The organism is Streptomyces sp. NPDC048196, from assembly GCF_040652715.1.
Classification (GTDB): domain Bacteria; phylum Actinomycetota; class Actinomycetes; order Streptomycetales; family Streptomycetaceae; genus Streptomyces; species Streptomyces siderophoricus.
The window spans coordinates 1-57,671 of sequence record NZ_JBEZMM010000032.1 but is presented as its reverse complement, the minus strand read 5'-3'; the positions used below and the strand labels follow the sequence as shown (position 1 = coordinate 57,671).

Here is a 57,671-nt window from a genome sequence, read left to right as displayed (position 1 = left end):
GTGTGGCTCCCATGGTCAGCGCGCGAAGGCCGAAGCAGACGCCGAAGCCGGAGTCGGTGCCTGAGCTGGAGCCTGAGCGCGAGCGGACGCAGACGTTGAAGCGACGCGGCAGCCGAAGCCGAAGCCAAAGCCGGAGCCGAAGCCGAAGCCGGAGCCGGAGCCGGAACCTGAGCGGGAACGGGCGCAGACGTTGAAGCGACGCGGCAGCCGAAGCCGAAGCCGAAGCAGAAGCAGAAGCAGAAGCAGAAGCCGAAACCGGAGCCGGAGCTTGAGCGGGAGCGGACGCAGACGCTGAAGCTCCGCGGCGGCCGAAGCCGAAGCCGGAGTCTGAGCGAGAACGGGCGCAGACGCCGAAGCCGAATCCCGAGCGGACGCGCGAGTCGCAGGCTAAGTCGGAGCCGAAGCAGACGCGGCACCCGAAGCGTGAGCAGATCCGGACGTCGCCGCAGACGTCACCGCAGACGCCGCCGCAAACGTCGCTACAGAGGACGCTGCAGACGTCGCCATAGACGCCTGCGCAGGCACGGAAGCCGGTCCCGACAGCGCTCGTACGAGGCTGGCCAGCGTACGGTGCCCCTGCTGCTCGGCGCGGGCGATCCGTTCCTCCGGAAGCGCGCGCTGCCACCACTCGCCGGACGCCACCTCCACCGCCTCACGGAGTTCGACCAGCCCCCCGGCCAGCCGGCCACGCGCCCGGCCGAGCTTCCGTACGTCGTCCCCCTCTGCCGGCCGTGACGACGGCTCGGCCGTGCGGGCGAGCAGCTCCCGCGCGGCACCCTCCGCCGCCACCACCCTCTCCAGCGCGCATTCGATCCGGTCCGCGGCCCGCCGATTGGGGACCAGCATGCAGCAGGCCACCCCCACGGCCGCGCCCACCACCGTGTCGATCCAGCGGTCCGCGATCAGCGTGTGCGCCGGCAGCGGATTGCCGAATTCGGTCAGCAGCAGCGCCATCGGCGTCACGCAGACCGACCCCAGCCAGTAGTTGCGGGTGATGCACGCCTCTGCCCCGAGCTGGAAGGCCAGCGCCAGCCCGATCATCGCGAGCTGGCCCGTGTGGATCAGCGGCAGCAGCACCGTGAACAGCAGCAGCCCGAGCAGATTGCCGAGCGTGCGTTGCAGGGCGCGCTGCCAGGAGAGTGTGGTGTTCGCCTGGTAGATGGAGGCGGCCGTGACCACGGCCCAATACGGATGCCCGACACCGACACCCATGGACGCCCAGCCCGCCAGTACACACCCGACGGCGACCCGCGCACCTATGGGGAGCAAGGGCGACCCCGGGGCGAGCTGCGCCAACACCGCACGTACGGCACCCACGCCCCGCGAAGGCCCCTGCGCGGGCAGCCGCAGCCCGACTGCCCCCTCGTCACCAACAATGGCCGTGCCCTCCGCGGCAACCCCCGCCCATTCCTCGGCCTCCGCCGCCGAGAGCGTGACCTGCGGCATCGACCGCCCACTCCGCAACGCACGAGCCCACCCACCGAGCCGCTGGCCCTCGGCCACCCGCCCCAGCCATTCCGCCGCCGTCACCCTGCCCCGTGCCGTCACCCCTGCCGGCGTCGCAGTGCCTCCCCCTACCGTCGTCCCTGCCGAGGCCCCTCCGTGCGCCGTCGTCCCTCCCCCTACCGTCGTCCCACCCAGCGCCGACTCCCCACCCAGGGCTGACTCCCCACCCAGGGCCGACTCCCCACCCAGGGCTGACTCCCCACCCAGGGCCGACCCTTCACCCAGGGCCGACTCCGCCCGCACCAGCAGTCGTTCAAGTGCGGCACGGCTCGCGGCCTTCTCCGGGGTACGAGCCGGCACCAGGAACAACGTGTGCCAGGCCGCATTGACCGCAGCCGCGGCCCCATGCCGAGCCTGCGCCACACCCGCGTGCGCCACTGACGCCTCTCCCGCTCCCGCGTGCTGCACCACTCCCGCTCCCGCGCGCGCCACTCCCTCGTGCCCCACGCCCGCCTGCGCCGGCTCAGCGCGTACCGGTGCAGCGCGCATCGGTGCAGCGTGTACCGCTCCCGCGTCTACCGCCCCCGCGAACACCGGCGACTCCTCCCCGTCCGCATGGCCAGCGCCCCCGCTGAGACCTTCCGCCGCGCCCCTCTCCCCCTCCACCCCACCCCTTCCGCCCCTTCTGCCCCTTCCGCTCCTTCCGCTCATTCCATCCACGACGTTCATCTCTTCCGCGCGCAGCAGTGCCGCCGCGGCCTCCAGCGCTCGGGCGACGGCGATCCGCTCCGGACCGTGCGGCCGTACGAGCGCGGGCGCCATACACACCAGCCACGCCAGTACGCCGGTCCCGAGCGCCAGCGCGAGATGGAGCGGCACCTGCGCGAGGCGCTGCGGCACGAAGAAGGCCGACGCCGCGATGAACGTGAGGATGATGTTCCCCGGCGGCCCGATGCGCGTGGCGTCGCAGAACACCTTGTGCACGGCCGCGACCAACGAGGCGAGGAGCACCAGCACAGCGGTCGAGGTGACGAGCGAAGCCGTGACCAGGGCGACGCCCAGGCTCGCGATCATGCCGAGCACGACCCACGGCAGCGTGCGGGCGCGAGCGGCGTAGGGCAGCCCATGCGCGTACAGGGCGCACATCGCCCCGGCCGAGGTGTAGAGGACCAGATCCAGCCGGCCCAGCGCGAACAGCGCGAGGTCGGGGATCCCGAGAGCCACGACCGCGCTCAGCGCCGGCTTGTGCCAGATGTCGACGGGACGGCGTAGTCGCACGGTGCTCTTGATCGGCAACGGCCGGACGCGCACCACGACGCTCCCCGGCCCGAGGTTCCGGCGCCCTCTCGTCCACATCCCGGCAGGCCTGGCGTGCTTTCCCATACCGTCAGGCTAGCAGGAAATTCCCAAGTGTTTTACTTGTGAAATATAGGTCTGGTATGCCTCCGGCTCTGGCCCAGTTGCAACGGGAGCGACAATGGCCGGGTGCCAGCCGCCAAGAAGAAGACCATGACCGCCCCGGCGTCACCGGAGCGCCGCCGCGAACTGCTCAACACCGCGGCCGAGGTGTTCGCCGCCCAGGGGTACAACGCCACCACCGTCCGCCGCATCGCGGACGAGGCCGGAATGCTCGCGGGCAGCCTCTACTACCACTTCGACTCCAAGGAATCGATGCTGGACGAGATCCTGTCCACGTTCCTGACCGAGCTCTGGGACGGCTACGACGCCGTACTCGCCGCCGGACTCGGCCCCCGGGAAACCATCGAGGCCCTGGTCACCGAGTCCTTCCGGGAGATCGACCGGCACCGCGCCGCCGTCGCCATCTATCAGAAGGAGGCCCGGCACCTCGCCGACCAGCCTCGCTTCGGCTATCTCGCCGACTCCCAGCAGAAGTTCGAAAAGGCGTGGCTGGGAACCCTGGAACGAGGCGTGGCCGACGGCGTCTTCCGCGCGGACCTCGACGTCCGGCTCACGTACCGCTTCGTGCGCGACACCGTCTGGGTCGCCGCGAGCTGGTACCGCCCGGGTGGCCTCCACAGCCCCGAGGAGATCGCCCGCCAGTACCTCTCCATGGTCCTTGACGGCATCGCCGAACGCGGCTGACCACCATCCCGTAAGCAGCTCACCGCAATCAAGCAAGCCCGACACGCAAGCCCTACGTAATGGGCTCACCGGGCTCAACGCATTCAAACGGGCTCAACGCGGCAACGAACGAAGGGCCGCCGATTCCCCGACGGCCCACCCCTCACACCTCAATGCCCACAGCTCACTACTCGCTGCTCATTGCTCACTGCTCAAACTGAATGCCCACCCCTCACGACTCACAGCCTCAGCAGGAAACGTTCTTCACATACAGCGCGCGCGGAATCCCCGTCGTCCCGTACCGAACGTCCTTCGTCGCCCCCTTGGGAAGGCGACCGCTCGGGTCCTTGTGGTGAGGAATGACGATCTTGTAGCACGACACGCGCTGGGTGCACAGATTCGACAGGCGGACGTATCGCTGCTGCCCCTTGTTGAAGTACTTCCGTACCTTGACGCACTGCGGTGAGTGGTCGGCGGCCGCCGCCGGCGACGAGGTGGCCAGTGTGAGCGAGGCGCTGCACGCCACCGCGGCCAGGGCTATAGACATGATCTTCCGCACGTGATCTCCCCCGGTGGAAACTCAGATTCAATCCCCCGCGAAGCACGACCCGCTTCGCACGTTCATTCCCCATTGTCCACACGAGCCCCAGGAAAACCCCCTCGGGGGGTCTCACAGGGACAGAAGCGCGACACAAGAGCGACCTTTCCGGAACCAGCCCCCGCCCAGCCCACCCCTGCCGCCGGCCCTCCCACCACACCAGCTCGTGCCGAACACGCCACGCCAGCTCAGGCCGAACACGCGACGCCAGCTCGGGCCGAAGGCACCACGCCTGCTCGGGCCGAAGGCTCCGCGCCTGCTCGGGCCGAAGGCTCCGCGCCTGCTCGGGCCGAAGGCGCAGGTCAGGCGGAGGTGCCGCGGCAGCTCGGGCCGGAGGCACAGGCCAGGCGGAGGCACCACGGCAGCTCGGGCCGAAGGTACACGTCAGACGGAGGCGTTACGCCAGCTCGGGTCCAAGGCGCAGGTCAGGCGGAGGCACCACGGCAGCTCGGGCCGAAGGCGCAGGTCAAGCGGAGGCGTTACGCCAGCTCGGGTCGAAGGCTCAGGTCAGGTGGAGGTGCCAGGGCAGCTCGGGCCGAAGGTACACGTCAGACGGAGGCGTTACGCCAGCTCGGGTCCAAGGCGCAGGTCAGGCGGAGGCACCACGCCAGCTCGGGTCGAAGGCTCAGGTCAGGTGGAGGTGCCAGGGCAGCCCGGGTCGAAGGTGCCACGCCACCTCAGACAGAAGGTGCCACGTCGGCCAGGTTCCGGCCCCGGTGACGCCCGGCAGCCACTCCCGTTCCTGACCGTCGGCCGGCCACAGTTGGTCACCCGCCGACACAGACACTCCAGGCACGCTGCGACCGCTCGCCGCGCTGAGGCGGCTCGGTCACGTCACCTGCTCGTCCTGCCACGATCAGTACTCCACCGCACCGTCCGAGCTCTCCGCGCACCTGCCCCGCCCTCAGCCCGCAGCCTGGGTCCCACCGCATTCGCCGCGCATACCTGGCTTACCCCTGTGGGCCGCTCTCCCCGGGGCCCCGGCCCCCCGCCCCCCGCCCCACCCCAGCCCTCCCGCGTCCCAGCCTCGCCCCACCCCCACCCCTCCCGCGCCTCAGGGCCTCGCCCACCCCGCAATCGCCAATTACCCGCTACCACTCAAGGGCGGTAAATCACCCCGCGAGCGAGAGGCGCCCACCTGGCCGCCCAGTCACCCGAGGACCTGCCACCCGACGACCCACCACCCGACGACCCACCACTCGACCACTCACCCGGGCCGCCCCCAACCAACAAGAGCCAGCCACCCCCCTCACCCCCCCGTCACCCACCCCGTCACCCTGCTCACCCCGCTCGCGTTGCTGACTCGCTGACTCCCTCACTCGCTGACTCGCTCACTCGCGGGTGGGCGTGCCGTCACCACCCGCAGTCCTCGGTCTGCGAACTCCCGGCGGGTAGCCTCCTTGGCGCTCGCGTCGGTGATGAAGGTGTCAAAGACGTCCGTGTCACCGACCCGGGCGAAGCACCGTTCGCCGATCTTCGACGAGTCCGCGACGACCACCGCACGCCGCGCGCGCTCCGCCATGAGGCGGTTGACCCGGGCCTCGGCCTCGTCGTGAACCGTGGCCCCCATCACCGGATCCATGCCGTTCGCGCCGATGAACGCGATATCGATCGAGATCTGCTGGAGCACCAACTCGCTGAAGGGACCGACCAGTTCGAACGACCGCGAGTGCGCCACCCCACCCGTGAGCACAATCTTGATCTGCGGCCGCACGGCCAGCTCATTGGCGATGTTCAGCGAATTGGTGACGATCGTCAGATGCGGCTGCGGGCCTGCCTCCGCGAAGTCCGGACGTGTGGCGAGCGCCCGAGCGATCGCCGTGGTCGTGGTGCCACCGCTCAGCCCTACGACGTCACCACGATCGACCAGCTTCGCCGCGGCCTGGGCCACCGCCTCCTTCTCCGCTGACCGGTGCGCATGCTTGTAACGGATCGGCAGGTCGTACGCCACCGAGCTGAGCACCGCCCCGCCCCGGGTGCGGGTAAGCAACTGCTGCTCGGCGAGAGCATCCATGTCGCGCCGCATCGTGGCGGCCGAGACCTCCAGTGCGGTCGCTGCCTCCTCGACATCCACCCGACCCCGCTCCCCGAGCAGCTCGAGCAGTGCGTTCATCCGTTCATGGCGCTTCATAGCGCGAGCCTAATTCGTCTCAATCGACCGCGATGACGCCCGGTCGGCACCCCTCGTTCATCACCTCTCTTGCCTCCTCCTCCTCCTTCTGCTCTGTCTCTTCCCTGTCTGGCCCCGCCTCCTTGTATGTCTGGCCCGCACTCAGCCATGCGTCCGTGCTCAGCCATGCGTCCGTGCTCAGCCCTGGGCCTGAGCTCAGCCATAGGCCCTTCCCCGGCCCTGAGCCCGTGCTCAGCCATAGGCCCGTGCTCGGCCCCGGGGCTCGGGCTCAGCTATGAGCCTGTGCTCAGTCGTGATCCCCAGGTCAGCCATGGAAGCGGGTACTCAGCCGCGCGCCGGTGCCTGGGCCGCGTACTGCTCCGGGACCGTCGCCGGAGTGGCCAGCACGCCCAGCAGTCGGGCGGCCTCTTCGGCCACGGCCTCCCGGGCCGGCTTGACGTACTTCCGGGAGTCGACCAACGACGGGTTCGCATCCAGCGTCCCGCGTATCGACTGGGTGAAGACGGAGACCAGATGAGTGGAGATGTTGATCTTCGTCATTCCGGCTGCGATGGCGCGGCGCAACTCGTCGTCCGGCACGCCGGAGGACCCGTGCAGGACCAGCGGCACCGGCAGCGCGGCACGGAGCGCCGCGATGAGCTCCTTGTCCAGGACGGCCGTGCGCTCGTGCATCGCATGGGACGAGCCCACGGCCACGGCGAGGGCGTCCACGCCTGTCGCGCTGACGAATGCCAAGGCCTCGTCAGGGTCCGTTCGCACGCCCGGTGCGTGTACGCCGTCCTTGCCGCCCACCTCGCCGAGCTCCGCCTCGACATAGGCACCACGGTCGTGGCACCAGGAGGTGAGTTCGGCGGTGGTGGCGACGTGCTCCTCGTAGGGGAGTGCGGAAGCGTCCACCATGACCGAACCGACCCCTGCGGTGATGCCCTCGCGGACCAGGTCGGCATCGGTGATGTGGTCGAGATGGACCGCGATCCGGGCGTTGGAGCCTTCGGCAAGGGCCAGCGTGGCGCGGGTGATGGGGAGCAGGCTGCCGTGGTAGCGGATGCAGTTCTCGCTGATCTGCAGGATCAGCGGAATGCCGGTGCGTTCGGCCGCGGTGACGAGTGCCTCGGCGGTTTCCAGGTGGATGACGTTGAAAGCCGCTGCGCCGACGTGCGCCTCACGTGCGGCGTCGATGAGGGATGAGGTGGGGACCAGGGGCATGGGATGTGAACTCCCTTGCAGAGCAGGCGTGATGGAGAGGGAGGGCGGGCGGGGCGGAGGAGCGGCGGGCTATGAGGCAGCCGGGGCCTCGAGCATCACCGAACGGGTCAGGCTGCGCGGGTTGTCCGGGTCCAGGCCGCGGGCCCGGGCACGCTCCAGCGCCACCCGTTGGACCAGGACCAGCTCGGCCAGCGGATCGCGCGCATGGCGCACGAAACGCGCACCCGTCCGCACCACATCGGCCTCCAGCCCCTCCGGGGCCTCACCGAACAGCCAGGTCACCCGACCGGGCGCGGCTATCGAGATGGGGCCGTGGCGGTACTCCATCGCGGGGTAGGACTCCGTCCAGCTCTGCGAGGCCTCCCGCATCTTGAGGGCCGCTTCGTTGGCGAGACCGAACGTCCAGCCCGTGCCGAGGAAGGAGAACTGCTCGGCGTCCACCCACTCCCTTTCGACCGTTGCGGCCAGGGCCTCTTCCGCGTCGGTCACAGCCCGGGAGAGGTCCTCGCCCAGATGCGCGCGCAACAGCGTCAGTGCCGTGGTCGCGAAACGGGTCTGCACCACCGACTTCTCATCGGCGAACGGAAGCTCGACCGTTTCGTCGGACAGAGCGACCGCCGGGGTCTCGGGATCACCGAGGATCGTCACCGTTGGAATGCGTCCCTTGACCGCGTCGAGGATCCGCAGCACCTCGGTCGTGGTGCCCGAGCGGGTGATCGCCACCACCGCGTCATAGCCGCGATCGCCGCCGAGGAAGGCTTCGGAAGCGGCGAACGGGTCCGTCACGCCCAAGCCGGCGCTCTCGCGCAACGCTGCGTACGACTGCGCCATGAACCATGAGGTGCCACAGCCGATGACGGCCACTCGTTGGCCCGCCTTCGGCAGCGGGCCGGCCGCCGCTCCGATCCGTGCGGCCTGCCGCCAGGTCTCCGGCTGGCTGTGCAGCTCCTGCTCCATGTACGAGGTCTCGCTCATGGCCCACCCTCCCGTGATGCGTGAAGCGGTCCTGCTCCGTTGCGGCCGGTTCCCTCCGGCCTCGACTGGATACTCTGCGATCTGGTTGCTCGAAACTGCAACTTCCTCGTCTGTTGCAATCGACTGTACGCATCACCGGCTCTGCGATCCATCCCTCGAAAGGGTGGCTGCGGACAGGAGGTGAGGGGAGCTCCCTGCCGTGCTTCGCGGTTCTGAGGTCACAGGTAGGTGTTGACAGTTGCGCGAACGGAGTCAAATACTCGCATGATCAATCACTCGTGCAATCGCTGACGCACTCACTCACGCAGCAAGGCCGCCCCGCCGCACAAAGGACTTCCCATGTCCACTGCCACGATTTCCGCGACGCCTCCGCCGCCGTCCGCCGGGACTTCCGGCCGCACCGGCAGGCTTTTCGCGCTCACCGGCGCCATCGTTGGCGTCATCTACGGCTACGACACCGGCAGCATCTCCGGTGCCCTGGTGTTCCTGAGTAAGGACTTCCACCTCACCGAGACCGAAAAAGGGCTGGTCAACAGCGTCTTGGTGTTCGGCTCCATCGTGGGGGCACTGATCGGCGGCAAGCTCGCCGACGCGTTGGGGCGGAAGGCGGCGATGCTGATCGTCGCCGGCTCGTACGCGGTGTTCGTCGCGCTCTCCGCCGCCGCGCCCAATGTCGTCGTGCTGGACGTCGTCCGGTTCCTGCTCGGCGTCGCCATCGGTATTTCGATCGTCGCCGCGCCGCTCTACGTCGCCGAATCCACCCCGGCCCGTATTCGAGGCGCCTCGGTCGCCGCCTATCAAGTGGCCACGGTCGCCGGGATCGTCCTCACCTACTTCGTCAACTGGGGACTCTCCGGTGGCGGGCACTGGCGCTGGATGCTCGGTCTCTCCGCGATCCCTGCCGCGCTGGTCCTGATTCCGCTGCTCCGGTTGCCGGACACCCCGCGGTGGTACGTCCTCAAGGGACGCACGGAACGGGCCGTCGAAGTGATGGCCGTGACCGACCCGGACGTCGATCCTCGCGCGGAGGTCGCGGCCGTCAGCGCCGCGCTCGCCGAGGAGAGCGGCGGATCGGCGCGTTCCCTCCTGCGCAAGCCCTACGCCCGCGCGACGCTCTTCGTCGTCGGACTGGGGTTCTTCTGCCAGATCACCGGCATCAACGCCGTGACCTACTACAGCCCGCAGATCTTCGAGGAAATGGGCTTCACCGGCAACGGACAGAACTTCCTGCTGCCGTCCTTCGTCCAGCTCGCCTCATTGGCCGCCACCGTGTTCGCCATCCTCATCATCGACCGGCTCGGCCGCCGGGTGGTGCTGCTCTGCGGCATCAGCACCATGGTGGTGATGCTGGGCGTGCTGACGGCGGTGTTCGGCTCGGGAGAGCTGCACGGCACCATGACGTGGGTCGGTTTCGCGGCGATCCTGCTGTTCACCGCGGCCTTCAACTTCGGCTTCGGCTCGCTGATCTGGGTCTACGCGAGTGAGGCGTTCCCGGCGCAGCTGCGGTCCACCGGGGCTTCGGTGATGCTCACCGCGGATCTGGTCGCCAACCTGCTGATCGCGCAGTTCTTCCCCTCCCTGATGGCCTGGGCAGGAGCGGCGCGGACCTTCGCGGCGCTCGGCGTGCTGGCCCTCGCCGCGCTGGTCTTCGCGACCGTCACCGCGCCGGAGACCAAGGGGCGCCAGCTGGAGGAGATCCAGGAGTACTGGCGCAACGGCGGCCGGTGGCCCCTGGTCGGCCCGGCCGAAACGGTGAGCGCCACCCCGCTCGGCAAGTCAGCGGTGCCGCCCACCACGTCTTCCTAGCCCGCTAGCCCGCTTGCCTACTCGCCTACTCGCCCGGTCGGGGGCGCCCGGCTCTGCGCGCCACCGGGTGCCCGCCACGCCAGTCACAGCCTCAGGTCGGCAGCTGCTCCCGGTACGCCTCCAGGGCCGGGGCGGTCGTGGTCGCCACGAATTCCGTGATCCGGTACGTGCACACACCGGCGAGGACGAACGGGTCCCGGGCCACGATCCCCTCCACGGCCGCCCGGTCCACGCCGGCAGCGAGGATCACGCCGCCGTCCCGCGGGACCTTGCGCCCGGCAGCGATGAAGTGCCCGACCGCGTACTCCTGCTGCAGCCAGGCCACATGCTCCTTGAGGACGTCCTCGACGCGTTCGAGGGGCGCGGTATAAGTCAGTTCCAGTACGAACATGGTGGCAATATATGCACCGGCGACTCCCTCGCTCTCAGCCGGTGGGCAGGTCGGGGCGCCGTCGCCCGTGGCGGGTCGCGGCCTCGTAGGCATGGCCGGCCTGCAATACGGCGAGGTCGGCCCTCGGCGCACCGATGAACTGCAGGCCCACGGGCAGGCCACCGGGCGTGAAGCCCGCCGGAACCGACAGGGCGGGCACCCCGAGCAGGGAGATCAGGTAGGCCGACCGCATCCAGTCGAGATAGGTCTCCGTGGGGCGGCCGGCGACCTCCGTCGGGTACTCCAGTTCCGCGTCGAACGGTGCGACCTGACTGACCGGGGCGAGCAGCAGGTCGTAACGGGAGAAGAAGTCCACCGCGGCAAGGTGGAGCCGGCTGCGGACCGTGGTGGCGGTGATGAGATCGGCCGGGGTGAGCCGGCGGCCCTGCTCGATGTTCCAGACCAGGCTGGGCTTGAGGGACTCCCGAGCGGCGTCGAGCAGCACGCCCAGCGCCAGGTCGAAGCTGTGCGCCCGCAGCGTCCGGAACGCCTCGTCGGCCCCGGCCAGGTCCGGGCACGCCGTCTCCACCTGCCAGCCGAGCGCCTCCAGGACGCTCAACTGCGGCTCCAGTACGGCGAGGACGTCCGGGTCGGCCGGTGCGTGTCCGCCGAGGTCCGGGGACCAGGCGACGCGCAGGCCGCGCAGCTCGCGGCCGAGCGGGACCCGGAACGCCGCGCCGGGGATCTCCAGGCTGATGGGGCAACGCGGATCCGGACCGGCCATCGCGGACAGCAGCAACGCGGTGTCGGCGACGGTCCGCCCCATGGGGCCCGGGACCGCGAGGGTGTCCCAGAGGTTGCCGCCGGGGTGCGGAGGCACCCGCCCCGGGGTGGGCCGCAGCCCGACCACGTTGCAGAAGGACGCGGGATTGCGCAGCGAGCCACCCATGTCACTGCCGTCGGCGAGGGGTTGCAGCCCCGCCGCCAGGGCCGCCGCGGCACCGCCGCTGCTCCCGCCCGCCGACCGGCCGGTGTCGTACGGATTGCGGGTGGTGCCGAAGACCGGGTTGAAGGTGTGCGAACCGGCGGCGAACTCGGGGACGTTGGTCTTGCCGAGGCGGATGGCGCCGGCCCGTTGGAGGCGGTCGACCACCAGGTCGTCCTCGGCGGGCACATGGTCGGCGAAGAGCGGCGAGCCGAACGTGGTGCGCATACCGCGGGTGAGGTGGGTGTCCTTGAAGGCGATCGGCAGCCCGTGCAGAGGCGGCACCTCGGCCCCCCGGGCCAGGCGCTCGTCAGCCCGGGCGGCGGCGACCAGGGCGCCCTCGGGATCGAGCGTGACGACGGCGTTGACGGCCGGATTGACCTGTTCGATCCGGTCCAGATGAGCCTGCACGACCTCCCGGGCGGACAGCTCGCGGCGGCGTATCCGGGCGGCGAGGTCGGTGGCGTCGAGCTCGTGGAGTGCGTCGGACATGGCGGGCCTCTGCTGGGGTCAGGGACGTGTGTCGAGGGCGGCGGAGGGCCGGCGGCGTGCGCTGCCGGGAACACTCTCCTCACCGTACCGAGAGCCACTGACAGTCCGTCCGGTCGCCGTTCCGCCCGGCGAACGAGCCGGTCAGCCGTTCGGTAGCGTGGCGGTCATCATGGACACTCCCGGAACGATCTCCTGCGACGAGGAACTGCGGCACTGGCCGGCCGACGAGGACCAGGCCCGCACGGTCCAGGACCGGCTGCGGCCCTACGTACGGCTCGACGAACCCGGCCCGGAACCGGGCTTCGAGGGCACGGTCGTGGGCGTGGACGTCGCCTACGACGACGCGCGCGATGTCGTCGCCGCGGCCGCCGTGGCGCTGGACGCCCGTACCCGCGCCGTCGTCGACGAGGCGACCGCCGTCGGCCAGGTCTCCTTCCCGTATGTGCCGGGACTGCTGGCCTTCCGGGAGATCCCCACCGTGCTCGCCGCGCTCGACCGTCTTGCCCGTACTCCCGACCTGGTGATCTGTGACGGCTACGGGGTGGCGCATCCGCGCCGCTTCGGGCTCGCCAGCCACCTGGGGGTGCTCACCGGCCTCCCCAGCATCGGTGTCGCCAAGAACCCCTTCACTTTCCGGTACGACCCTCCGGGCCCGGAGCGGGGCGCCACTTCTCCGCTCCTGGACGGCGACGAGGAGGTGGGACGAGCGTTGCGGACCCAAAAGGGCGTCAAACCGGTCTTCGTCTCCGTGGGGCACCGGGTCAGCCTCGACCGGGCCTGCGCCCACACGTTGCACCTGGCGCCGGACTACCGGATTCCGGAGACCACCCGGGCCGCCGACGCACTGTGCCGCCGCGCCCTGGCCGGAATCTGACGCCGGAACTCCTGGTTGTGGTGGGGCGGCGGTCCGGCTACCCCTCCCGGAGGACCCGGAAGGTGATGCCCGCCTTCTGGAGCCGCGTCGTCAGCGCGTCTCCCATGGCCACCGCGGGCGTCACCTGGCCGGCGGTCCGCGGCAGATCGTCGAAGGCCAGGCTGAGCGCCGACTCGGCAAGCATCTTCGCCGTCTCGTCATAGCCGGGGTCGCCGCCCGCGACCTCGGTGATCAGGCGTTTGCCGCCGCCGGAGGCGACGAACCGCACCGTGAACCAGCTCCGGGCACGCCGCTCCGCGCTCGGCCCCTGGCCCGGCTCCAGACGGCCCGACAACCACCGACGGGCGGGCGGTACCTGCGCGGCCGCGCACAGCGCCCCGGCCCCCAGAGCCCCGCCCACGGCGATCGGCAGCCGCCGGACGCCGGCGTAGTGGCGGTAGCGGAAGTCCGGCCCGTAGCGGTCCAGGGCGGCGGCCGAGCGGGCGATGATCTGCGGGTCGAGGGTCGGCAGCGGCACGCCCCACGTGCCGGTCTCCGCGCTCCTGAGGGGCGGGCCGAACGGGGCCCGGATCCGGCGCCCGGCCGGCCGGGGCTCGGCCCGTTGCCGCTCGCGGGCCGCCCGTGCCATGGCGACCGGCCGCGAGGCGACGGTCAGCGCGGAGGCCAGCGTGCCACCGGAGAACGTCGCGTTGGTGCGGACGAAGCCGTCGATGCGCAGCGGGACGCCCTCGGGGAGCAGGCCCACGGTGTAGTGGACGCCGAGGTCGTGGGGGACGGAGTCGAAGCCGGCGGCGTGGATCAGGCGCGCGCCCGAGGTGCGGGCCGTCGCGTCGTGCCGCAAGAACATGCGGTCGATGAATTCCGGCTCGCCGGTGAGGTCGACGTAGTCGGTACCGGCCGCGGCGCACGCGGCGACCAGCGGCTCACCGTGCAGCAGATAGGGCCCCACCGTGGTCGCCAGCACCCGGGTATCCGCGGCGAGGGCGTGCAGGGCGTCCCGGTCGTCGCTCTCGGCCCGCAACAGCGGCAGATCGCCGCACGCCGGGTTGATCTCGGCCAGGCGGTCCCGCAGACGCTCCAGTTTGGAGAGGTTACGACCGGCCAGCGCCCAGCGGCAGTCCCGGGGCGCGTGCTCGGCCAGATAGGCGGCGGTGAGGGCGCCGGCGAAGCCGGTCGCCCCGTAGAGGACGAGGTCGTGGGCCCGTCCCTCGGTGTTCTGCCGTTGCATGCTGCGCGTCCTCTCGACCGCCCTGGTGAGCTGGTGTTCGGACCCTAGGCAGTCGCCGTCGTCCCGTCAACGAGGGCCTGAGCCATCCCGGTTGGGGCCGGGGCGACGGGAAGCGCCATGAGGCGAGGGGGTGAACGTGCGCCCTTGACAGGGCGGGGTGGCCGGGACACATTCACCGTGAGCGCGACGACGTAGGACGTCCCATCTCTCTGCCCGTACCGTCGTTTCTCCGCCGTACCGTCGTTGCCGACTCCAGAAGGAGGCCGGTTTGCCGTGACGACGCGCCCCGTGGACGACCACCAGGACGACCGCCGAACCGGACCCGGCCTTCAGGGAACACGGCGCTGGTACCACGAGGTCACGCCACGGCAGTGGAAGGCGATGTTCGCCGCCTGGATCGGCTATCTCCTCGACGGCTTCGACTTCGTCCTCATCACCCTGGTGCTGACCGAGATCGCCGACGAGTTCCACCTGAGCACCGCCACCGCCGCCTCGCTGATCTCCGGTGCGTTCATCACCCGGTGGCTGGGCGGCGCGCTCCTCGGCGCGCTGGGTGACCGCTACGGCCGCAGGACCGCCATGGTCGCCAGCATCCTGCTCTACTCGCTCGGTACCTTCGCCTGCGGCTTCGCCTGGGGGTACAGCAGCCTGTTCGCCGCCCGACTGGCGATCGGGCTGGGCATGGCGGGGGAGTACAGCGCCAGTGCGACCTACGTGCTGGAAACCTGGCCCGCCCGGTGGCGCAACCGGGCGTCCGGATTCCTGATCTCCGGGTACGCGGGCGGCACCGTCGTCGCGGCCGAGCTCTACAAGTGGGTGGTGCCCCACTGGGGCTGGCGCTGGATGTTCTGGATCGGAGTACTGCCCGTCCTCGTCGCCCTCTGGGTGCGCAGATCGCTGCCGGAGGCCGGGGACTGGCAGCGGGAGATCGGCGCGTCCGGTAGCGGGCCCGAAGGGGAACGTCCGCATCCGTTCCGGCCGTTGTTCACCGGCCGCCGCCGCTGGCCCAACGCCGTCCTGGCCGCGATCGCCTCGGCCGCCCTGTACTGCGTCTTCACGCCCGTAGGAGCGGGGTACGTCCCCTGGCTGTCCGGGGTCGCGGCCCTGTGCCTGGTCGCCTTCGCCGTGCAACTCGGTGGCCGCCGCGGATGGCTGCTGTACGTCTCCCTGATGGCCACCGTGTTCTGCGCCTTCCTCTACAGCTGGCCCGTCCAGGCCCTGCTGCCGACCTACCTCAAGACCGACCTCGGCTACGCGCCCGGACAGGTCACCGACGTGATGTTCTACGCGGGCTTCGGCGCCATGGCGGGATGCTGGCTCGCGGGCTACACCGGCGACCGGTTCGGGACCCGGCGCGCCTACGCCTGCACCCTGCTGGCCTCGCTCGCCTTCGTCTTCCCGGTCTTCGCCGTGCGCGACAACCTGCCCCTCCTCGGCGTGCTGGTCTTCGGGCTGCTCGCGCTCAGCCAGGGCATCTCCGGCATCCTGCCGAAATACCTTGCCGGTCACTTCCCGACCGCGACCCGCGCCGCCTCCTTGGGCTTCGTCTACAACGTCGGTGCCCTGGGCGGCGCGGTGGCGCCCGTCCTCGGAGCCCATCTGGCCGAAGGCATGCCCCTGGGGCGCGCGCTCGCCGTGCTCACCTTCGGACTGACGCTGCTCGTCGTCCTCCTGGTGGGCGGCAATGTGCCGCATCGCCTGGCGAGACTGCTCGACCGTCAGGCGCCCGACGATCACCTCGTACCGGAGCCCGATGCCGGTGCAGGCCTCCCCGGGGGCGCATTGCCACGTCCGGCCACCGGGGAGACGCCGCGCTGAACCGGGCTCGCCCCGTACCGGACCGCCGCGGCCTCTTCACCCCGTACGGCGGTCCTGTCACTCCGTACGGTCGTCCTGCCGTCCCAGCGTCACCCCGCGCACCCCCTCCAGCTCGGACAGCGCCTCCACCAGAGGGTGGGCCGCGGCGGCGCCCTCCAGACGGAGCAGCACCTCGGCCACGAACCGCTCCTCGTCCACCCCGGTCTCCACCTGGACATCCGTCACCCGGAACCCCCGGCCGGTGCACATCTCCAACATCCGCCCCAGCAGGCCGTGTTGCGTGCGGTAGGCGATGCGCAGATCGACCCGGGTGAGGGAGGGCTCCTTCGCGATCAGGTCGGAGATCTTCGTGAAGCCGCGGACGACGAGGAAGTGCACCGCGGTCGCGCCGATCGCCAGCCACGGCAGCCCACCGCCGCACGCCATGCCGATGGCGCAGGTCAGCCAGATGGTGGCGGCCGTCGTCAGGCCGCGGACGGCATCCTTCCGCACGAAGATCAGGCCGCCGCCGATGAACCCGATGCCCGAAACGACCTGGGCGGCGACGCGCGACGGGTCGAGCGCCACGCCGTCGGCGCCCAGCAGCGCCCCGAAGCCGTGGATCGACACCTCCATGAACAGCGCGCTCCCCACGCCGACCAGCGTGTGGGTGCGCAGTCCGGCGCTCTTCTGCCGGGCCTCCCGTTCGAGGCCGATCAGCGAGGACAGCAGCAGCGCCAGGGCCAGTTCGGTGAACTGGCGCAGTCCCTGACCGGCGTGGAAGTCGAACAGTGCGGCGGCGAGTTGTGGAGCAGACATGGCGGTAATTGTCCCTCTGACGGCCGGGCGACCGGCGCTGCGCGGGCCGTTGTCAGTGCCCGCGGTTAGCGTGGGATGCGTCGGCCGGCCCGTGCGCGAGACGCACGGCGCCGGGGCGGCGCCGCAAGTGGTGCCGTACGGGGGAACGGATGTGGAGGAGCTCATGACGAAGGCGGCGGGTCCGGTGGCGGTCCGGGAGCGGGTACGGGCGTTCGCGCTCGGCCTGCCCGGGGCCGTGGAGGAATTTCCGTGGGGCGAGAGCGTCATCAAGGTGAACAAGAAGGTCTTCGTCTTCCTCGGCGTCGATGAAGGTAGCCATCCGCCGGGCGTCACGGTCAAGCTGACGGACCCCGAGGCGCATGCCCACGCCCTGAGCTCGCCCGGCGCCGAGCCGGCGGGCTACGGCCTGGGCAAGGCCGGCTGGGTGCGGATCCCGCTCGACGAGCAGCGGACGCCGCCGGCCGAGCTGCTCTGCGACTGGGCGGAGGAGTCGTACCGCGTCATAGCCCCCAAGAAGCTCATCGCCGAGCTCGACGGGGGATAGCGGCGCAGCAGCAGGCGCGCAAAGGCCCGTGGCGGCGAGGGCAGTTGAACCTCGTCGGCACGGGCCTTTCCGCGTGGTCACCACTTGGTAGAGGGGGGCTTGTGGAAAGTGGAACACGTTCTTAACATCACGAGTGTTACATCAGAAGTGTCACAGTGCGGAAGGGCATGGGGCGCGATGACGAAGTCAGGCAACGGCCCGCTGCACGGCGTACGGGTCGTCGAGCTCGCGGGCATCGGCCCGGGGCCGTTCGCGGCCATGCTGCTGGCCGACCTCGGCGCCGACGTCGTCCGCGTCGACCGGCCCGGCGGAGCCGGACTGGCCATCGACCCGGCCTACGACATCACCAACCGGAACAAGCGCTCCGTGCTGGTGGACCTGAAGACTCCCCGGGGCGTCGGCCAGGTCCTCGACCTGGCCGAACGCGCCGACGTACTGCTGGAGGGCTACCGCCCCGGCGTGGCCGAGCGGCTCGGCGTCGGCCCCGAGGAGTGCCTGGCGCGCAACCCCAAGCTGGTCTACGGCCGGATGACCGGCTGGGGCCAGCAGGGCCCGCTCGCCGACACCGCAGGACACGACATCGGCTACATCGCCATCACCGGCGCCCTCGGAATGATCGGCCCGCCCGACGGTCCGCCCGCCCTCCCCGCCAACCTCCTCGGCGACTACGCCGGCGGCTCCCTCTACCTCGTCATCGGCGTCCTCGCCGCACTCCAGCACGCCCGCGCCGAAGGCGGCCGGGGCCAGGTCGTGGACGCCGCCATCGTCGACGGCACCGCCCATCTGACGGCGATGATCCACGGCATGCTGGCGGCCGGCGGCTGGCAGGACCGGCGCGGCGCCAACCTGCTGGACGGCGGGACACCGTTCTACGGCACCTACGAGACCGCCGACGGCGCGTACATGGCCGTCGGCGCCCTGGAGAAGCGCTTCTACGGCGAATTCGTCCGGCTGCTGGGCATCGAGGACGAAGCCCCGGCACGGGACGACCTCGCCGCCTGGGACGAACTGCGCACCGCGATCGCGGCCCGCTTCAAGACCCGCACCAGGGACGAATGGACCACCGTCTTCCAGCACTCCGACGCCTGCGTCGCGCCGGTACTCTCCCTGCGCGAGGCACCGCACCACCCGCACCTCGCCGCCCGCGGCACCTTCGTCGACCACAGCGGCATCACCCAGCCGGCCCCCGCACCCCGCTTCTCGCACACCCCGGGCGCCGTCCGCACACCACCCGCCCGGCCCGGCGCGGACACCGAGGACATCGCCCGCGACTGGCAGGCCCCCAGCCTCCGCACCCCGCCCACCGAACGCCCCACCGGCACCCCGGACCGCACCGAGCACAAGGACGCGGCCCCCTGATGAAACTCACCACCACACTCCGCCACCCGGCCGACCCGTCCCGGGCCACCGAGTACACCGTCGCCCCTGAACCGGCCGTCCCGGTTGCCACCCGGGCCGCCGAGCCCACCAAGACCGTCAAGAACCGGCTCTGAGGAGGGCCCGCCGAGATGACCGCCCAGCTGCCGCGCCAGATCTTCACCGAGGACCACGAGGCCTTCCGGGAAACCGTCCGCACCTTCCTCGCCAAGGAGGTGACGCCCCACTACGACCAATGGGAGAAGGACGGCATCGTCAGCCGCGACGCCTGGCGCGCGGCCGGCAGACAGGGCCTGCTGGGAATGGCGGTGCCCGAGGAGTACGGCGGCGGAGGCAACCCCGACTTCCGCTACAGCGCCGTCCTCGCCGAGGAGTTCACCCGCGCCGGCGCCCCCGGACTCGCCCTGGGCCTGCACAACGACATCATCGGCCCCTACCTGACCACCCTCGCCACCGACGAACAGAAACGGCGCTGGCTCCCCGGCTTCTGCACCGGCGAGATCATCACCGCCATCGCCATGACCGAACCGGGCGCCGGCTCCGACCTCCAGGGCATCCGCACCACCGCCGAGGACAAGGGCGACCACTGGCTGCTGAACGGCTCCAAGACGTTCATCTCCAACGGCATCCTCGCCGACCTCGTCATCGTCGTCGCCAGGACCACACCCGAGGGCGGCGCACACGGCCTGTCGCTGCTCGTCGTCGAACGCGGCACAGCCGGCTTCGAACGCGGCCGCAACCTCGACAAGATCGGACAGAAATCCCAGGACACCGCCGAACTGTTCTTCCACGACGTACGCGTCCCCAAGGAGAACCTCCTCGGCCAGCTCAACGGCGCCTTCGTCCACCTCATGACCAACCTCGCACAGGAACGCATGGGCATAGCCGTCGCCGGCATCGCCGCCGCCGAGCACCTCCTGGAGATCACCACCCAATACGTCAAGGAACGCGAGGCCTTCGGACGGCCGCTGTCCAAGCTCCAGCACATCCGCTTCGAGATCGCCGAAATGGCCACCGAATGCGCCGTCACCCGAACCTTCCTCGACCGCTGCATCGCCGACCACTCCGACGGCACCCTCGACGCCGTACACGCCTCCATGGCCAAGTGGTGGGCCACCGAACTCCAGAAGCGCGTCGCCGACCGCTGCCTCCAACTCCACGGCGGCTACGGCTACATGACCGAATACCGCGTCGCCAAGGGCTTCACCGACGGCCGCATCCAGACCATCTACGGCGGGACGACCGAGATCATGAAGGAGATCATCGGCCGCTCCCTGCTCGGCTAACCCTCCCCGGAAAGGCTTACCAGTGAGTTCCGAAGCGTACGTATACGACGCGATCCGCACCCCCCGCGGCCGCGGCAAGGCCAACGGCGCGCTGCACGGCACCAAGCCGATCGACCTGGTCGTCGGCCTGATCCACGAAGTACGCCGACGCTTCCCCGGCCTCGACCCGGCCGCGATCGACGACATCGTCCTCGGCGTCGTCGGCCCCGTCGGCGACCAGGGCTCCGACATCGCCCGGATCGCCGCGATCGCCGCCGGCCTGCCCGACACCGTCGCCGGCGTCCAGGAGAACCGCTTCTGTGCCTCCGGCCTCGAAGCCGTCAACATGGCCGCCGCCAAGGTCCGTTCCGGCTGGGAAGACCTGGTCCTCGCCGGCGGCGTCGAATCCATGTCGCGGGTCCCGATGGCCTCCGACGGCGGCGCCTGGTTCGCCGACCCGATGACCAACTTCGACACCGGCTTCGTCCCCCAGGGCATCGGCGCCGACCTCATCGCCACCATCGAGGGCTACAGCCGGCGCGACGTCGACGAATTCGCCGCGCTGTCCCAGGAGCGGGCCGCCGCCGCATGGAAGGACGGCCGCTTCGACCGGTCCGTCGTCCCCGTGCGCGACCGCAACGGCCTCACCGTCCTCGACCACGACGAGCACATGCGCCCCGGCACCACCGCCGACTCCCTCGCCGCCCTCAAACCGTCCTTCGCCACCATCGGGGACGCCGGCGGATTCGACGCGGTCGCCCTGCAGAAATACCACTGGGTCGAGAAGATCGACCACGTCCACCACGCCGGCAACTCCTCCGGCATCGTCGACGGCGCCGCCCTCGTCGCCATCGGCAACAAGGAGGTCGGCGAACGCTACGGCCTCACCCCCAGGGCCCGGGTCCTCTCCGCCGCGGTCTCCGGCTCCGAACCGACGATCATGCTCACCGGCCCCGCCCCCGCCAGCCGCAAGGCGCTCGCCAAGGCCGGCCTGACCATCGACGACATCGACCTGGTCGAGATCAACGAAGCCTTCGCCGCCGTCGTCCTCCGCTTCGTCAAGGACATGGGCCTCAGCCTCGACAAGGTCAACGTCAACGGCGGCGCCATCGCCCTGGGCCACCCCCTCGGCGCGACCGGCGCCATGATCCTCGGCACCCTCGTCGACGAACTCGAACGACAGGACAAGCGCTACGGCCTGGCCACCCTCTGCGTCGGCGGCGGCATGGGCATCGCCACCGTCATCGAGCGCCTCTGACCCCCTCGTCCCACCCACCACGGAGTACGCACCATGAGTGAACCCGCAGCTTTGTCGACCATCCGCTGGGAAAAGGACGAGACCGGCGTCGTCACCCTGGTCCTCGACGACCCCGACCAGTCCGCCAACACCATGAACAACGCCTTCAAGACCTCCCTCACCGCGGTCGTCGACCGCCTGGAGGCCGAGAAGGACAGCATCCGCGGCATCATCATCACCTCCGCCAAGAAGACCTTCTTCGCCGGCGGAGACCTCCGCGACCTGATCGCCGTCACCCCCGCCCAGGCCCAGCAGGCCTTCGAGTCCGGCCTGGGCATCAAGCGCGATCTGCGCCGCCTGGAGACACTCGGCAAGCCCGTCGTCGCCGCCATCAACGGCGCGGCGCTGGGCGGCGGTTACGAGATCGCGCTGGCCTGCCACCACCGCATCGCCCTCGACACGCCCGCCACCAAGATCGGCCTGCCCGAGGTCACCCTCGGCCTGCTGCCCGCCGCCGGCGGCGTCACCCGCACCGTACGACTGCTCGGCATCGCCGACGCCCTGCTGAAGGTGCTGCTCCAGGGCACCCAGTACAACGCCACCCGCGCCAAGGACGCCGGACTGATCCACGACGTCGCCGCCAGCCCCGACGAACTCCTCACCAAGGCCCGCGCCTTCATCGACGAACACCCCGAGTCCCAGCAGCCCTGGGACGCCAAGGGCTACCGCATCCCCGGCGGCACCCCCGCCCAGCCGAAGTTCGCGGCCAACCTCCCGGCGTTCCCCGCCAACCTCAAGAAGCAGCTCAACGGCGCGCCGTACCCGGCCCCGCGCAACATCCTCGCCGCGGCCGTCGAAGGCTCCCAGGTCGACTTCGAGACCGCGCAGACCATCGAGGCGCGGTACTTCGTCGAGCTGGTCACCGGCCAGATCTCCAAGAACATGATCCAGGCCTTCTTCTTCGACCTCCAGGCCGTCAACTCCGGCGCCAACCGCCCCAAGGGCATCGAACCCCGCACCGTCGAGAAGGTCGCCGTGCTCGGCGCCGGCATGATGGGCGCCGGAATCGCCTACGCCTGCGCCAAGGCAGGCATCCAGGTCGTCCTCAAGGACGTCACCCTGGAGGCGGCGCAGAAGGGCAAGGCGTACTCGGAGGGCCTGCTCGACAAGGCGCTCTCCCGGGGCCGTACCACCGAGCAGAAGCGCGACGAACTGCTCGCCCGGATCACGCCCACCGCCGAGCCCACCGACCTCGCGGGCTGCGACGCCGTCATCGAGGCGGTCTTCGAGGACATCGCCCTCAAGCACAAGGTGTTCAAGGAGATCCAGCACATCGTCGCGCCCGACGCCCTGCTGTGCTCCAACACCTCCACGCTCCCCATCACGCTGCTGGCCGAAGGCGTCGAGCGGGACCAGGACTTCATCGGGCTGCACTTCTTCTCACCGGTCGACAAGATGCCGCTGGTCGAGATCATCAAGGGCGAGCGGACCGGCGACGAGGCACTGGCCCGCGCCTTCGACCTGGTCCGCCAGATCAAGAAGACGCCGATCGTGGTCAATGACTCGCGGGGCTTCTTCACCTCCCGCGTCATCGGCCAGTTCATCAACGAGGGCGTGGCGATGATCGGGGAGGGCCTGGAGCCGGCCTCCGTCGAACAGGCCGCCGCCCAGGCCGGCTACCCCGCCAAGGTGCTGTCCCTGATGGACGAACTGACCCTGACGCTGCCGCGCAAGATCCGCGAGGAGACCCGACGGGCCGCCGAGGAGGCCGGCGCCACCTGGCAGCCGCACCCGGCGGACGAGGTCATCGACCGGATGGTCGACGAGTTCGGCCGCCCCGGCCGGAGCGGGGGAGCCGGTTTCTACGAATACGGCGAGGACGGCCGGCGCGCCGGTCTGTGGCCGGGCCTGCGCGAGCACTGCGCCCGCGAAGGCGCCGAGATCCCCTTCATCGACATGCAGGAACGCATGCTCTTCTCCGAGGCGCTGGACACCGTCCGCTGCTTCGAGGAGGGCGTCCTCACCTCGGTCGCCGACGCCAACATCGGCTCCATCTTCGGCATCGGCTTCCCGGGATGGACCGGCGGCGTGATCCAGTACATCAACGGCTACCAGGGCGGCCCGGGCCGCGAGGACCTCGTCGGCCTCCCCGGCTTCGTCACCCGCGCCCGGGAACTCCAGACGGCCTACGGCGACCGCTTCGCGCCCCCCGCCCTGCTGGTGGAAAAGGCCGAAAGAGGCGAGAAGCTCACCGACTGACGGGCCGGGGGCCGGGCGGGGCCGGGGCGGGCCGGGCGGGGGGGGGCGAGGTTGGGGGCAGGGCGGGCGCGGATGCTGACTGCCCTAGCCCGCCCTCCTTGCCTCCTTGCCTGCCCTCACCTGTCCTCACGTGTCCTCACGTGTCCTCGCCTGTTCTCCGCCCTACCGCTTGTTCTTTTAGTGCCCCCCCTTGACTACAGAAAGTAGCGAACGCGGGAACTAATGACTCTCCGTAATCGTTGCCGTAAGTATGAAGGGGCGGCACACAAGGCACCGGGAGGGCGACGTCTAGGGCGCAGGGCAGGGAGTAGGACAGGGAGTAGGGCGGACGAGTCAGCGCGCGCTCCACCGCCTACCGCTGGCTTCCCGCCCGACCGCTCGCTTCCCGCGGGCCACCACACCCGCTCGCCCCTGCGGGCCCCGGGCTCCCGCGGGTGGCTCCCGCGGGTGGCTCCCGCGGGTGGCTCCTGCGGGCTCCGCCCTCCTCGTTCCTCCTCAGGGGCTCGGGCTCACTCCTCCGGGGCGCCGTCCCTCCGGTCCGGAGCGCCTTCCGTACCGAACCACTCCCGCAGTTCCTGCTTCATCGAGCGCTGGAAGGCGGTGACCAGTGCCTGGACCACCATCGGCTGCATGTGGGCCGAGAGTGACTTCATCCGCGCCCTCTCCTCCGCGTCAGGCCCACCCTCCCGGTGCGGCCCCCAGACCTCGTCCTTGAACAGCCGGCTCAGCTCGCGGGCCGCCGAGCGGGTGTGCTCGATGACGACGGTGCGCGCCGCGAGGATGGTCTCCAGCGCGATCGGTACGTCCAGCAGGCGCGCACCCAGGTGCAGCAGCCCGGGGTCGACGCGGAAGACCTGCGGGTCCTCGGTTCGTACGAGCACGCCCATGGCCGCCAGCCGGTCCAGGTCCTCCTCGGTCAGCCCCCGGCCGACCCGCCGCTCCAACTGGTCACGGGTGGCGTCCTCGGCCTTGTCCGGGGCCCAACTCGCCACCAGTGCACGGTGGATGGCCAGGTCCTGGGCGCTCAGGTCGGGCGGCAGCTGCTCCAGGTAGCGCTCGATGGCCGACAGGGTGAGGCCCTGATGCTGGAGTTCCTCGATGAGGGCAAGCCGCGAGAGGTGGTCCGGGCCGTAGCGGCCGACCCGGCGGGGGCCGATCTCCGGCGGCGGCAGCAGACCGCGGGTGCTGTAGAAGCGGATCGTGCGGACGGTGACGCCGGCGCGGGCGGCCAGTTCGTCGACCGTCAGATCGGTGGCGGACTCCATGTTCAACAGTATTGCTGTCTCACCACTCTTGAGAAACCTTGAGGAACCTTCTGGCGTCGGGGAAGGGAAGCCTGGTGGGCTCCTTCTGCGGGGCGCCTTCTGGGAGCTGCCGGATCTTCCGGCGCATCTTTGCTGCCCCCCTGTCGCGGGCTGGCCACCCCGCGAGCTGCATCCAGCGGAGTTCTTCGCGGAGTTTTTCGGCGGTCCGCGGGCCCATGGGTCGGGCGAAGCTGCGGCATCGTGCGTGCGGCGCTGGTGCGGCTCGCGGAGGAGCGCAGGGCGGCGGGCGAGGTGACGGGGAGGCCGTCCGGCCCATATCGCGTGGCCGGAGCCCGGGGAGCGGTCGTCCGGCGAGCTGGCGGCGGCCGGTTTCGGCCGGCTGGTGGGGTGGCGAGTGCTTCGCACTGATCAATGGACCCGTAGCCGGCGCCCGCGTGGGCCGCGCTGGGGCGGGCGCCGGAGCGGGAGCGCGGGCAGCGCGCCACGGGATCGAGGGCGCCCCGTCGAGCTGGTCGGGCACCCCGAGGGGGGCGGACGGAGGTCGAGCGGGCCGTCGTGGGGGCGAATGTGTGCCTGAAGCGAGTGGAAACCGACTGGAACAGGTCAAGAAGTTTGGGTGGCTGGGCGGGGAAAGGGGGCCGGAAACGGGCGAACTCGCCCGGTCTTTGAAAATGTGTCGCCGGAAATTTCGCGCCAAATAGGGACAAATCTTGGATGGCCTATACACGCTGTGACCTTGCCCACAGACGGAGGGGCGGTCTTCGGGGAAGGTGTGCCGTCGGCCGTCCGCGCGATCCGCGGGATCCGGTCGTGGCTCAAGCGCCTGCCCGAAAGCGAGATGCACCAGCAGTGAGCACAGAAACCGTCACCGAGACAGCCCACAGGTCACCTGACGGGGGGAGCGGCGCGCAGCAGGACGCGGGCGACGCGGGGTACAGCAAGGGCCTCAAGGGCCGGCACATCAACATGATCGCCATCGGCGGCGCGATCGGCACCGGCCTGTTCCTGGGCGCCGGCGGCCGGCTGCACTCCGCCGGTCCCGCGCTGGCCGTCGCGTACGCGGTCTGCGGCCTCTTCGCCTTCTTCGTCGTGCGCGCCCTCGGCGAGCTGGTGCTGCACCGCCCCTCGTCCGGGTCGTTCGTCTCCTACGCCCGTGAGTTCCTGGGGGAGAAGGGCGCCTACGTCGCCGGCTGGATGTACGTCGTGAACTGGTCGACGACCGGTATCGCCGACATCACCGCGATCGCGCTCTACACGCACTACTGGAGCCTGTTCACCGACATCCCGCAGTGGGTGATGGCGCTGATCGCGCTGGCGGTCGTGCTGACGGTGAACCTGATCTCCGTGAAGATCTTCGGTGAGCTGGAGTTCTGGTTCGCGATCATCAAGGTCGCCGCGCTGGTCGTGTTCATGTTCATCGGCATCTTCCTGCTGGCCTCCCACCACCCGGTCGGCGGCCACGAGCCGGGCCTGAACCTGATCACCGACCACGGTGGAATCTTCCCGACCGGTCTGCTGCCCGTGGTGATCGTGCTCCAGGGCGTGGTCTTCGCCTACTCGGCGGTCGAGCTGGTCGGCGTCACCGCCGGTGAGACCGGTGAGCCGCAGAAGGTCGTGCCGAAGGCCGTCAACTCCATCATGTGGCGGGTGGGCGTCTTCTACGTCGGCTCGGTGATCCTGCTGGCGATGCTGCTGCCGTGGAACAAGTACACCGCCGGCCAGAGCCCGTTCGTCACGGTGCTCTCCAACGTCGGTGTCCCGGCGGCCGGCGACGTGATGAACCTCGTCGTGCTGACCGCGGCCATGTCCAGCCTGAACTCCGGTCTGTACTCGACCGGCCGGATCCTGCGCTCCATGTCGATGGCCGGCTCCGCGCCCAAGTTCGCCGGCCGGATGAACCGCAACCAGGTTCCGTACGGCGGCATCATGCTCACCTCCGCGGTGTGCGTGCTCGGTGTCGGGCTGAACTACTGGCTCCCGGGTGAGGCGTTCGAGATCGTGCTGAACATCGCGGCGCTGGGCATCATCAGCACCTGGTGCACGATCATGGTCTGCCACATGGTCTTCGTGCGCCGCACGAAGGAGGGGGCGCTGGAGCGGCCGAAGTTCCGGCTGCCGGGTACCCCGGTCACGGACATCGCCACCATCGTCTTCCTGCTCGGCGTCATCGTGCTGATGTGGTTCGACGACGGTGTCGGCCGCAAGACCGTGCTGCTGATCCCGGTCCTCGCCGCCGCGCTGGTCGCCGGCTGGTTCGGGGTCCGCGGCCGGGTGGCCCGGATCGCCAAGGAACGCGAGGAGCTGCAAGCGGCCGAGTAGTCGCGCACCCAGCGGCGCCTGAGTACGACAGGGCGGTCGCGGCGGGCCGGAAGGTCCCCGCGGCCGCCCTCGTGCATGCCCGGGCGGCCCGGGCCCGTTCCCCGCCCGGCCGTCACGCGGTCCCGGTCGATTGTCAGTGGTCGGCTCTACTGTGAACACATGACCGAAACCACGGGGATTTCCTACGTCAAGGGGGACGCCACCGCACCTCAGGGCAAGGGCGTCAAGATCATCACGCATGTCTGCAACGACCTGGGCGGCTGGGGCAAGGGCTTCGTCCTCGCGCTCTCCCGCCGCTGGCCGGAGCCCGAGGCGGCCTACCGCAGATGGCACCGCGAGCGCGCGGGCAACGACTTCGGGCTGGGCGCTGCCCAGTTCGTCCAGGTCGGCGACCGGCTGTGGGTGGCCAACGTCGTCGGCCAGCGGGGCATACGGACGGGCAGCAAGGGCGTCCCGGTCCGGTACGAGGCCATCGACGCCGGGCTCGGCCGGGTGGCGGACCGGGCCGCGGAGCTCGGGGCGTCGGTCCACATGCCGCGGATCGGCTGCGGCCTGGCGGGCGGGAAGTGGTCCCGGGTGGAGCCGCTGATAGCCGAGCGGCTCACCCGGCGCGGCATACCGGTCACGGTCTACGACCACTGACGGGTCCACGGCGACTGACGGTCCACGACCACTGACTCCTCGCCCGCCGGCCGCGGGAGGGGCCCGGGCTCAGCCGCCGATCAGCGGGTAGTGATCGCTGAGGTTGGTGTAGGTGTAGTCCTTGCCCCAGCTGGAGACGGTCCAGGGCGCCGACTCCTCCTTGACCACTTCGTTCTGCCAGTCGGCGGGGCGGGCGTGGCCGTTGCGGTGCAGCACGTAGTCCAGGTCCTCGCGGGGATCGTCGGGATAGCGGTACCTCGCGATGGAGTTGTCCTGGGTGTCGAAGGAGTACGGGTGCCCGGTGCGGCTGTCGGCCGGGGCCAGATCGCCGTTGCTGAGCAGGGCGTTGTACTCCGCGCTGTGGGAGTCGATGTTGAGGTCGCCGGCGACCATGACCTCTTCGTCCGCCGGGATGTTCTTGGCATCCAGGAAGGCGTCGATCTCCTTGAGCTGCTTGGCGCGGTCCGCGGCCGCCTCGCCCGCCTTGCAGCCCGAGTCGGTGGACTGGGTGTGGGTGCCGACGACGTGCACCTTGGCGCCGTTCACGTCCAGCACCGCATAGACGAAGCCCTTGTTGGAGAAGGAGTCCGAACCGCAGGCGTCCTTGTAGATGTACTGCTCCTTGCGCAGGATCGGCCACTTGCTCAGCAGGGTCACCCCGCCGTCCTCCGGGGTGACGGCCGAGTAGGCGCCGCCGGTGGCGTCCCAGCCGCTCCGGCTCCGGCCCACCACCGGAGTCTGGTGCGGATACTGCCCGGCGGCCCGGGACTTCAGCGCATCGGAGGAGGAGTTGTCGAACGCTTCCTGGAGCACGACGACGTCATTGCCCTGGAAGAAGTCCGCGGCCGCGATCGCCTCGGCGCGGTGGTCCTGGCCCCAGTTGGGATAGAGGTTCTTGCTCATCAGGAAGGTGTTGTAGCTCAGCACCTTCAGATGGGGAGCGGTGGCGGCCGAGGCGGTGGGGGACGCGGCGGTCACGGTCGCGGCGGCGAGGACCGCGGCGAGAGCGGCGGTGCGAAGGCCCGCTGCGGACGGCGTGCGCGGCGCTGGGTTCGACACTGAATCTCCCTATGGGGGTGGGGATTTGGTCCGGCGGCGCCATCCAACCAGTTGACATTACTTCTAGGTAACCGTCTGGGAGGTATGAGATGTACACACAGGGCCGGGCCCGCACGGCATGGGCGGGGATTCCGCTGCCCGCACGTCGCCGGTGGGCGCCGTATCATGAGAAATGCTATGAATACGGAGAAAAACCAGCCAAAGCCCCCGCCGGTCGGTGGCGTCCTCTGGTCGTTGGCCGGGGACATCCGCATGCTGCTCACCCTGCCGCCGGCGCTGACCATGCAGGTCGCACACCCCGCGGTGGGGGCCGGGGTGGACGACCACTCCGTCTTCCGGACCGACCCGTGGGGCCGTGGCGAGCGGTCGCTGGTCTCGCTGCAGCTGTGGGTCTACGGTGGCGATGGCGCGGCCGAGGAGGGGCGCCGGCTGCGCCGGCTGCACCGGACCATCGAGGGTACCGACGCGCACGGCCGCCCGTACCACGCGCTCACCCCCGCGAACTACGCCTGGGTGCACGCCACCGGGTACCCCGTCTTCCGGCACGCCCAGCGTTACCTCGGCCGCCCCTTCACCGAGGCGCAGGAGCGGCAGCTGTACGCGGAATGGCTCCAGGTCGGGCGGGTGCTGGGCATCCAGGACCGCGATATGCCGCCGACCATCGAGGAGTTCTGGCCGTACTACCGCCGGGTCCTCGGCACCGAGCTCGAAGCGACCGCGGTGGTACGGGAGTTGATCGACCCCGACCCGCCGCTGCCGGTGCCCGACCGCGGCCCGCGCTGGCTGCGGCTGCTGCTCCGGCTGGTCTGGCCCTGGCTGCGCCCGCGGTTCGCCCGCTTCCGACGGTTCGTCAGCATCGGCCTGATGCCGCCGGACGCCCGGCGCGCGATCGGCCTGGAGTGGACCGAGGTGCAGGAGCGTCGGCTGCGCCGCTTCGGACGGGTGGTGCGCGTGGTGGTCCCGGCCCTTCCGGAGCGGCTGCGGTTCATGCCGATCGCCTGCCGCGCCCGGCGTGCGGCGCGGCAGGCGGCGGTCCGGTAGCGGCACCCGGCGGACGACCGGCGAGGGCGGAGCCGGGGGACGACGGCCCCGGCTCCGCCCCGTTCAGCGCTTCACGACCGGCGTGCCGCCGGACATCAGTGCCGGTGCACGTCGTGCGTGGCCGCGATCTGCTTCCAGGACTTCGGCTGCGCCACCGGGCCGCGGGGTGCACCCAGGGCCCGCTTGGCCGCGCCGCTCGCGGGCCTGGACGGCTGGAACAGCCAGGTGTCGAAGAACCCGGCCAGTTGCTTGCCGGACTTCTTCTCGGCGAACGCCACGAAGTCGGCCACCGAGGCGTTGCCGTACTTGTGCTCGGTCGGCCAGGCCTTGAGGAGGCCGAAGAAGACCTTGTCGCCGACCTTGTTGCGCAGCGCCTGCAGGGCGAGCGCGCCACGGTCGTAGACGGCACCGTCGAACTGGTTCTCCGCGCCCGGGTTGCCCGGCTTGACCTTCCAGAACGGGTCGTCGGACGGGTGCTGGGCGTAGACGTAGTCCGCGAGTTCCTGCGCCGTGCCCTCGCCCTCCTTCTCCGACCACAGCCACTGGCTGTAGGCGGCGAAGCCCTCGTTGATCCAGATGTCCTTCCAGTCCTTGAGGGAAACGCTGTCGCCGTACCACTGGTGCGCCAGCTCGTGCACCACGACCGAGACGTTGGTGCCCCGGTCGAAGGCCTTCTTGCCGTAGAACGGACGGGTCTGGGTCTCCAGGGCGTACCGGGCCGGCACGTTGGGGACATAGCCGCCGACCGCGTTGAACGGGTACGGGCCGAAGACGCTTTCCAGCCACTCGGTGATCTCGGTGGTGCGCTCGATGCTCGCCCGCGCCGACCCCTCGTTCGCGCCGAGGTCCTTGCTGACGGCGTTGATCACCGGCAGTCCGTTGGCGGTCGTGTCGGTGGTGATGTCGAACTTGCCGACCGCCAGGGTCGTCAGATACGTCGCCTGCGGCTTGTCGGAGCGCCAGTTGTAGCGGGTCCAGCCGAGCTTGGAGGTCTGCGAGGCCAGCACGCCGTTGCTGAGCGCCTGGGTGCCGTCCGGGACCGCGACCGAGATGTCGTAGGTCGCCTTGTCGGTGGGGTGGTCGTTGCTCGGGAACCACCACACGGCGGAGTCCGGCTCCTGGGCGATCACCGCGCCGTCGGGCGTACGGGCCCAGGCGGTGAAGTCGTCGATCTTCAGCTCGGAGGGCTTGCCCGCATAGCGTACGACGACGCTGATCTGCCGGCCCTTCTCCAGTGGCGCGGCCGGGGTGACCTCCAGTTCGTGCTTGCCGGACGTGGCGAAGGTGGCCTTCTTGCCGTTGACCCGTATCTCGCTGACCTTGAGACCGAAGTCCAGGTTGAAGCGGGAGAGGTCCTGGGTGGTCGTGGCGAGCAGCGTCGCCGTGCCCTCCAGCAGATCCGTCTTCGGCTGGTACTTGAGCTGCAGGTCGTAGTGGGAAACGTCGTATCCGCCGTTTCCGCTCTCGGGGTAGTAGGTGTCGCCCACGCCCGGAGCGCCCGGGGAGAAGTCGGCCGCGGAAGCCGGGATCGCCAGCAGCAGACTGAGCGCGGCCGCGCCCGGAACGAGGAGTCTGTGACGCACGAGTCCTCCAACTCGTAGGGGGATGGCTCTGGTTCAGACCCTAGACAGCCCACCGGGGCGGCGTCATGGACATGGCCGGATCTGACACATGACCGACATGAACCACCAACGGGCCCGGCCGGGTCGTACGCCCTGCCGGCGCTGTGCACCCCGCCGACCCGATATCGCCGCTGGGCTCGCTGGGCCTGGCGTCCCTGCCGGACCCGGCGTTCGCGCCGGACCTGACCTCTCCACTGGTGGCCCTGGCGTTCCCGCCGGACCTGACCTTCCCCTGGAGGACCTGGCCTCCTCGCCGGACCCGACGCCCCGGCCGGACCTGACCTCTCCACTGGAGGACCTGGCGTCCTCGCCGGAGCTGACGCCTCGCCGGACCTGACCTCCCCCTGGAGGACCTGGCCTCCTCGCCGGACCCGACGCCCCGGCCGGACCCGACGCCCCCACTGGAGGACCTGGCGTCCCCGCCGGACCTGACGCCCCGCCGGACCTGACGTCCGTCCCTGCTGGAGGACGGACCTGGCGTCCCGGCCGGACCCGACGTCCCCGCCGGCCCTGACTTCCTCGCCGGACCTGACCTCCCCCTGGAGGACCTGGCCTCCCCGCTGAACCCGATGCCCCGGCCTGACCCGACGTCCCGGCCGGTCCCGTACAACCCAGCGGTGCCGGGCGTCGCCGGTCGCGTAGTCGGCGTCATCCGCACCCTTACGCGCGGGAGTTGAGCCGCGCTACGGTCCGCCCGTGACGAACCCTGCGCGGTTTCCCCGCATCCCCTTCACAGTGCTCGTGCTGGCGGCCGTCGCCGCCCTGCTGTCCGCACTGATCGGGCCGGCCGCCGCGCAGGCGGCGCCCGGCGAGAGCAGACCCGTGTACTCCTACGACCACGCGATACGCGAATCGGTCTGGGTCGATACCCGGCTCGACGGCGATGCGGACGGACGGGCCGACCGCGTCGCCGTCGACATCGTGCGGCCGGCCGAACCGGCCCGGCAGGGCCGCCGGATACCGGTGATCATGGACGCCAGCCCGTACTACTCCTGCTGCGGACGCGGCAACGAGAGCCAGAAGAAGACCTACGACGCCCACGGCCGGCCGGTACAGTTCCCGCTCTTCTACGACAACTACTTCGTGCCGCGCGGCTATGCGACCGTCCTCGTCGACCTGGCCGGCACCAACCGCTCGGACGGCTGCGTCGACGTCGGCGGCCGCTCCGACATCCAGTCGGCCAAGGCCGTCGTCGACTGGCTGGGCGGCCGGGGCCGCGCCTACACCGCCCGCACCGGAGGCAGACCCGTCACCGCCGACTGGTCCAACGGCAGCACCGGCATGATCGGCAAGAGCTGGGACGCCACCATCGCCAACGGCGTCGCGGCCACCGGGGTCAAGGGGCTGAAAACCATCGTCCCGATCGCCGGCATCTCCTCCTGGTACGACTACTACTTCGCCAAGGGCGCCCCGCTCTACGACTCCGGCCCGGACGCGCTCGCCCAGGCGGTCGACAGCCCGGACGCGCAGAAACGATGCGCCGCCGTACAGAAGAAGCTCGCCGACGGGGCCCCGCGCAGCGGTGACTGGACCGCGTTGTGGACCGAACGGGACTACGTCCGCAACGCCGGCAAGGTCCGGGCCAGCGTCTTCCTGGTGCACGGCATGCAGGACCTCAACGTCCGCACCCGGCACGCCGGTCAGTGGTGGGACGCGCTCGCCCGGCACGGCGTCGCGCGCAAGATCTGGCTCTCGCAGACCGGGCACGTCGACCCCTTCGACTACCGGCGCACCGACTGGGTCACGACCCTGCACCACTGGTTCGACCACTATCTGCTGGGCTACGACAACGGTATCGACCGCGCCCCGATGGCCGATATCGAGCGTTCTCCCGACGTCTGGTCCACCGACCCGCAGTGGCCCGCGCCCGGCACCACGGCCACCACACTGCGCCCGCGCCCGGGCCAGGAACCCGGCGTCGGCGTCCTGGGCACCCGGAAGGCGCCCCGCGGCGCCACCGAGACCTTCACCGACGACCCCCGGCTCGGCGAGGCCGACTGGGCGGCCCACATCGACCGGCCGACGCCCGCCAAGGCCGGGTTCAGCACCGGGCAGTTGCGCACGCCCCTGCGGTTGTCCGGCTCGGGATCGGTGACCGTCACCGTCACCCCGAGCACCTCCACCGCCCACCTCTCCGCCGTCCTGGTGGACCTCGGCCCCGACACCATCCGCAACTACGGAGCCGACGGCGAGGGCATCACCACCCTCGACAGGCGCACCTGCTGGGGCGCCGGCAACAAGGGGGACACCGGCTGCTTCAAGGAAACCGCCGCCGACACCGAGAAGGTCGCGTACACCGTCCTCAGCCGCGGCTGGGCGGACCTCGGCAACTACGCCGACCCCCACAAGGGCCGCCCGCTCACCCCCGGCAAGCCCTACACCCTCACCCTCGACCTGGCCGCCACCGACCACATCGTGCCCGCCGGGCACCGCCTCGCGCTGATCGTGGCCGGGACCGACACCGGGCTGATCGACCCGCCCTCGTCCCGGCCCGCCCTCACCCTCGACCTGTCCCGCACGTCCGCACACCTGCCGCTGACCGGCGGCCCCGCGGCCCTCGCGCGGGCCACGGCGCACGCGTCCGCCCCCGCCCACCGGACCGCACCGCTGGACGGAATCGCCCCGCCGCGCTCGATCAGCCGGATGCCGGGCGGGCAATGACCGCCGGGGGTGTCTCCCCGGTCAGGCCAGTCTTCGGTGAGGCCGACCTCCGGTAAGGCCGGTCTTCGGTGAGGCCAGTCTCCGGTAAGGCCGGTCTTCGGGGAGGACGGCCTCCGGTAAGGCCGGTCTCCCCGGTAAGGCCGGACCAGGGAGACATCCCCCAGGGCCAGGGGGTCAGGGGCCGTCTACCGCGGGCGGCCCCGCAACGCCCCCGCCCGGTCCGCCGCCTCCACCCCGGCCAGCACCACACCCCGCACCCCCGCCAGCCCCCCGCACCCCGGCACCGCACAGCCGGCCCCCGTACCGCACCCCGAGGGCTCCCGCACCGCCCCCGACGGCTTCCACACCACACAACGCCCCCACACACCATCAGCGCCCACCCACCGCCAACGCCCCCGCACCGCCAACGCCCCCGCACCACCACGGCCCCCGACGACCCCCACCCCCCCCGCACCACCAGCGCCCCCGACGACCCCCACCGCTCATCCAAGGGAGGCACCTGCCCGTGATGCTCCGTACCCGTCGCCTCGTCCTCGCGACGCTGGCCTTCGGTCTGACCGCCACCATCGGCGCGACCCTGCCGGCCGCACCCGCCCGCGCGACCGGAACCCACCTGCCCCGTACGGGATTCGAAACCAGCCATGGCGCCCGCTGGACCAGCGAGTTCGAGGAACAGCGTTTTCTGGCCACCGTCGACCGTGCCACCCCGCGCGTCCGCATCGACCGGATCGGCACCACCGCGCAGGGCCGTCCGCTCCGGCTCGTCCGCATCGGCGCCCCGGCCCCCGCCTCCCCGGCCGCCGTACGGCACGGCAACTCCGTACTGCTCATCTGCTCCCAGCACGGCGACGAGCCCTCCGGACGCGAGGCCTGCCTCACCACCGTCCGCGACCTCGCCTACGCCACGGACCGGGCCACCCGGCGCTTCCTCGCGCGGACCAGCGTGCTGGTCGTCCCCACCGCCAACCCCGACGGCCGGGCCGCCGACACCCGCGGCAACTCCGAGGGCACGGACATCAACCGCGATCACCTCGCCCTGAAGACCGCCGAGGCCCGCGCCATGGCCCGGGTGCTGCGCGACTACCGTCCCGACACCGTCTACGACCTGCACGAATACGGCCCCACCGTGCCGTACTACATGAAGGACCTGCTGTCGCTGTGGCCGCGCAACCTCAACACCGCGGCCCCGGTGCACCGGGAAGCCACCTCGCTCTCCCAGGACTTCGTCGCCCCGGCCGTACGGAGGGCCGGATTCAGCACCGGCGTCTACGGCATCTGGACCGACCCGGAGACCGGTGACCCCGTCAAGCAGGTCGCGGGCGACGGCCAGGAACGCATCCTGCGCAACACCGCCGGGGTGAAGGGCTCCGTCGGGCTGCTCGTCGAGACCCGGGTCGATGCCCTCACCGCCGCCGAGAAGGCCGACCCGGCGCTCAACAACAGACGCCGGGTCACTTCCCAACTCGCCGCCCTGAAGGGCGCGTTCGACTTCCTCGCACAGCACCGGCGGCGCATCGAGGCGGCCACCACGGCCGCCCGGCTCACCGGTTACGCCGACCGCGGCCCGGTCCACCTCGGCGGCGCGGACAACGAGCCGCCCGCCCCCGGCCAGGTCCTGACCGACCCGCCGTGCGGCTACCGGCTCGCCCCGGAGCAGTTCGCGCAGGTCCGCGACGAGCTCGCGCTGCACGGCGTGACCGGCCTCCGGGACGCGGACGGCTCGGTCGTCGTGCCGCTGCGCCAGTCCCTGCGCAGCCTCGTTCCGCTCCTGCTGGACGGCCGGGCCGCCTACCACCTCACGTCCGCCACACCGCTGGCCACCTGCCCCGGGCCGGCCCGTACGCCGTAGCCGGTGTCCTAGGCCGGCCCGTACGCCGTGCTCGGACATCGGCAGCCGGCCCGTACGCCGTAACCGGACATCCGCCTCCGGCCCATACGCCGTAGCCGGTGTCCTAGGCCGGCCCGTACGCCGTGCTCGGACATCGGCAGCCGGCCCGTACGCCGTAACCGGACATCCGCCTCCGGCCCATACGCCGTAGCCGGGGTCCATGGCCGGCCCGTACGCCGTGCCCGGACATCCGCGGCCGGCCCGTACGCCGTAACCGGACGTCCCCGGGTGGGCGGTGGGCCCCGGGCAGGCAGAGAGTAACCGCCGCTCCCGCCCCAGCCGCCCACCCCCGCCCCACTCCAGCCGCCTACTCCCGCCCCGCCCCAGCCGCCCACTCCCGCCCCTTCCCAGCCGCCGACTCCCGCCCTCCCCAGCCGCCTACCCCCGCCCCACCCGGCCCAGAACTCTCCGCACCCGCCCCACCACTTCGTCGGCGCACCCCCACGCCACGGTGACCCCCGCGCCCCCGTGTCCGTAGTTGTGGACGCACCAGGCGCCGCCCGGCAGGCGCTCCGCCTCCAGGCGTACCGTGGGGCGTGCCGGGCGCAGGCCCACCCTGTGTGCCAGGATCCGGGCCCGTGCCACCTCGGGGAAGGGCCCGGCGCAGCGCGCCACGATCGCCGCCGCCACCGCCGGGTCCGGCTTCCGCGACCAGGCGCCCTCGCGGGCCGTGCCGCCGAGCACCGGCCCGTACGGCTGCGGCAGCAGGTAGGTGGTGTCCGTCGCGCCGCCGTCCGCGGCCACGAACCACTCCCGCACACCCGGGTTCGCGACGACGACCAACTGTCCCTGTACCGGCTGGACTTGAGGATCCGGGACGAGCTCACGTGCGCCCAGGCCGGAGCAGTTCACCACCACCTCGGTGGTCCGTCCGGCCTCCTCCAGGGAGGACAGCGCCCGGCGTTCCAGGGTGCCGCCGGCCGCGGCCAGCCGCCGCTCCAGGTAGCGCAGGTGGGCCGGCATGTCCACCAGCGGGGTGCGCGCCCGCCACCCCGCGGCGATGCCCGCGGGGAGCTCGTCCGGGCGGGCCGGCCGCAGCCCGGGGGCGGCCTCGTACCAGGCGGAGAGCCCGTCGTCGTCGCCCGGCGCGGCGGCCGCCAGGGTGCCCGCCACCAGCCGGGCGCCGGTCTCCTCCGGCCGCCGCGCCAGAGCGGACAGCACCTCCAGGGACCGTACGGACCAGGCCACCGCCCGCTCGTAGGGCCGGATGCGGTACGGCCAGCACAGCCCGCCGGCCACCGCGGAGGTCGTCGCGTCCGCCGCGTCCCGGCTCACCACCCGCACCCGGTGGCCGTCCTCCGCCAGTGCCACCGCCGACGTCAGCCCGATGACGCCACCGCCGACCACCCACCTCGTCCGTGCCCGTGTCGCTCGTCATGGCGGGATGCTAGGGGGCAGCTCCACGAGGTGTCCCCTCCGGCGAGGCGCCCGGCGGTCGTCGCGGAAGCCGGACTTCCGCCATTGGTGATCTTGCGGTAACCCTCCGGCAGCGGTGCGGACAAACCGGGACCTTAGGCTGGGGAGCAGTACCCGTCGGCCGATGTCGCCCCTCGGATCCGCCCGCCGTCCGTAAGCCGTCGACCAAGGAGACCCATGCTCCGCGCGCCGCGCGCCGTGCCCGCCTGGCTCGCCCACCCGTTCCGCTGGCAGCGGCTGCCCGTGCCCTGGGCCGCCGTCGCCCGCGGTGCGCTCTGCGCCGGGCCGCTGCTCGGCGCGGGCATCGCCACCGGCCACCCGGCGCCCGGTGTGCTCGCCGCGCTCGGTTCCATGCTGGCCGGCGTCAACGACCGCCCCGGCACCCGCCGCACCGGCGTCGTGCACATCGGCCTGCCCGCGCTGGCCTCGGCGCTCGGGATGCTGATCGGCGCCTCGCTGCGGGCCGTGGACGCGGGCTGGTGGGTCGTACCGGCGCTGTTCGCGGTCGGTTTCGTCTCCGGCGCGGGCAGCGTCGCCGGTCCGGTCCGCTCGAACGCCGGGATGCAGATGCTGGCCACCACGGTCCTGGGCGCCGGGATGCCGCTGCCCGGCGCACCGTGGGCCAAGGCCCTGACCCTGCTCGCCGGCTGCCTGTGGCTGCTCCTGCTGCGGCTGGTGCTGCGTCCGCCGCGCCCGGTGGGCGGTGCGCTGAGCGGTGAGCGGGCCGCGGTCGCCACGGTCTTCGACGCGCTGGCCGACGCGCTGGGCGCGGCCGGCGGGCCCGGTGCGGAGCCCGCCCGGCGCCGGCTCAGCGCCGCGCTGGACCGCGCCGACGAGGCGCTGCGGCTGCGTCTGCTGACGGACCGGCTGCTGCGCCGGCCGGCCGACCCGGACGAACTGCTGCTGGCCGAACGGTTCGCCGCGGCCACCGCGTTGTGCGAGGCCAGCGTCGCGCTGCTGTGGGAGGCCCGCCCGCTGCCGGCCCGGGTCGCCGACAGTCCCCGCCGGTTCGCCGCCGCGCTGCGCACCGGGCGGCCGCCGGGCCGGCTGTCCGCCCCCGAGACCAGCACGCCCGGCCGCGGCGCCTTCGACCAGGCGCTGCTGGACGCGGCGGTGGCGTTCGCCCGCTACGAGCCGCAGACCCCGTTCCGGCCGCCCCGGCCCCGGCCGGGGCGGCCGGAACCGGCGCGGCGCGGGCACGAACTCCTCGGACCGGCCGGGCGGGACTACGGCCTGCGGGTCGCGCTGTGCATCGCGGCGAGTGCGGCGGTGGCGCTGCTGTTGCGGGCGGACCACTGGTACTGGCTGCCGGCCACCGCCACCTTCCTGGTCAAGCCGGACCTGGGCCCGCTGTTCTCCCGTACCGTCAACCGCTTCGCCGGGACCGTCGCCGGGGTGCTGGTCTTCGCCGGGGCGGGTCTGCTGTTGACGGGGGAGTGGTGGCCGGCCCTGGTGGCGGGGGTGGGCGGGGCGCTGCTGCCGTTCGCCACCCGGCACTTCGCGCTGCAGACCGTGGCGATCACCCTCATGGTGCTGTCGTTCGTGTACGTCAGCGGTGCCCGGGAGGCCGCCGCCGAGCGGATCGTCGACACCTCCATCGCCTGCGGCATCGTGCTCGTGGTGGGACATCTGCCGCGGCTCGCGGACCCGCGCCGCCGGGTCGGGCAGCGGGTCACCGCGGCGCTGCGGGCCACCGAACGCTTCCTGCGGCACGTCCTCACGGCCCGGCCCGGTACCGACCCCGCCGAGCGGCTGGCGCTCCGCCGGGCCGCGTACCGGGCGCTGGGGGAGGCCCGGGCGGCCGCGGAGACGGCCGCCGCCGAGCTCCTGGCCGCCCGCGACCGCAACCCCGACTGGCCGGCCGTGGTCACCGCCGCCGAACGCATCGTGGACGCCGCGACCGCCTGCGCGGTACGCCTCGACCACGGCGCCCGGCGCCCGGGCACCGAGGAGGCCGAGCGGCTGTGCCGGGCGCTCCTGGCGATGGCCGGCGCACTGGAGGATCCCGGGCGGCGGCCCGACGCCGGCTTGCCGGACGTCGAGCTGCGGGCCGATCCGGACTGCGCCACGCTCACCGACGTCGCGGCGGAACTGGAGAGCATCCGGGGGCACGCCGGGGCGGGGTGAGCCGGCGGGCAGCGGCGAGGGCCGCTGTGCCCACCGCCATTGCGAGTGCCATGAGCAGGACGCTGACCCCGACCGGAGCCCGGTGGCCGAACCCGGCGGCGAGGGCGGCGCCGCCCAGCCACGGGCCCAGCGCGGCACCCACGTTGAGCGCCGCGGTGGCGAAGCCGCCGGCCAGGGTCGGCGCCCCGGTCGCCGCGTAGAGCGCCTGCGCGACCAGGGTGGAGCCGACCCCGAACGACAGCGCCCCCAGGGCGGGGACGAGCAGCACGACCGCCACCGGGCTGCCGGCCGTCAGCGCCAGCAGGGTCCACCCGGCGAGCAGTGCCGCCCCGCCGGCCAGCAGCAGCGGCACCGGACGGGTGTCGGCCAGTCGCCCGCCGGCGCGCACACCGGCGAACGAGCCCAGGCCGAAGAGCGCCAGTACGGCCGGCACCCAGCCGGTGCCGATCCCGGCTACGTCGGTGACCAGCGGCGCGAGATAGGTGAAGGTGCAGAAGGTCGCGCCGTTCACCAGCGCGCCCAGGAGCAGGACCAGCAGCAGCCGCGGCGAGCGCAGCGTCCGCAGCTCGGCCCGCGCCCGCACCGCGTCGCCGTCCGCGGCGCGCCCGCCGTCGGCCGGGACCGACCGGACGATCGCCACCACGGCAGGCACCGACACCGCGGCGACCGCCCAGAACGCCGAGCGCCATCCCCACGCCGCACCGAGCAGCGCACCCGCGGGCACGCCCGCGACACAGGCCAGGGTGGTGCCGCCGAGCAGCACCGAGGTGGCCCGGCCCTTGGCGTCCGGGGCGACCACGGAGGCCGCGGTGGCCAGGGCCACGGCCAGGAACCCGGCGTTGGCCAGGGCCGCGACGACCCGGGTGGCCAGCAGCACCGCGAAGCTGGTGGTGACCGCGCCGGCCACATGGACCAGCAGGAACGTGACCAGGAACGCCAGCAGCGCCCGGCGGCGTGGCCAGCGCCGGGCGAGCAGCGCCATCAGCGGCGCCCCGACGATCATTCCGACGGCGAACGCCGAGGTCAGCGACCCCGCCGCGGACAGCGGGACGTGCAGATCGGCGGCGATGTCCGGCAGCAGACCGGACAGCATGAACTCGGAGGTGCCTTGCGCGAAGACGGCGAGTCCGAGCAGATGGAGGAAGAAGGGCACAACAACACTCCGCAACCACAGTGTGGATCGACATGCGTCACCTCACAGGGGCGCGGCGAAACGCTCGGGCACCTGGGGGCTCGGGCACGGATCCTGACGGGACGTCAGACGGGAAGGCCGGGCGCATGACGGCGCTCACGGCAGGCGACGACGATCCGGTGGCGGCGGAGGACAGGGGAGTGACGGCACTACGGCGCAAGGCCGGGCCGGCGAGGCAACGCGAAGAGCCACCGGAGGGCCGGTGGCCGGCGTCTTGACGCCTCGGGGCTGGACATGGACGCAGACTAACGGCGGCCCGCCGGGCCGGTCCACGCAATTAAGGGCGCACACACAAAGCTGGGCCCCGGGGGTCAGGAGACTCCCCGGGGCCCGTCCGATCCGGCGGTCCGGTCAGCGGCCGCTGCCGTCCTTGCCCAGCAGCCCGGCCCGGCGCAGCGCGTCCGCCATGGCGTCGTTGGCCGGCCCGGCGTCCCGGCCACCACCGCGGCGGTCACCGCCCCGCCCGCCGCCCTGCCGGCCGCCGGCCGCCTGGCGCTGCCGCGGCGCGCCGCTCCGGCCGCCGTCGCGCGGTCCGCGGCCGCCGCCCGCACCGGTGCGGCGCTCACCGCCTCCGGCGGCGGCGCCCTTGCCGGCCTCGTCGTCCAGACGCAGCGTCAGCGAGATCCGCTTGCGCGGGATGTCGACGTCGAGCACCTTGACCCGCACGATGTCGCCCGGCTTCACCACGTCCCGCGGGTCCTTGACGAAGGTCCGCGACATCGCCGACACGTGGACCAGACCGTCCTGGTGGACGCCGACGTCCACAAACGCCCCGAAGGCGGCGACGTTGGTCACCACACCTTCCAGGAGCATCCCCGGCTCCAGGTCGCCGATCTTCTCCACGCCCTCCTTGAAGGTCGCGGTCCTGAACACCGGACGCGGGTCCCGGCCCGGCTTCTCCAGTTCCTGGAGGATGTCGGTCACCGTCGGCAGCCCGAAGGAGTCGTCGACGAACTCGGCCGGCTTCAGGGTGCGCAGCACCGCCGTGTTGCCGATCAGTGAACCGACCTCGGTGCCCGCCGACTTCACCATCCGGCGCACCACCGGATACGCCTCCGGGTGCACGCTGGAGGCGTCCAGCGGGTCGTCGCCGCCCCGGATCCGCAGGAAGCCCGCGCACTGCTCGTACGCCTTCGGGCCGAGCCGCGCCACGTCCTTGAGGGCCTTGCGGGAGCGGAACGGGCCGTTGGTGTCGCGGTGCGCGACGATGTTCTCGGCCAGGCCGGAGCCGATGCCCGACACCCGCGACAGCAGCGGCGCGGAGGCGGTGTTGACGTCCACGCCGACGCCGTTGACGCAGTCCTCGACCACCGCGTCCAGCGAGCGCGACAGCTTCACCTCGGACAGGTCGTGCTGGTACTGCCCGACCCCGATCGACTTCGGGTCGATCTTGACCAGCTCGGCCAGCGGGTCCTGCAGGCGGCGGGCGATGGACACCGCACCTCGCAACGACACGTCCAGGTCCGGCAGTTCCTGGGAGGCGAAGGCGGACGCGGAGTAGACCGAGGCGCCGGCCTCGGACACCATCACCTTCGTCAGCTTCAGCTCCGGCTGTGCCGCGATCAGATCGGTCGCCAGCTTGTCGGTCTCGCGGGAGGCGGTGCCGTTGCCGATCGCGATCAGCTCGACCCGGTGCTCGCGGGCCAGCTTCGCCAGGGTGGCCAGCGAGGCGTCCCACTTCTGCTGCGGGACGTGCGGGTAGATCGTGTCGGTGGCGGCCACCTTGCCCGTGGCGTCCACGACCGCGACCTTCACGCCCGTACGGAAGCCGGGGTCCAGGCCCATCGTGGCGCGGGTGCCGGCCGGCGCCGCGAGCAGCAGGTCGCGCAGGTTCGACGCGAAGACCCGCACCGCCTCGTCCTCGGCGGCCTGCCGCAGCCGGAGCCGCAGATCGATGCCCAGGTGCACCTGGACGCGGGTGCGCCAGGCCCAGCGAACGGTGTCCAGCAGCCACGGGTCGGCCGGGCGCCCGCGGTCCGCGATCCCGAACTTCCCGGCGATGGACCGCTCGTAGGAGCTCGGTCCCTCGGTGGCCGCCGACGGGTCCTCCGGCTCCAGGGTGAGGTCGAGGACCTCCTCCTTCTCGCCGCGGAACATCGCCAGCACCCGGTGCGAGGGCAGCTCGGTGAACGGCTCGGCGAAGTCGAAGTAGTCGGCGAACTTCGCGCCGGCCTCCTCCTTGCCCTCGCGCACCTTCGCCGTCACCCGGCCGCGCGACCACATCCGCTCCCGCAGCTCACCGATCAGGTCCGCGTCCTCGCTGAACCGCTCGGTCAGGACCGCCCGCGCCCCGTCCAGGGCGGCCGCCGCATCGGCGACGCCCTTGTCCGGGTCCACGAACGCCGCGGCGGCCGCGGCCGGTTCCACGGAAGGGTCGGCGAGCAGCCCGTCGGCGAGCGGCTCCAGGCCCGCCTCGCGCGCGATCTGCGCCTTGGTGCGGCGCTTGGGCTTGAACGGGAGGTAGATGTCCTCCAGCCGGGCCTTGGAGTCGGCGCCGCGGATCTGCGCCTCCAGGGCGGCGTCCAGCTTGCCCTGGGACCGTGCGGACTCCAGCACCGCGGTGCGCCGCTCCTCCAGCTCCCGCAGGTAGCGCAGCCGCTCCTCCAGCGAGCGCAGCTGCGCGTCGTCGAGCATCTCGGTGGCTTCCTTGCGGTAGCGCGCGATGAACGGGACGGTCGAGCCACCGTCGAGCAGTTCGACCGCGGCCTTCACCTGCCGCTCCTTGACGCCGAGCTCCCCGGCGATCCGCGCTTCGATGGATCCGAGGGCCCCGATGGGCTCAGTGGCTGCCGTCACGTTGATCCTGCCCGCCTTCCAGCTCTTGCTTGAGCCTTGCATTGTGCCGGGTGACCGGGCGGACTGTCGCGCCGCCCAGCCGGTGGGCGGCACCGGGGTGCGCGGTGCCGGCACACCCCGGTGGCCGCGCGCGGCCTACTTGCCGAACAGCGCGGCGGGGAACGCGCCGGCGTTCATGACGGCGGTGGTGAAGCCGGTGGCCAGCTCGGTGAGCCGGGCCACGCCCGCCGCGCCGAGGTGCTCGTACGGGGCCCGGTCCAGGCGGTCGGTGGTCTCCTCCAGGTCCTTGCGCAGCCGGACGCCGGCCTCGGTCAAGTGGCCTTCGCCGTCCAGGAGACCGCGGGACCGCAGCCGCTCCTGGGCGGCCTGCCAGTCCTCCTCGGACCAGCCGCGGGTCGCAAGGACGCCCCGGGGGCTCATGCCGCGGCCGGTGGCGGTGTGGGTGACCAGCGCCTCCAGCCCGTCCAGTTCGGCGTGCAGCAGCGCCACCAGGTGGCCGTCGCCGCGGTGTTCGCGCAGCAGGGTCGCGGCGTGCCAGTAGGCCAGGTGCGGTGCCTCCGGCACCGGGAGGTCGGCGTGCGCGGCGTACAGCGGCCGGGCCCGGCGGGTACCGGCTTCGGCGGCGCGCAGTGCCAGCTCGGCGGCCTCCGCCATCTCCGGTGACGTCACCGCCTCGTCGCCGAGCAGTCGGCGCAGGGTGGCGTCGGCGGCGCGCAGCCGGGCGTCGAGCACGTCCTGCGGGGTCGTCTTCTGCCACACCTCCGGCAGGTGCCGGGCGATCAGGTCGTACTTGAAGTTGTAGAAGGTGGCCGCGACGGTGCCGGGGCCGACCGCCCCCATCGCCGCGCTGCGGCAGACGAAGTAGCCGGCCCTGGCGTCGTCAACCCCGGCCTTGGCCATCTCGGCGGCAAGCTCCGGCGCGAAGTAGTGCGTGGAGTGGAAGGGGTTGATGACGTTGTGGCACGTGCGGCCGGCCCGCTCGGGCAGTGCGCTGTGAGAGGTCATGGGGGCAGGGTACCGACCCGTCGGTATGGCGCCGGGGGCAGGGCCCCGACGGCCCCACGAAGGCTTCCGCGGTGGCCCTGACCAGGTAATGGCAGGAAAGGTGGGAAGCCCGTCATTGCCGCCATCGGCGCCACTGCCCAGGATGGACGGCATGGAACAGCGCGAGGTGCTGGTCGTCCTCTTCGACGGCGTGCAGGCCCTGGACGTGACCGGGCCGGTGGAGGTCTTCAGCGGTGCCGGGCAGGCCGTTCCCGGCGCCTACCGGATCCGTACGGCCGCCCTGGACGGCTCCCCGGTGCGCACCACCAGCGGACTGACCCTGGTCCCCGACACCACGCTCGCCGCCGCCGGGCCCCCGCACACCCTGCTGGTCCCGGGCGGCCAGGGCACCCGCACCCCCGACCCGCGGCTGGTCGACTGGCTGCGGGACAACGCCCACCGGGCCCGGCGCAAGGTCTCGGTGTGCAGCGGGGCGCTGCTGCTGGCCGAGGCCGGGCTGCTGGACGGCCGGCGCGCGACCACCCACTGGATGCTGTGCGACACCCTCGCCGAACGGTTCCCCGCGGTGCGGGTGGAGGCCGACCCGATCTACGTGCGGGACGGCGACCTGGCCACCTCCGCGGGCGTGACGGCCGGCATCGACCTGGCGCTGGCCCTGGTGGAGGAGGACCTCGGCCGGGACCTCGCGCTCGCCATCGCCCGGCACCTGGTGGTGTTCCTGCGCCGGCCGGGCAACCAGAAGCAGTTCAGCGCCCAGCTCGCCGTCCAGACCGCGCAGCGGCGGCCGCTGCGCGACGTCCAGCAGTGGATCACCGAGCACCCGGCCGCCGACCTGTCCGTCGACGCGCTCGCCGCCCGCGCCGGGCTCTCCCCGCGCCACTTCGCCCGGGCGTTCCGCGACGAGGTCGGGATGACGCCGGGCCGCTATGTCGACCGGGTACGGCTGGAGGCCGCCCGCCGCCGCCTGGAGGACACCGCCGACGGCATCGCCCAGGTGGCCCGCCACTGCGGCTACGGCACCCCCGAGGCGATGCGCCGCGCCTTCCTCCGCGCCCTGGCCGCCTCCCCGGCCGAGTACCGCCGCCGCTTCCAGCCGGCCCCCGCGGGCCACTGAGCGGCCGCCCCGCCGTCCGACTCCTCCGAACCACTCCTCCAGACGGGAAACGCCATGCAGATCGCGATCCTCCTCTACGACCGCTTCACCACCCTGGACGCCATCGGCCCCTACGAGACGCTCAGCCGCCTCCCGGGCGCCGAGACGGTGTTCGTCGCCGAACGCGCCGGGACGTACCGCAGCGACACCGGTTTTGTGGGGCTGGTCGCGGACGCCGCGCTGGACGAGGTCACCGCGCCCGACATCCTCGTCGTCCCCGGCGGCCCCGGGCAGACCGTGCACATGGCGGACGGGCCGCTGCACGACTGGATCCGCGCCGTGGACACCGCCACCACCTGGACCACCTCGGTGTGCACCGGCTCGCTGATCCTGGCCGCGGCCGGCCTCCTCAAGGGCCGCCGGGCCACCTCCCACTGGCTCGCACTGGACCTGCTGCCGGCCCTGGGCGCCGAGCCGACCGGGGAGCGGGTGGTCTTCGACGGCAAGTACGTCACCGCGGCCGGGGTCTCGTCCGGCATCGACATGGGGCTGGCGCTGGCCGGCCGGATCGCTGGGGACACCGCGGCCCAGACCATCCAGCTCGGCATCGAGTACGACCCGCAGCCGCCCTACGACGCGGGCTCCCCGGAGAAGGCACCGGCCGAGGTCACCGCGGCGCTGCGGGACCTCAGCCGGTCCGTGCTCACCGGGGAGCGGGAACAGCAGGCGCAGGGACAGCGGGCGTAGCGCCCCTCATTCCGCGGGCCAGGTGAACCGCGGCGGCCTGCGCTCCAGGAAGGCGGCGGCACCCTCGGCGGTGTCGCCGCTCGCCCGGGCCTGCCCCGCCCAGTGGGCGCCGCGCTCCTCCGCCTCGTCCGCCGGCACGTCCCAGGTGCCGTTGGCCAGCTCCTTCGCCGCCGTCTGCGTCAGCAGCGACCGGCTCGCCAGTACGGCGGAGAACTCCGCGACCCGCTTGCCCAGCTCGCCCTCGGCCAGCACCTCGTCCACCAGCCCGGTCCGCAGCGCCCGCGCGCAGTCGATCAACTCCCCGGAGAACAACAGGTACTTGGCGGACGACAGCCCGACCAGGCGGACCAGCCGCCGGGTGGCCGACGCCGGGTAGACCACCGCCAGCTTGGCCGGCGTCACCCCGAACAGTGCCCCCTCCTCCGCGAACCGCAGATCGCAGGCGGCCGCCAACTGGGCGCCGCCGCCCACGCAGTAGCCGCGTATCGCCGCCAGCGTCGGCTTCGGGAAGGCGGCCAGCGCCTCCTCGGCGGCCACCGCCAGCCCCTGCGACTCCCCGGCCGTCCCGCGCAGCGAGGCGATGTCCGCGCCCGCGCAGAACGTCCCGCCGGCACCGGTCAGCACCAGCGACCGCACCGCCCGGTCCGCCGCCAGCCGCGCCAGCAGGGGCGGCAGATCCCGCCACATCTGGACGGTCATCGCATTGCGCTTGCCGGTGTTGCTGATGGTGACGGTCGCTGTGCCGTCGCTGACGTGCGTCGTGAGGCCCGGTTCCATGCCCGGATATTAGAGCGACCGCGGCCCGGGCGGCCGACTACGATCGACGGTCTGATGTCAGCAACCCTCGTCGCCAAAGACCTCGCCGCCGGCCACGGCGAGCGCATCCTCTTCTCCGGTCTCGATCTGGTCGTCGCCCCCGGGGACGTGATCGGCCTCGTCGGCGCCAACGGCGCGGGCAAGTCCACCCTGCTGCGCCTGCTGGCCGGGCTGGACACCCCCGAGGAGGGCGCGCTCTCCCTCAGCCCGCCCACCGCCACCGTCGGCCACCTCCCGCAGGAGCCCGACCGCCGCCCCGGAGAGACCGTACGGGCCTTCCTCGCCCGCCGTACCGGCGTGGCCGACGCCCAGCGCGCCCTGGACGCCGCCACCCAGGCCCTGGCCGAGGAGCGCCCCGGCGCCGACGACGCCTACGACACGGCCTTCACGCGCTGGCTCGACCTCGGCGCCGCCGACCTCGACGAACGCGCCGAGGAGACCGCGGCCCAGCTCGGCCTCACCGTCGGCCTCGACCAGCCGATGACCGCCCTCTCCGGCGGACAGGCCGCCCGGGCCTCGCTCGCCTCCCTGCTGCTCTCCCGTTACGACGTCTTCCTGCTGGACGAGCCGACCAACGACCTGGACATGGACGGTCTGCACCGGCTGGAGGAGTTCGTCACCGGGCTGCGCGCCGGCACCGTCCTCGTCAGCCACGACCGCGAGTTCCTGACCCGCACCGTCAACCGCGTGGTCGAACTCGACCTCGCCCAGCAGCAGGTCAACGTCTACGGCGGCGGCTACGCCTCCTACCTGGAGGAGCGCGAACGGGCCCGGCGGCACGCCCGCGAGCAGTACGAGGAGTACGCCGAGACCAAGGCCGCCCTGGAGACCCGCGCCCACACCCAGCGCAACTGGATGGAGAAGGGCGTCAAGAACGCCCGCCGCAAGGCCCCCGACAACGACAAGATCGGCCGCAAGGGCCGGGTCGAGGCCACCGAGAAGCAGGCCGCCAAGGCCAAGCAGACCCAGCGCCTGATCGAACGGCTGGAGGTCGTCGAGGAGCCCCGCAAGGAGTGGGAGCTGCGGATGGAGATCGCCGCGGCACCCCGGGCCGGCGCGGTCGTCGCGACCCTGCGCGGGGCCGCGGTCCGGCGCGGTGACTTCCGCTTCGGCCCGGTGGACCTGCAGATCGACTGGGCGGACCGGGTCGCCATCACCGGTCCCAACGGCTCCGGCAAGTCCACCCTGCTGGCCGCCCTGCTCGGCCGGCTCCCGCTGGACGCCGGGCAGGCCGCGCTCGGCCCCGGCGTGGTGGTCGGCGAGATCGAGCAGGCCCGCGGCCGGCTCTTCGGCGGGCACCATCTCGGCGACCGGCCGCTGATGGACGCCTTCCGGGCCGCCGTGCCGGACCTGCCGCCCGCCGACGTCCGCACCCTGCTCGCGAAGTTCGGGCTCAAGGCGGCCCATGTGCTGCGCCCGGCGCCCACCCTCTCACCGGGGGAGCGCACCCGGGCCGCGCTGGCCCTCCTCCAGGGGCGCGGGGTCAACCTCCTCGTCCTGGACGAGCCGACCAACCACCTGGACCTGCCGGCCATCGAGCAGCTGGAGTCGGCGCTCGCCTCGTACCCGGGCACGCTGCTGCTGGTGACCCACGACCGGCGGATGCTGGACGCGGTGCACACCACCCGGCGGATCGAGGTCGAGGCCGGGCGGATCACCGACCGGGCGGTGTGAACCGGGCGGGCCGGGACCGAGGCGGGGCGCCCGCCCGCGGCCGGTCGGTTTATCGATTTGGATCTGCGGCGGGCGACCCGTAAGGTGGGGGCAACCGACGCGGGGTGGAGCAGCTCGGTAGCTCGCTGGGCTCATAACCCAGAGGTCGCAGGTTCAAATCCTGTCCCCGCTACTGCACACACGGCAGGCCCGGTGCCCCGGCACCGGGCCTGCCGTGCTGTCCGCCCCCGCCACCCGGGCAGGGCGAGCCGGATGGCGGGATCGTAGGGGTGCCGTTCCCGTGGAATCCACGAACCCGGCACAAAGAGAACAGGGCCGGTCCGCAGCCCGTGGGAAACTCTCGGAATCCGCCAAAAGCCGTCGATAGGCGCTGACTTGCGTTCAGCGGGCCGGTACGGACCAGCGCATTCTCAACACTCTTCCTGTGAGGATGCCTTCCGGACCCCCCGCAGAACCCCCCGACGAGCTGACCTCCCCGCTCGCGTACGAAGGTGTCTGGCGCTTCACCGCACCGGCACTGGAGTCCTCGGTGCCGCAGGCGCGCCATGCGGTCCGGGACCTGCTCGCCGAACAGCACGTGCCGGTCGCCGCCGACATCATGGACGGCCTGCTGCTCATCGTCTCCGAACTGGTCACCAACGCCGTCCGGCACGCCGCCCTGCTCTCCCCGCAGATCGCCGTCCAGGTCACCATCGGCGCCAACTGGCTGCGGGTCGCGGTCGAGGACGACCACCCCTACCGCCCCAAGGCGCTGGAGGCGGACGAGGGCGACGTCGGGGGCCGCGGTCTGTGGCTGGTCAAGACCGTCACGGCCCAGGTGGGCGGGAAATGCGATGTCGAGCACACGGCGGGCGGCGGCAAGGCCATCTGGGCCGAACTGCCGCTCACCCCGCTGGCTACCAGCCCGCCGACCGCCCGGTGAGCTCCCGCACCGCCGGGCGCGCCGCGTCCAGCACGGTCATGAACCACGCGGAGAACGGCGCCTTTGCATGCCGCTCGGCCAGCTCCGCCGGCGTCACGAACGCGATCTCGCCGATCTCCTCCGGGTCCGGTGCCGGCTCGGCCCGCACCAGGCCCACGAACAGGTGGTTGTACTCCTGCTCCACGAGCCCGGAGGACGGATCGGGATGGTTGTAGCGCACCGTGCCCGCCTCGGCCAGCAGCGCGGGTGCCACACCCAGCTCCTCCGCGGTCCGGCGGGCCGCCGCCGCGAACGGCGCCTCACCGGGATACGGGTGACCGCAGCAGGTGTTGGACCACACACCGGGGGAGTGGTACTTCCCCAGCGCCCGGCGCTGGAGCAGCAGCCGGCCCTTCTCGTCGAAGAGGAAGACCGAGAACGCCCGGTGCAGCTGCCCCGGAGGCTGGTGCGCCGCGAGCTTCTCCGCGGTGCCGATCGTCGTACCGTCCTCGTCGACCAGCTCCAGCATGATCGGTTCGGCGGCGCCGCCCGGCGTGCGCACCGCCGTGTCCTCGGCGGTCTGTCCGTTGGCAGGTGTGATCGGCATGCCCATCCTTGTCGTCGGTCTTCGACGTCAAGTCTGCCCTAGCCGGGTCCGCATCACCGGCAGAGCGGGTGCGCGGCGCCACACCTCCCGCGCGTCCGGCCGGGAGTGCGCCCACCTGGCATCCACCGTGAGAGGGACCACATCAGGCGGCCGCCCCGAGGCACCGAGCGAGGCGGCCTCCGGCTCCCGCAGCCGGCCGCCGGCGCTCCCCGCAGGCCGGCATGGCCCTCGCCACACCTCCGCGGCACAACCCGCCCGCCCCGTGACCAGCCCGCTCATAACCGGCACCGGAACGACGGCCCCCATCGCCGGCCAGTTGTTCATGCGCCACCCCATCCACCATGATGATCGCGGCAGGCGCAGCCGTCGGTCACTCGATCGTGCGGTGAATGCGCGGTGAACGGCCGCATCCGGCGATCCGATAGCCTCTGCCGACGTGCCATCCGGCCCTCCGGGCGCCCGGTGTGCCACGCCCGCTGCCCGGGTAGTCCGTATCGAATGCGGATCGACCGGCGCTGCCTTGTCAGCCTCCAAGGAGTGAGTTCGTCTGTCGACCGCCATCCTCACCGGTCCGCCGGTCGCCGGGTCGCCGCTCGAAGCCGACCTGCGGACGCTGGGCTTCGACGTCCGTACGGCGGACGACGCCGCCTCCGCCGCCGCGCTGCTCGCCGAGGTGCCCGCCCAGGAGCGGGTCGCCCTCGTCGACCCCCGCTTCGTCGGCCACCTGCACGCCCTGCGGCTCGCGCTGACCGACCCCCGCTTCCCGGCCGCCGCCGTGCCGGGCGCGCTCACCGCCCAGGCCGCGGCCCGCCCGGCGCTGGCCCGCGCGGCCGGCCGGATCCCGGTCGGCGCCGGCACCGCCCACCTCACGGACGTCCTCACCGAGACGCTCACCGACTCCCTGGACCGCGACGACATCGGTCTGCACCGCATCGAGCTCGGCAGCCTGGTCGCCACCGTCGCGCTCACCCCCGCCCAGCGCGAGGAGGCCCGCGAGGCGGTCGCGGCCGTCGACGACGAGGCGGTACGGCTGCGCACCGCGGTGAAGTCCCGCGACGGCTTCTTCACGACCTTCTGCATCAGCCCGTACTCCCGCTACCTCGCCCGCTGGTGCGCGCGCCGCGGCCTCACCCCCAACCAGGTCACCACCGCGTCCCTGCTCACCGCACTGATAGCGGCCGGCGGCGCGGCCACCGGCACCCGCGCCGGCTTCGTCGCCGCGGGGGTCCTGCTGCTCCTCTCCTTCGTCCTGGACTGCACCGACGGGCAGCTCGCCCGCTACTCGCTGCAGTACTCGACGCTGGGCGCCTGGCTGGACGCCACCTTCGACCGGGCCAAGGAGTACGCCTATTACGCGGGGCTGGCGCTGGGGGCCGCCCGCGGCGGGGACGACGTATGGGCCCTGGCGCTCGGCGCGATGGTCCTGCAGACCTGCCGGCACGTCGTCGACTTCGCCTTCAACGAGGCCAACCACGACGCCAGCGGCAACACCAGCCCGACCGCGGCGCTCTCCGACAAGCTCGACAGCGTCGGCTGGACGGTCTGGGTCCGCCGCATGATCGTGCTGCCGATCGGTGAACGCTGGGCCATGATCGCCGTCCTCACGGCGCTGACCACCCCGCGCATCGTCTTCTACGCCCTGCTCATCGGCTGTGCGCTGGCCGCCTGCTACACCACGGCCGGCCGGGTGCTGCGCTCCCTGACCCGGCGGGCCCGGCGCACCGACCGCGCCGCCCGTGCGCTGGCCGACCTCGCCGACTCCGGGCCGCTCGCCGAGCTGATCGCCCGCGGTGCGCGCGGCCGCGGCCGCACCGGTTCCTTCCTCGCCCCGGCTATGGCATTTCTCTCGGCCGCGGTGCTGCTGGTCTGGGTGATCTTCGAGAAGGACCCGGCGTCCTGGCTCACCGTGGGCGTCGCCGCCTGCTCCGCGCTGCTGGCCGGTGCGGCGGTGTCCCGGCCGCTCAAGGGCGCCCTCGACTGGCTCGTCCCGCCCTTCTTCCGGGCCGGCGAGTACGTCACGATCCTCGTGCTGGCGGCCCGCGCGGACGTGCCCGGAGCGCTCCCCGCGGCGTTCGGGCTGGTCGCGGCCGTCGCCTACCATCACTACGACACCGTCTACCGCATCCGCGGTGGCACCGGGGCCCCGCCGCGGTGGCTGGTCCGGGCAACCGGCGGCCACGAGGGACGCGTCCTCGTAGTGACCGTCCTGGCAGCCGCGCTGTCCCCTGAAGGTTTCACAATCGCGCTCACGGCCCTGGCCGTGGTCCTTGCGCTGCTGGTGCTCATCGAGAGCATCCGCTTCTGGGTCTCTTCCGGAGCACCCGCCGTACACGATGAAGGAGAACCCGCATGATCGGCCTCGTGCTGGCTGCCGGCGCCGGACGGCGTCTGCGCCCCTACACCGACACCCTGCCCAAGGCCCTGGTGCCGGTCGACGGGGAGACCACCATCCTCGACCTGACCCTCGGCAACTTCGCCGAGATCGGCCTGACCGAGGTCGCGATCATCGTCGGCTACCGCAAGGAGGCCGTGTACGAGCGCAAGGAGGCCCTGGAGCAGAAGTACGGCCTCAAGCTCACCCTGATCGACAACGACAAGGCCGAGGAGTGGAACAACGCCTACTCCCTGTGGTGCGGCCGTGACGCCCTCCAGCACGACGTGATCCTCGCCAACGGCGACACCGTGCACCCGGTCTCCGTCGAGCAGACCCTGCTCGCCGCCCGCGGCAACGGCCAGAAGATCATCCTCGCGCTGGACACCGTCAAGCAGCTCGCCGACGAGGAGATGAAGGTCGTCGTGGACCCCGAGAAGGGCGTCCAGAAGATCACCAAGCTGATGGACCCGGCCGAGGCGACCGGTGAGTACATCGGTGTCACCCTCATCGAGGGCTCCGCCGCCGCCGAGCTGGCCGACGCCCTGAAGACCACCTTCGAGCGGGACCCCGACCTCTACTACGAGGACGGCTACCAGGAGCTGGTCAACCGCGGCTTCAAGGTGGACGTGGCACCGATCGGCGACGTCAAGTGGGTCGAGATCGACAACCACGACGACCTGGCGAAGGGCCGTGACATCGCATGCCAGTACTGACCCGCCTCATTCCGTCCCCGGTCGTCGTCGACATCAACGCCGGCGCCCTGGACGACCTGGCGGGCCTGCTGGCCGATCAGCGCATCTCCGCGTCCGGCAAGCTCGCCATCGCGATCAGCGGCGGCTCGGGGGCACGGCTGCGTGAGCGGCTGTCCCCCGCGCTGCCGGGCGCCGAGTGGTACGAGGTCGGCGGCGGCACCCTGGACGACGCGATCAAGCTCGCCGACGCCATGAAGAAGGGGCACTACGACGCGGTCGTGGGCCTCGGCGGCGGCAAGATCATCGACTGCGCCAAGTTCGCCGCCGCACGGATCGGCCTGCCGCTGGTGGCCGTCGCGACGAACCTGTCGCACGACGGGCTGTGCTCGCCGGTCGCCACCCTGGACAACGACGCCGGCCGCGGCTCCTACGGTGTGCCGAACCCGATCGCCGTGGTGATCGACCTCGACATCATCCGGGAGGCCCCGGTCCGGTTCGTCCGCTCCGGCATCGGCGACGCGATCTCCAACATCTCCGCGGTCGCGGACTGGGAGCTCTCGCACCGCGAGACCGGCGAGGCGATCGACGGACTGGCCGCCGCCATGGCGCGCCAGGCCGGCGAGGCGGTGCTCCGGCACCCCGGCGGCGTCGGCGAGGACTCCTTCCTCCAGGTGCTCGCCGAGGGCCTGGTCCTCACCGGCATCTCGATGTCGGTGGCCGGCGACAGCCGCCCGGCGTCCGGCGCCTGCCACGAGATCAACCACGCCCTGGACATCCTGTACCCCAAGCGCGCGGCGAGCCACGGCGAGCAGTGCGGCCTCGGTGCCGCCTTCGCCACGCACCTGCGCGGGGACAAGGAGACCCGGGACCTGATGGTCGAGGTACTGCGTCGGCACGGACTGCCGGTCACGCCGGGTGAGATCGGCTTCACCGACGAGGAATTCGTCGAGGCCGTCGCGTACGCACCCAAGACCCGCCCCGGGCGCTACACGATCCTGGAGCACCTCGACCTGTCCACCGACCAGATCAGGGACGCTTACGCCGACTATGCACAAGCCATCGGTAGCTGAGCTCCGGCCGGTCGTTCACCCCCCGGGGGTGAAGGACCGGCGGAGCGGCGAGCACTGGGCCGGCCGGCTCTACATGCGCGAGATCTCGCTGCGCATCGACCGGCACCTGGTGAACACCCGGGTCACGCCCAACCAGCTGACCTACCTGATGACCCTCTTCGGCGTCCTCGCCGCCCCGGCCCTGCTGGTGCCGGGGGTCTGGGGCGCCGTCCTCGGCGTGCTGATGGTGCAGCTCTACCTGCTGCTCGACTGCGTCGACGGCGAGATCGCCCGGTGGCGCAAGCAGTACTCGCTCACCGGTGTCTGGATGGACCGCGTCGGCGCGTACCTCACCGACGCCGCAGTGCTCGCCGGCTTCGGCCTGCGCGCCGCCGACCTGTGGGGCCCGGGCCGGATCGACTGGCTGTGGGCCTTCCTCGGCACGCTGGCCGCCCTCGGCGCCATCCTGATCAAGGCGGAGACGGACCTGGTCGGCGTGGCCCGCGCGCAGAGCGGCAAGGAGCAGGTCAAGGAGACCGCGTCCGAGATGCGGTCCTCCGGCATGGCGCTGGCCCGCAAGGCCGCCGCGGCGCTGAATTTCCACCGGCTGATCCTCGGTGTCGAGGCGTCCCTGCTGATCCTGGCCCTCGCGGTCGTGGACCAGATCCGGGGCGACCTGTTCTTCTCGCGGCTGGGCGTCGCGGTGCTCGCCGGCATCGCGCTCCTCCAGACGCTGCTCCACCTCGTGTCCATCCTCGCCTCCAGCAGGCTCAAGTGACGGGGGCGTCCCAGATGCGCGTCGGTGCGGTGATCATCACCATGGGCAACCGCCCCGAGGAGCTGCGTGCGCTGCTGGACTCGGTGGCCAAGCAGGACGGCGATCCGATCGAGGTCGCCGTGGTCGGCAACGGCTCGCCGCTGCCGGAGCTGCCGGAGGGCGTGCGGACCGTCGAGCTCCCGGAGAACGTCGGCATCCCGGCCGGCCGGAACGTCGGTATCGAGGCGTTCGGGCCGGCCGGCCGCGAGATGGACGTCCTGCTCTTCCTCGACGACGACGGGCTGCTGGCCCGGGCGGACACCGCCGAGCTGTGCCGCGAGGCGTTCGCCAAGGACCCGGAGCTCGGCATCATCAGCTTTCGGATCGCCGACCCGGACACCGGCGAGACCCAGCGCCGGCACGTCCCCCGGCTGCGCGCGTCCGACCCGATGCGGTCCTCGCGGGTGACCACCTTCCTCGGGGGCGCGAACGCCGTGCGCACCAAGGTCTTCGCGGAGGTCGGCGGGCTGCCCGACGACTTCTTCTACGCCCATGAGGAGACCGACCTGGCCTGGCGGGCGCTGAACGCCGGCTGGATGATCGACTACCGGTCGGACATGGTCCTGTACCACCCGACGACGGCACCGGCCCGGCACGCGGTCTACCACCGGATGGTGGCCCGCAACCGGGTCTGGCTGGCCCGCCGCAACCTCCCCGCCGCACTGGTTCCGGTCTATCTGGGTGTCTGGTTCCTGCTCACCCTCGCCCGGCGCCCCTCGCGACCGGCGCTGCGGGCCTGGCTGGGCGGCTTCAAGGAGGGCTGGGCCACCCCGTGCGGTCCCAGGCGTCCCATGAAGTGGGCTACCGTTTGGCGACTGACCCGACTGGGCCGCCCTCCCGTCATCTGACAAGCTCGTATCTGAGAGCATCAGGCGCGAACCGGGGCGAGGCCCCGGCAGCGCACCTTGAGGACGAAAGTGTCAACTGTGAGCGAGACCACGCACGACAGTGCGGTCGCCATGAGTGCCCCGGCAGCTTCCGACGAAGGGCTGACCGCGGCTCAGCGGGCCCAGAAGTACGGGCTCGCGCAGAGCGGGGCGCGGCCGAGCCTCCCCGAGTACGTCCGGCAGCTGTGGCACCGGCGGCATTTCATCTCCGCCTTCGCCAGCGCCAAGCTGACCGCGCAGTACAGCCAGGCCAAGCTGGGGCAGGTCTGGCAGGTGGCGACGCCCCTGCTGAACGCGCTCGTCTACTACTTGATCTTCGGTCTGCTGATCGGCACGAGGAAGGGCGTCCCCGACTTCGTGCCGTTCCTGGTGACCGGCGTCTTCATCTTCACCTTCACGCAGAGCTCGGTGATGGCCGGTACGCGGGCGATCTCCGGCAACCTCGGCCTGGTGCGGGCGCTGCACTTCCCGCGGGCCTGCCTGCCGATCTCGTTCTGCCTGATGCAGCTGCAGCAGCTGCTGTTCTCCATGGGTGTGCTGGTCCTGATCCTGCTCGGCTTCGGGCAGATGCCGACCTGGTCGTGGTTCCTGGTGCTCCCGGCGCTGCTGCTCCAGTTCGTCTTCAACACGGGCCTGGCGATGGTCATGGCGCGGCTGGGCTCCAAGACCCCGGACCTGGCGCAGCTGATGCCGTTCATCATGCGGACCTGGATGTACGCGTCCGGCGTGATGTTCAGCATCGACCTGATCCTGAAGGGCAAGCACGTCCCGCAGTTCGTGGAGGTCCTGCTCAACGCCAACCCGGCCGCGGTCTACATCGACCTGATGCGCTTCGCGCTGATCGACAGCTTCACGGCCAACAAGCTGCCCCCGCACGTGTGGGCGTTCGCCGGCGGCTGGGCGCTCCTGATGGGCGTCGCGGGCTTTGTGTACTTCTGGAAGGCTGAGGAGCGGTACGGACGTGGCTGAGCAGAACAACGGCGTGCAGCCCACGGCGGCCGCCCAGGAGCGGATCCCGACGGTGATCGCGGACGATCTGCACATCGTCTACCGCGTCTACGGCACGGGTGCCGGCAAGGGCAGCGCCACCGCGGCCCTGAACCGCATCGTCCGCCGCAAGCCCTCCACCGGTGTGCGCGAGGTGCACGCGGTCAAGGGTGTCTCCTTCACCGCCTACCGCGGCGAGTCCATCGGCCTGATCGGTTCCAACGGCTCGGGCAAGTCCACCCTGCTCAAGGCGGTCGCCGGCCTGCTGCCGGCCGAGCGGGGCAAGGTCTACACCCACGGCCAGCCCTCCCTGCTGGGCGTCAACGCGGCCCTGATGAACGACCTGACCGGCGAGAAGAACGTCGTCCTCGGCGGCCTGGCCATGGGCATGTCGCGTGAGCAGATCCGTGAGCGCTACGACGGGATCGTCGACTTCTCCGGCATCAACGAGAAGGGCGACTTCATCTCGCTGCCGATGCGCACCTACTCCTCCGGCATGGCCG

Annotated in this window: 45 protein-coding genes and 1 tRNA gene; 28 read left to right on the top strand and 18 right to left on the bottom strand. The window is 71.9% G+C overall.

The window, feature by feature from the left end:
• Window positions 1-387 precede the first annotated feature (387 nt).
• Window positions 388-2,802, bottom strand: a complete 2,415-nt coding sequence (locus tag AB0E02_RS26765) for an FUSC family protein (protein ID WP_362143340.1) — start codon at window positions 2,800-2,802, stop codon at window positions 388-390.
• 153 nt (window positions 2,803-2,955) lie between these two features.
• Between AB0E02_RS26765 and AB0E02_RS26760 the strand changes: the two genes are divergently transcribed.
• On the top strand, window positions 2,956-3,549 hold the full coding sequence (locus AB0E02_RS26760) for a TetR/AcrR family transcriptional regulator (protein WP_037810438.1): 594 nt from the start codon (window positions 2,956-2,958) through the stop codon (window positions 3,547-3,549).
• A gap of 226 nt (window positions 3,550-3,775) precedes the next feature.
• Here the strand turns inward: AB0E02_RS26760 and AB0E02_RS26755 are convergent, their stop codons facing one another.
• The 4 genes from AB0E02_RS26755 to AB0E02_RS26740 all read right to left on the bottom strand — a co-directional run bounded on the left by AB0E02_RS26755 (window position 3,776) and on the right by AB0E02_RS26740 (window position 8,438).
• Entirely contained in the window at window positions 3,776-4,087 is a 312-nt protein-coding gene (locus AB0E02_RS26755; protein ID WP_362143297.1) for a hypothetical protein, read from the bottom strand.
• Window positions 4,088-5,441: 1,354 nt separating this feature from the next.
• Window positions 5,442-6,257, bottom strand: coding sequence for a DeoR/GlpR family DNA-binding transcription regulator (locus tag AB0E02_RS26750; protein ID WP_030813058.1), 816 nt, complete (start codon window positions 6,255-6,257; stop codon window positions 5,442-5,444).
• Between the two features lie 324 nt (window positions 6,258-6,581).
• Window positions 6,582-7,463, bottom strand: a complete 882-nt coding sequence (locus AB0E02_RS26745) for a class II fructose-bisphosphate aldolase (protein WP_362143296.1) — start codon at window positions 7,461-7,463, stop codon at window positions 6,582-6,584.
• Window positions 7,464-7,532: 69 nt separating this feature from the next.
• Entirely contained in the window at window positions 7,533-8,438 is a 906-nt protein-coding gene (locus AB0E02_RS26740) for a sugar isomerase (RefSeq protein ID WP_362143294.1), read from the bottom strand.
• Window positions 8,439-8,777: 339 nt separating this feature from the next.
• Here AB0E02_RS26740 and AB0E02_RS26735 point away from each other — a divergent pair, with 339 nt between their 5' ends.
• Window positions 8,778-10,244 (top strand): sugar porter family MFS transporter, encoded by a 1,467-nt coding sequence (locus AB0E02_RS26735; protein WP_362143293.1) that lies wholly within the window; start codon window positions 8,778-8,780, stop codon window positions 10,242-10,244.
• Between the two features lie 91 nt (window positions 10,245-10,335).
• Here the strand turns inward: AB0E02_RS26735 and AB0E02_RS26730 are convergent, their stop codons facing one another.
• Together AB0E02_RS26730 and AB0E02_RS26725 are read right to left on the bottom strand one after the other, a co-directional pair.
• Window positions 10,336-10,635, bottom strand: a complete 300-nt coding sequence (locus AB0E02_RS26730; protein WP_362143291.1) for a YciI family protein — start codon at window positions 10,633-10,635, stop codon at window positions 10,336-10,338.
• Window positions 10,636-10,669: 34 nt separating this feature from the next.
• Entirely contained in the window at window positions 10,670-12,091 is a 1,422-nt protein-coding gene (locus AB0E02_RS26725) for an amidase (protein ID WP_362143289.1), read from the bottom strand.
• 169 nt (window positions 12,092-12,260) lie between these two features.
• Here AB0E02_RS26725 and AB0E02_RS26720 point away from each other — a divergent pair, with 169 nt between their 5' ends.
• The gene (locus AB0E02_RS26720; protein ID WP_362143288.1) at window positions 12,261-12,965 is read left to right on the top strand and encodes an endonuclease V; all 705 of its coding nucleotides are present in this window, start codon (window positions 12,261-12,263) and stop codon (window positions 12,963-12,965) included.
• Between the two features lie 37 nt (window positions 12,966-13,002).
• Here the strand turns inward: AB0E02_RS26720 and AB0E02_RS26715 are convergent, their stop codons facing one another.
• Complete coding sequence (locus tag AB0E02_RS26715) at window positions 13,003-14,193, bottom strand: saccharopine dehydrogenase NADP-binding domain-containing protein (RefSeq protein WP_362143286.1); 1,191 nt, start codon at window positions 14,191-14,193, stop codon at window positions 13,003-13,005.
• Window positions 14,194-14,481: 288 nt separating this feature from the next.
• On the opposite strand from AB0E02_RS26715, the gene AB0E02_RS26710 reads away from it, so the two are divergent.
• Window positions 14,482-16,011: a sialate:H+ symport family MFS transporter gene (locus AB0E02_RS26710; RefSeq protein WP_362143339.1), complete on the top strand. Its 1,530-nt coding sequence runs from the start codon at window positions 14,482-14,484 to the stop codon at window positions 16,009-16,011.
• Between the two features lie 57 nt (window positions 16,012-16,068).
• Here the strand turns inward: AB0E02_RS26710 and AB0E02_RS26705 are convergent, their stop codons facing one another.
• Entirely contained in the window at window positions 16,069-16,809 is a 741-nt protein-coding gene (locus tag AB0E02_RS26705; protein ID WP_362143284.1) for an MgtC/SapB family protein, read from the bottom strand.
• Between the two features lie 163 nt (window positions 16,810-16,972).
• Between AB0E02_RS26705 and AB0E02_RS26700 the strand changes: the two genes are divergently transcribed.
• The 6 genes from AB0E02_RS26700 (at window position 16,973) to AB0E02_RS26675 (ending at window position 23,491) form a co-directional block, all read left to right on the top strand.
• Window positions 16,973-17,353: an MmcQ/YjbR family DNA-binding protein gene (locus tag AB0E02_RS26700; RefSeq protein WP_362143282.1), complete on the top strand. Its 381-nt coding sequence runs from the start codon at window positions 16,973-16,975 to the stop codon at window positions 17,351-17,353.
• Window positions 17,354-17,530: 177 nt separating this feature from the next.
• Window positions 17,531-18,712: a CaiB/BaiF CoA-transferase family protein gene (locus tag AB0E02_RS26695; RefSeq protein ID WP_362143280.1), complete on the top strand. Its 1,182-nt coding sequence runs from the start codon at window positions 17,531-17,533 to the stop codon at window positions 18,710-18,712.
• Complete coding sequence (locus tag AB0E02_RS26690; RefSeq protein ID WP_362143279.1) at window positions 18,712-18,846, top strand: hypothetical protein; 135 nt, start codon at window positions 18,712-18,714, stop codon at window positions 18,844-18,846. The genes AB0E02_RS26695 and AB0E02_RS26690 overlap by 1 nt, the downstream gene beginning before the upstream one ends.
• 27 nt (window positions 18,847-18,873) lie before the next feature.
• A complete protein-coding gene (locus tag AB0E02_RS26685; protein WP_362143337.1) occupies window positions 18,874-20,016 on the top strand; it encodes an acyl-CoA dehydrogenase family protein in 1,143 nt (380 codons plus the stop codon).
• A gap of 22 nt (window positions 20,017-20,038) precedes the next feature.
• Complete coding sequence (locus AB0E02_RS26680; protein WP_362143277.1) at window positions 20,039-21,253, top strand: acetyl-CoA C-acetyltransferase; 1,215 nt, start codon at window positions 20,039-20,041, stop codon at window positions 21,251-21,253.
• 33 nt (window positions 21,254-21,286) lie between these two features.
• Window positions 21,287-23,491: a 3-hydroxyacyl-CoA dehydrogenase NAD-binding domain-containing protein gene (locus tag AB0E02_RS26675; RefSeq protein WP_362143275.1), complete on the top strand. Its 2,205-nt coding sequence runs from the start codon at window positions 21,287-21,289 to the stop codon at window positions 23,489-23,491.
• A 509-nt stretch (window positions 23,492-24,000) separates the two neighbouring features.
• On the opposite strand, the gene AB0E02_RS26670 is transcribed toward AB0E02_RS26675, so the two are convergent.
• Complete coding sequence (locus AB0E02_RS26670; RefSeq protein ID WP_362143273.1) at window positions 24,001-24,756, bottom strand: MerR family transcriptional regulator; 756 nt, start codon at window positions 24,754-24,756, stop codon at window positions 24,001-24,003.
• Window positions 24,757-25,605: 849 nt separating this feature from the next.
• Here AB0E02_RS26670 and AB0E02_RS26665 point away from each other — a divergent pair.
• A complete protein-coding gene (locus AB0E02_RS26665) occupies window positions 25,606-27,075 on the top strand; it encodes an amino acid permease (protein WP_362143272.1) in 1,470 nt (489 codons plus the stop codon).
• Between the two features lie 159 nt (window positions 27,076-27,234).
• Complete coding sequence (locus tag AB0E02_RS26660) at window positions 27,235-27,717, top strand: macro domain-containing protein (protein WP_362143270.1); 483 nt, start codon at window positions 27,235-27,237, stop codon at window positions 27,715-27,717.
• A gap of 69 nt (window positions 27,718-27,786) precedes the next feature.
• On the opposite strand, the gene sph is transcribed toward AB0E02_RS26660, so the two are convergent.
• Window positions 27,787-28,776, bottom strand: a complete 990-nt coding sequence (gene sph, locus AB0E02_RS26655) for a sphingomyelin phosphodiesterase (protein ID WP_362143268.1) — start codon at window positions 28,774-28,776, stop codon at window positions 27,787-27,789.
• A gap of 177 nt (window positions 28,777-28,953) precedes the next feature.
• On the opposite strand from sph, the gene AB0E02_RS26650 reads away from it, so the two are divergent.
• Entirely contained in the window at window positions 28,954-29,817 is an 864-nt protein-coding gene (locus AB0E02_RS26650; protein WP_362143266.1) for an oxygenase MpaB family protein, read from the top strand.
• Window positions 29,818-29,912: 95 nt separating this feature from the next.
• Here AB0E02_RS26650 and AB0E02_RS26645 read toward each other — a convergent pair whose 3' ends face one another.
• Entirely contained in the window at window positions 29,913-31,400 is a 1,488-nt protein-coding gene (locus AB0E02_RS26645; protein ID WP_362143264.1) for a M1 family metallopeptidase, read from the bottom strand.
• Window positions 31,401-32,135: 735 nt separating this feature from the next.
• Between AB0E02_RS26645 and AB0E02_RS26640 the strand changes: the two genes are divergently transcribed.
• Both AB0E02_RS26640 and AB0E02_RS26635 read left to right on the top strand, forming a co-directional pair.
• Window positions 32,136-34,100 carry a Xaa-Pro dipeptidyl-peptidase gene (locus tag AB0E02_RS26640; protein ID WP_362143262.1) on the top strand — a complete coding sequence of 655 codons (1,965 nt, stop codon included), beginning with the start codon at window positions 32,136-32,138 and terminating at the stop codon, window positions 34,098-34,100.
• Window positions 34,101-34,605: 505 nt separating this feature from the next.
• A complete protein-coding gene (locus AB0E02_RS26635) occupies window positions 34,606-35,949 on the top strand; it encodes a M14 family metallocarboxypeptidase (RefSeq protein WP_362143260.1) in 1,344 nt (447 codons plus the stop codon).
• Window positions 35,950-36,366: 417 nt separating this feature from the next.
• Here AB0E02_RS26635 and AB0E02_RS26630 read toward each other — a convergent pair whose 3' ends face one another.
• On the bottom strand, window positions 36,367-37,335 hold the full coding sequence (locus AB0E02_RS26630; RefSeq protein ID WP_362143258.1) for an FAD-dependent oxidoreductase: 969 nt from the start codon (window positions 37,333-37,335) through the stop codon (window positions 36,367-36,369).
• A gap of 246 nt (window positions 37,336-37,581) precedes the next feature.
• Between AB0E02_RS26630 and AB0E02_RS26625 the strand changes: the two genes are divergently transcribed.
• A complete protein-coding gene (locus AB0E02_RS26625) occupies window positions 37,582-39,531 on the top strand; it encodes an FUSC family protein (RefSeq protein WP_362143256.1) in 1,950 nt (649 codons plus the stop codon).
• Here the strand turns inward: AB0E02_RS26625 and AB0E02_RS26620 are convergent.
• From AB0E02_RS26620 to AB0E02_RS26610, 3 genes are all read right to left on the bottom strand, one after another.
• On the bottom strand, window positions 39,476-40,684 hold the full coding sequence (locus AB0E02_RS26620; RefSeq protein ID WP_362143254.1) for a Cmx/CmrA family chloramphenicol efflux MFS transporter: 1,209 nt from the start codon (window positions 40,682-40,684) through the stop codon (window positions 39,476-39,478). The genes AB0E02_RS26625 and AB0E02_RS26620 overlap by 56 nt on opposite strands.
• Window positions 40,685-41,074: 390 nt before the next feature.
• A complete protein-coding gene (locus tag AB0E02_RS26615) occupies window positions 41,075-43,519 on the bottom strand; it encodes a Tex family protein (protein ID WP_362143253.1) in 2,445 nt (814 codons plus the stop codon).
• Between the two features lie 135 nt (window positions 43,520-43,654).
• Entirely contained in the window at window positions 43,655-44,524 is an 870-nt protein-coding gene (locus tag AB0E02_RS26610; protein ID WP_362143251.1) for a hypothetical protein, read from the bottom strand.
• A gap of 151 nt (window positions 44,525-44,675) precedes the next feature.
• Between AB0E02_RS26610 and AB0E02_RS26605 the strand changes: the two genes are divergently transcribed.
• Together AB0E02_RS26605 and AB0E02_RS26600 are read left to right on the top strand one after the other, a co-directional pair.
• Window positions 44,676-45,638 (top strand): GlxA family transcriptional regulator, encoded by a 963-nt coding sequence (locus AB0E02_RS26605; protein WP_362143249.1) that lies wholly within the window; start codon window positions 44,676-44,678, stop codon window positions 45,636-45,638.
• A gap of 54 nt (window positions 45,639-45,692) precedes the next feature.
• Window positions 45,693-46,364 (top strand): DJ-1/PfpI family protein, encoded by a 672-nt coding sequence (locus AB0E02_RS26600; RefSeq protein WP_362143247.1) that lies wholly within the window; start codon window positions 45,693-45,695, stop codon window positions 46,362-46,364.
• A 6-nt stretch (window positions 46,365-46,370) separates the two neighbouring features.
• Here the strand turns inward: AB0E02_RS26600 and AB0E02_RS26595 are convergent, their stop codons facing one another.
• The gene (locus AB0E02_RS26595; protein ID WP_362143245.1) at window positions 46,371-47,141 is read right to left on the bottom strand and encodes an enoyl-CoA hydratase-related protein; all 771 of its coding nucleotides are present in this window, start codon (window positions 47,139-47,141) and stop codon (window positions 46,371-46,373) included.
• 54 nt (window positions 47,142-47,195) lie between these two features.
• On the opposite strand from AB0E02_RS26595, the gene AB0E02_RS26590 reads away from it, so the two are divergent.
• The 3 genes from AB0E02_RS26590 to AB0E02_RS26580 all read left to right on the top strand — a co-directional run bounded on the left by AB0E02_RS26590 (window position 47,196) and on the right by AB0E02_RS26580 (window position 49,776).
• Window positions 47,196-48,854 (top strand): ABC-F family ATP-binding cassette domain-containing protein, encoded by a 1,659-nt coding sequence (locus AB0E02_RS26590; protein ID WP_362143243.1) that lies wholly within the window; start codon window positions 47,196-47,198, stop codon window positions 48,852-48,854.
• A 98-nt stretch (window positions 48,855-48,952) separates the two neighbouring features.
• Window positions 48,953-49,026 (top strand) — tRNA-Met (locus tag AB0E02_RS26585).
• Between the two features lie 258 nt (window positions 49,027-49,284).
• Complete coding sequence (locus tag AB0E02_RS26580) at window positions 49,285-49,776, top strand: ATP-binding protein (RefSeq protein WP_201804770.1); 492 nt, start codon at window positions 49,285-49,287, stop codon at window positions 49,774-49,776.
• Here the strand turns inward: AB0E02_RS26580 and idi are convergent.
• Window positions 49,751-50,362 carry an isopentenyl-diphosphate Delta-isomerase gene (gene idi, locus AB0E02_RS26575; RefSeq protein ID WP_362143241.1) on the bottom strand — a complete coding sequence of 204 codons (612 nt, stop codon included), beginning with the start codon at window positions 50,360-50,362 and terminating at the stop codon, window positions 49,751-49,753. The genes AB0E02_RS26580 and idi overlap by 26 nt on opposite strands.
• A 547-nt stretch (window positions 50,363-50,909) precedes the next feature.
• Between idi and AB0E02_RS26570 the strand changes: the two genes are divergently transcribed.
• The 7 genes from AB0E02_RS26570 to AB0E02_RS26540 form a co-directional block, all read left to right on the top strand.
• The gene (locus AB0E02_RS26570; protein WP_362143335.1) at window positions 50,910-52,715 is read left to right on the top strand and encodes a DUF5941 domain-containing protein; all 1,806 of its coding nucleotides are present in this window, start codon (window positions 50,910-50,912) and stop codon (window positions 52,713-52,715) included.
• Window positions 52,712-53,449: a phosphocholine cytidylyltransferase family protein gene (locus AB0E02_RS26565; RefSeq protein WP_362143239.1), complete on the top strand. Its 738-nt coding sequence runs from the start codon at window positions 52,712-52,714 to the stop codon at window positions 53,447-53,449. The genes AB0E02_RS26570 and AB0E02_RS26565 overlap by 4 nt, the downstream gene beginning before the upstream one ends.
• Window positions 53,437-54,498: an iron-containing alcohol dehydrogenase family protein gene (locus tag AB0E02_RS26560; RefSeq protein ID WP_030416855.1), complete on the top strand. Its 1,062-nt coding sequence runs from the start codon at window positions 53,437-53,439 to the stop codon at window positions 54,496-54,498. The genes AB0E02_RS26565 and AB0E02_RS26560 overlap by 13 nt, the downstream gene beginning before the upstream one ends.
• Complete coding sequence (locus AB0E02_RS26555; protein WP_362143237.1) at window positions 54,476-55,255, top strand: CDP-alcohol phosphatidyltransferase family protein; 780 nt, start codon at window positions 54,476-54,478, stop codon at window positions 55,253-55,255. The genes AB0E02_RS26560 and AB0E02_RS26555 overlap by 23 nt, the downstream gene beginning before the upstream one ends.
• 14 nt (window positions 55,256-55,269) lie before the next feature.
• A complete protein-coding gene (locus tag AB0E02_RS26550) occupies window positions 55,270-56,142 on the top strand; it encodes a glycosyltransferase (RefSeq protein ID WP_362143334.1) in 873 nt (290 codons plus the stop codon).
• A gap of 78 nt (window positions 56,143-56,220) precedes the next feature.
• On the top strand, window positions 56,221-57,150 hold the full coding sequence (locus AB0E02_RS26545) for an ABC transporter permease (protein ID WP_030416858.1): 930 nt from the start codon (window positions 56,221-56,223) through the stop codon (window positions 57,148-57,150).
• A partial coding sequence (locus AB0E02_RS26540) for an ATP-binding cassette domain-containing protein (RefSeq protein ID WP_362143235.1) occupies window positions 57,143-57,671 on the top strand: 529 nt, incomplete at its 3' end. The genes AB0E02_RS26545 and AB0E02_RS26540, both read left to right, overlap by 8 nt.

Bases quoted from the DNA above. Each gene is read 5' to 3' on its own strand.
- AB0E02_RS26765 (WP_362143340.1), bottom strand. From the start codon at position 2,802: ATGTGGACGAGAGGGCGCCGGAACCTCGGGCCGGGGAGCGTCGTGGTG.
- AB0E02_RS26760 (WP_037810438.1), top strand. From the start codon at position 2,956: ATGACCGCCCCGGCGTCACCGGAGCGCCGCCGCGAACTGCTCAACACC.
- AB0E02_RS26750 (WP_030813058.1), bottom strand. From the start codon at position 6,257: ATGAAGCGCCATGAACGGATGAACGCACTGCTCGAGCTGCTCGGGGAG.
- AB0E02_RS26745 (WP_362143296.1), bottom strand. From the start codon at position 7,463: ATGCCCCTGGTCCCCACCTCATCCCTCATCGACGCCGCACGTGAGGCG.
- AB0E02_RS26740 (WP_362143294.1), bottom strand. From the start codon at position 8,438: ATGAGCGAGACCTCGTACATGGAGCAGGAGCTGCACAGCCAGCCGGAG.
- AB0E02_RS26735 (WP_362143293.1), top strand. From the start codon at position 8,778: ATGTCCACTGCCACGATTTCCGCGACGCCTCCGCCGCCGTCCGCCGGG.
- AB0E02_RS26730 (WP_362143291.1), bottom strand. From the start codon at position 10,635: ATGTTCGTACTGGAACTGACTTATACCGCGCCCCTCGAACGCGTCGAG.
- AB0E02_RS26725 (WP_362143289.1), bottom strand. From the start codon at position 12,091: ATGTCCGACGCACTCCACGAGCTCGACGCCACCGACCTCGCCGCCCGG.
- AB0E02_RS26720 (WP_362143288.1), top strand. From the start codon at position 12,261: ATGGACACTCCCGGAACGATCTCCTGCGACGAGGAACTGCGGCACTGG.
- AB0E02_RS26715 (WP_362143286.1), bottom strand. From the start codon at position 14,193: ATGCAACGGCAGAACACCGAGGGACGGGCCCACGACCTCGTCCTCTAC.
- AB0E02_RS26705 (WP_362143284.1), bottom strand. From the start codon at position 16,809: ATGTCTGCTCCACAACTCGCCGCCGCACTGTTCGACTTCCACGCCGGT.
- AB0E02_RS26700 (WP_362143282.1), top strand. From the start codon at position 16,973: ATGACGAAGGCGGCGGGTCCGGTGGCGGTCCGGGAGCGGGTACGGGCG.
- AB0E02_RS26695 (WP_362143280.1), top strand. From the start codon at position 17,531: ATGACGAAGTCAGGCAACGGCCCGCTGCACGGCGTACGGGTCGTCGAG.
- AB0E02_RS26690 (WP_362143279.1), top strand. From the start codon at position 18,712: ATGAAACTCACCACCACACTCCGCCACCCGGCCGACCCGTCCCGGGCC.
- AB0E02_RS26675 (WP_362143275.1), top strand. From the start codon at position 21,287: ATGAGTGAACCCGCAGCTTTGTCGACCATCCGCTGGGAAAAGGACGAG.
- AB0E02_RS26670 (WP_362143273.1), bottom strand. From the start codon at position 24,756: ATGGAGTCCGCCACCGATCTGACGGTCGACGAACTGGCCGCCCGCGCC.
- AB0E02_RS26660 (WP_362143270.1), top strand. From the start codon at position 27,235: ATGACCGAAACCACGGGGATTTCCTACGTCAAGGGGGACGCCACCGCA.
- AB0E02_RS26650 (WP_362143266.1), top strand. From the start codon at position 28,954: ATGAATACGGAGAAAAACCAGCCAAAGCCCCCGCCGGTCGGTGGCGTC.
- AB0E02_RS26625 (WP_362143256.1), top strand. From the start codon at position 37,582: ATGCTCCGCGCGCCGCGCGCCGTGCCCGCCTGGCTCGCCCACCCGTTC.
- AB0E02_RS26610 (WP_362143251.1), bottom strand. From the start codon at position 44,524: ATGACCTCTCACAGCGCACTGCCCGAGCGGGCCGGCCGCACGTGCCAC.
- AB0E02_RS26605 (WP_362143249.1), top strand. From the start codon at position 44,676: ATGGAACAGCGCGAGGTGCTGGTCGTCCTCTTCGACGGCGTGCAGGCC.
- AB0E02_RS26600 (WP_362143247.1), top strand. From the start codon at position 45,693: ATGCAGATCGCGATCCTCCTCTACGACCGCTTCACCACCCTGGACGCC.
- AB0E02_RS26595 (WP_362143245.1), bottom strand. From the start codon at position 47,141: ATGGAACCGGGCCTCACGACGCACGTCAGCGACGGCACAGCGACCGTC.
- AB0E02_RS26590 (WP_362143243.1), top strand. From the start codon at position 47,196: ATGTCAGCAACCCTCGTCGCCAAAGACCTCGCCGCCGGCCACGGCGAG.
- AB0E02_RS26580 (WP_201804770.1), top strand. From the start codon at position 49,285: ATGCCTTCCGGACCCCCCGCAGAACCCCCCGACGAGCTGACCTCCCCG.
- idi (WP_362143241.1), bottom strand. From the start codon at position 50,362: ATGCCGATCACACCTGCCAACGGACAGACCGCCGAGGACACGGCGGTG.
- AB0E02_RS26565 (WP_362143239.1), top strand. From the start codon at position 52,712: ATGATCGGCCTCGTGCTGGCTGCCGGCGCCGGACGGCGTCTGCGCCCC.
- AB0E02_RS26560 (WP_030416855.1), top strand. From the start codon at position 53,437: ATGCCAGTACTGACCCGCCTCATTCCGTCCCCGGTCGTCGTCGACATC.
- AB0E02_RS26555 (WP_362143237.1), top strand. From the start codon at position 54,476: ATGCACAAGCCATCGGTAGCTGAGCTCCGGCCGGTCGTTCACCCCCCG.
- AB0E02_RS26550 (WP_362143334.1), top strand. From the start codon at position 55,270: ATGCGCGTCGGTGCGGTGATCATCACCATGGGCAACCGCCCCGAGGAG.